Source organism: Candidatus Nitrohelix vancouverensis (assembly GCA_015698305.1).
GTDB lineage: Bacteria > Nitrospinota > Nitrospinia > Nitrospinales > VA-1 > Nitrohelix > Nitrohelix vancouverensis.
The window spans coordinates 57,672-115,342 of record CP048620.1; the positions used below are offsets into that span (position 1 = coordinate 57,672).

The 57,671-nt window shown below is 52.3% G+C and carries 56 protein-coding genes (1 of these 56 only partly in view); 18 read left to right on the forward strand and 38 right to left on the reverse strand.

Annotation, left to right across the window (positions count from 1 at the left end; all coding sequences use genetic code 11):
- From G3M78_00285 to G3M78_00300, 4 genes are all read left to right on the forward strand, one after another.
- Nucleotides 1-337, forward strand: partial view of an aspartate kinase gene (locus G3M78_00285; protein ID QPJ63927.1) — the end only. The gene continues 944 nt to the left of window position 1, outside the view; only the last 337 of its 1,281 coding nucleotides appear in the window; its start codon lies beyond the left edge, outside the window; its stop codon occupies nucleotides 335-337.
- Complete coding sequence (locus G3M78_00290; GenBank protein QPJ63928.1) at nucleotides 334-1,914, forward strand: citramalate synthase; 1,581 nt, start codon at nucleotides 334-336, stop codon at nucleotides 1,912-1,914. The genes G3M78_00285 and G3M78_00290 overlap by 4 nt, the downstream gene beginning before the upstream one ends.
- A gap of 304 nt (nucleotides 1,915-2,218) precedes the next feature.
- Complete coding sequence (locus G3M78_00295; protein ID QPJ63929.1) at nucleotides 2,219-4,558, forward strand: histidine kinase; 2,340 nt, start codon at nucleotides 2,219-2,221, stop codon at nucleotides 4,556-4,558.
- Between the two features lie 2 nt (nucleotides 4,559-4,560).
- A complete protein-coding gene (locus G3M78_00300; protein ID QPJ63930.1) occupies nucleotides 4,561-4,992 on the forward strand; it encodes a chemotaxis protein CheW in 432 nt (143 codons plus the stop codon).
- 26 nt (nucleotides 4,993-5,018) lie between these two features.
- Here the strand turns inward: G3M78_00300 and glnE are convergent, their stop codons facing one another.
- The 13 genes from glnE to G3M78_00365 all read right to left on the reverse strand — a co-directional run bounded on the left by glnE (nucleotide 5,019) and on the right by G3M78_00365 (nucleotide 22,567).
- Nucleotides 5,019-8,198 (reverse strand): bifunctional [glutamate--ammonia ligase]-adenylyl-L-tyrosine phosphorylase/[glutamate--ammonia-ligase] adenylyltransferase, encoded by a 3,180-nt coding sequence (gene glnE, locus G3M78_00305; GenBank protein QPJ63931.1) that lies wholly within the window; start codon nucleotides 8,196-8,198, stop codon nucleotides 5,019-5,021.
- A gap of 89 nt (nucleotides 8,199-8,287) precedes the next feature.
- Complete coding sequence (gene glnA / locus G3M78_00310; GenBank protein ID QPJ63932.1) at nucleotides 8,288-9,700, reverse strand: type I glutamate--ammonia ligase; 1,413 nt, start codon at nucleotides 9,698-9,700, stop codon at nucleotides 8,288-8,290.
- An 89-nt stretch (nucleotides 9,701-9,789) separates the two neighbouring features.
- On the reverse strand, nucleotides 9,790-10,128 hold the full coding sequence (locus G3M78_00315) for a P-II family nitrogen regulator (GenBank protein ID QPJ63933.1): 339 nt from the start codon (nucleotides 10,126-10,128) through the stop codon (nucleotides 9,790-9,792).
- 341 nt (nucleotides 10,129-10,469) lie between these two features.
- Complete coding sequence (locus G3M78_00320) at nucleotides 10,470-11,111, reverse strand: lysophospholipid acyltransferase family protein (protein ID QPJ63934.1); 642 nt, start codon at nucleotides 11,109-11,111, stop codon at nucleotides 10,470-10,472.
- A gap of 85 nt (nucleotides 11,112-11,196) precedes the next feature.
- Nucleotides 11,197-12,363: a lipid-A-disaccharide synthase gene (gene lpxB, locus G3M78_00325; protein ID QPJ63935.1), complete on the reverse strand. Its 1,167-nt coding sequence runs from the start codon at nucleotides 12,361-12,363 to the stop codon at nucleotides 11,197-11,199.
- Nucleotides 12,364-12,403: 40 nt separating this feature from the next.
- Nucleotides 12,404-13,219 carry an LpxI family protein gene (locus G3M78_00330; GenBank protein QPJ63936.1) on the reverse strand — a complete coding sequence of 272 codons (816 nt, stop codon included), beginning with the start codon at nucleotides 13,217-13,219 and terminating at the stop codon, nucleotides 12,404-12,406.
- A 32-nt stretch (nucleotides 13,220-13,251) separates the two neighbouring features.
- The gene (locus G3M78_00335) at nucleotides 13,252-14,226 is read right to left on the reverse strand and encodes a Gfo/Idh/MocA family oxidoreductase (protein QPJ66714.1); all 975 of its coding nucleotides are present in this window, start codon (nucleotides 14,224-14,226) and stop codon (nucleotides 13,252-13,254) included.
- Nucleotides 14,223-14,996: an acyl-ACP--UDP-N-acetylglucosamine O-acyltransferase gene (lpxA, locus tag G3M78_00340; protein QPJ63937.1), complete on the reverse strand. Its 774-nt coding sequence runs from the start codon at nucleotides 14,994-14,996 to the stop codon at nucleotides 14,223-14,225. Before lpxA ends, G3M78_00335 begins: the two co-directional genes overlap by 4 nt.
- Nucleotides 14,997-15,110: 114 nt before the next feature.
- The gene (gene fabZ / locus G3M78_00345) at nucleotides 15,111-15,545 is read right to left on the reverse strand and encodes a 3-hydroxyacyl-ACP dehydratase FabZ (protein ID QPJ63938.1); all 435 of its coding nucleotides are present in this window, start codon (nucleotides 15,543-15,545) and stop codon (nucleotides 15,111-15,113) included.
- A 161-nt stretch (nucleotides 15,546-15,706) separates the two neighbouring features.
- Complete coding sequence (locus G3M78_00350) at nucleotides 15,707-16,255, reverse strand: OmpH family outer membrane protein (protein QPJ63939.1); 549 nt, start codon at nucleotides 16,253-16,255, stop codon at nucleotides 15,707-15,709.
- A gap of 23 nt (nucleotides 16,256-16,278) precedes the next feature.
- The gene (gene bamA / locus G3M78_00355; GenBank protein ID QPJ63940.1) at nucleotides 16,279-18,501 is read right to left on the reverse strand and encodes an outer membrane protein assembly factor BamA; all 2,223 of its coding nucleotides are present in this window, start codon (nucleotides 18,499-18,501) and stop codon (nucleotides 16,279-16,281) included.
- A 225-nt stretch (nucleotides 18,502-18,726) separates the two neighbouring features.
- On the reverse strand, nucleotides 18,727-21,153 hold the full coding sequence (locus tag G3M78_00360; protein QPJ63941.1) for an ATP-dependent Clp protease ATP-binding subunit: 2,427 nt from the start codon (nucleotides 21,151-21,153) through the stop codon (nucleotides 18,727-18,729).
- A gap of 439 nt (nucleotides 21,154-21,592) precedes the next feature.
- Nucleotides 21,593-22,567 carry a D-glycerate dehydrogenase gene (locus G3M78_00365; protein QPJ63942.1) on the reverse strand — a complete coding sequence of 325 codons (975 nt, stop codon included), beginning with the start codon at nucleotides 22,565-22,567 and terminating at the stop codon, nucleotides 21,593-21,595.
- 74 nt (nucleotides 22,568-22,641) lie between these two features.
- On the opposite strand from G3M78_00365, the gene G3M78_00370 reads away from it, so the two are divergent.
- The 4 genes from G3M78_00370 to G3M78_00385 all read left to right on the forward strand — a co-directional run bounded on the left by G3M78_00370 (nucleotide 22,642) and on the right by G3M78_00385 (nucleotide 27,089).
- Nucleotides 22,642-24,078, forward strand: a complete 1,437-nt coding sequence (locus tag G3M78_00370) for a B12-binding domain-containing radical SAM protein (protein ID QPJ63943.1) — start codon at nucleotides 22,642-22,644, stop codon at nucleotides 24,076-24,078.
- 75 nt (nucleotides 24,079-24,153) lie between these two features.
- Nucleotides 24,154-24,789: a radical SAM protein gene (locus G3M78_00375; protein QPJ66715.1), complete on the forward strand. Its 636-nt coding sequence runs from the start codon at nucleotides 24,154-24,156 to the stop codon at nucleotides 24,787-24,789.
- Between the two features lie 10 nt (nucleotides 24,790-24,799).
- Nucleotides 24,800-25,873, forward strand: coding sequence for an A/G-specific adenine glycosylase (mutY, locus tag G3M78_00380; GenBank protein ID QPJ63944.1), 1,074 nt, complete (start codon nucleotides 24,800-24,802; stop codon nucleotides 25,871-25,873).
- A 58-nt stretch (nucleotides 25,874-25,931) separates the two neighbouring features.
- Nucleotides 25,932-27,089, forward strand: a complete 1,158-nt coding sequence (locus G3M78_00385) for a cation transporter (GenBank protein QPJ63945.1) — start codon at nucleotides 25,932-25,934, stop codon at nucleotides 27,087-27,089.
- Here G3M78_00385 and G3M78_00390 read toward each other — a convergent pair.
- The 12 genes from G3M78_00390 to efp form a co-directional block, all read right to left on the reverse strand.
- Nucleotides 27,050-27,445 (reverse strand): cupin domain-containing protein, encoded by a 396-nt coding sequence (locus G3M78_00390; GenBank protein QPJ63946.1) that lies wholly within the window; start codon nucleotides 27,443-27,445, stop codon nucleotides 27,050-27,052. The genes G3M78_00385 and G3M78_00390 overlap by 40 nt on opposite strands.
- 17 nt (nucleotides 27,446-27,462) lie before the next feature.
- Nucleotides 27,463-28,563 carry a deoxyhypusine synthase gene (locus G3M78_00395; GenBank protein ID QPJ63947.1) on the reverse strand — a complete coding sequence of 367 codons (1,101 nt, stop codon included), beginning with the start codon at nucleotides 28,561-28,563 and terminating at the stop codon, nucleotides 27,463-27,465.
- A 120-nt stretch (nucleotides 28,564-28,683) separates the two neighbouring features.
- Nucleotides 28,684-29,121, reverse strand: coding sequence for a peroxiredoxin (locus G3M78_00400; GenBank protein ID QPJ63948.1), 438 nt, complete (start codon nucleotides 29,119-29,121; stop codon nucleotides 28,684-28,686).
- A gap of 99 nt (nucleotides 29,122-29,220) precedes the next feature.
- Nucleotides 29,221-29,907 (reverse strand): 2-C-methyl-D-erythritol 4-phosphate cytidylyltransferase, encoded by a 687-nt coding sequence (gene ispD, locus G3M78_00405; GenBank protein QPJ63949.1) that lies wholly within the window; start codon nucleotides 29,905-29,907, stop codon nucleotides 29,221-29,223.
- Between the two features lie 198 nt (nucleotides 29,908-30,105).
- The gene (radA, locus tag G3M78_00410; GenBank protein ID QPJ63950.1) at nucleotides 30,106-31,479 is read right to left on the reverse strand and encodes a DNA repair protein RadA; all 1,374 of its coding nucleotides are present in this window, start codon (nucleotides 31,477-31,479) and stop codon (nucleotides 30,106-30,108) included.
- A 115-nt stretch (nucleotides 31,480-31,594) separates the two neighbouring features.
- Nucleotides 31,595-33,127 carry a hypothetical protein gene (locus G3M78_00415; GenBank protein QPJ63951.1) on the reverse strand — a complete coding sequence of 511 codons (1,533 nt, stop codon included), beginning with the start codon at nucleotides 33,125-33,127 and terminating at the stop codon, nucleotides 31,595-31,597.
- Nucleotides 33,128-33,266: 139 nt separating this feature from the next.
- A complete protein-coding gene (gene pal / locus G3M78_00420; GenBank protein QPJ63952.1) occupies nucleotides 33,267-34,004 on the reverse strand; it encodes a peptidoglycan-associated lipoprotein Pal in 738 nt (245 codons plus the stop codon).
- 498 nt (nucleotides 34,005-34,502) lie between these two features.
- Nucleotides 34,503-35,882 (reverse strand): hypothetical protein, encoded by a 1,380-nt coding sequence (locus G3M78_00425; GenBank protein ID QPJ63953.1) that lies wholly within the window; start codon nucleotides 35,880-35,882, stop codon nucleotides 34,503-34,505.
- 7 nt (nucleotides 35,883-35,889) lie between these two features.
- Nucleotides 35,890-37,275 carry a TonB family protein gene (locus G3M78_00430; protein QPJ63954.1) on the reverse strand — a complete coding sequence of 462 codons (1,386 nt, stop codon included), beginning with the start codon at nucleotides 37,273-37,275 and terminating at the stop codon, nucleotides 35,890-35,892.
- Between the two features lie 11 nt (nucleotides 37,276-37,286).
- Nucleotides 37,287-37,688: an ExbD/TolR family protein gene (locus tag G3M78_00435; protein ID QPJ63955.1), complete on the reverse strand. Its 402-nt coding sequence runs from the start codon at nucleotides 37,686-37,688 to the stop codon at nucleotides 37,287-37,289.
- A gap of 93 nt (nucleotides 37,689-37,781) precedes the next feature.
- On the reverse strand, nucleotides 37,782-38,546 hold the full coding sequence (gene tolQ, locus G3M78_00440; GenBank protein QPJ63956.1) for a protein TolQ: 765 nt from the start codon (nucleotides 38,544-38,546) through the stop codon (nucleotides 37,782-37,784).
- 218 nt (nucleotides 38,547-38,764) lie between these two features.
- Nucleotides 38,765-39,337 carry an elongation factor P gene (efp, locus tag G3M78_00445; GenBank protein QPJ63957.1) on the reverse strand — a complete coding sequence of 191 codons (573 nt, stop codon included), beginning with the start codon at nucleotides 39,335-39,337 and terminating at the stop codon, nucleotides 38,765-38,767.
- A gap of 113 nt (nucleotides 39,338-39,450) precedes the next feature.
- Here efp and G3M78_00450 point away from each other — a divergent pair, with 113 nt between their 5' ends.
- Both G3M78_00450 and ettA read left to right on the forward strand, forming a co-directional pair.
- Nucleotides 39,451-40,104 (forward strand): class I SAM-dependent methyltransferase, encoded by a 654-nt coding sequence (locus G3M78_00450; GenBank protein ID QPJ63958.1) that lies wholly within the window; start codon nucleotides 39,451-39,453, stop codon nucleotides 40,102-40,104.
- Between the two features lie 67 nt (nucleotides 40,105-40,171).
- Complete coding sequence (gene ettA / locus G3M78_00455) at nucleotides 40,172-41,845, forward strand: energy-dependent translational throttle protein EttA (GenBank protein QPJ63959.1); 1,674 nt, start codon at nucleotides 40,172-40,174, stop codon at nucleotides 41,843-41,845.
- Nucleotides 41,846-41,854: 9 nt separating this feature from the next.
- On the opposite strand, the gene G3M78_00460 is transcribed toward ettA, so the two are convergent.
- The 8 genes from G3M78_00460 to G3M78_00495 all read right to left on the reverse strand — a co-directional run bounded on the left by G3M78_00460 (nucleotide 41,855) and on the right by G3M78_00495 (nucleotide 47,037).
- A complete protein-coding gene (locus tag G3M78_00460; GenBank protein ID QPJ63960.1) occupies nucleotides 41,855-42,298 on the reverse strand; it encodes a cytochrome c in 444 nt (147 codons plus the stop codon).
- The gene (locus G3M78_00465) at nucleotides 42,295-42,837 is read right to left on the reverse strand and encodes a c-type cytochrome (protein QPJ63961.1); all 543 of its coding nucleotides are present in this window, start codon (nucleotides 42,835-42,837) and stop codon (nucleotides 42,295-42,297) included. Before G3M78_00465 ends, G3M78_00460 begins: the two co-directional genes overlap by 4 nt.
- Before the next feature lie 14 nt (nucleotides 42,838-42,851).
- Nucleotides 42,852-43,373 (reverse strand): c-type cytochrome, encoded by a 522-nt coding sequence (locus tag G3M78_00470; GenBank protein ID QPJ66716.1) that lies wholly within the window; start codon nucleotides 43,371-43,373, stop codon nucleotides 42,852-42,854.
- Nucleotides 43,374-43,438: 65 nt separating this feature from the next.
- On the reverse strand, nucleotides 43,439-43,954 hold the full coding sequence (locus tag G3M78_00475) for a cytochrome c (GenBank protein ID QPJ63962.1): 516 nt from the start codon (nucleotides 43,952-43,954) through the stop codon (nucleotides 43,439-43,441).
- A 21-nt stretch (nucleotides 43,955-43,975) separates the two neighbouring features.
- Nucleotides 43,976-45,196: a hypothetical protein gene (locus tag G3M78_00480; protein QPJ63963.1), complete on the reverse strand. Its 1,221-nt coding sequence runs from the start codon at nucleotides 45,194-45,196 to the stop codon at nucleotides 43,976-43,978.
- Nucleotides 45,197-45,226: 30 nt separating this feature from the next.
- Nucleotides 45,227-45,655 (reverse strand): cytochrome c, encoded by a 429-nt coding sequence (locus G3M78_00485; GenBank protein QPJ63964.1) that lies wholly within the window; start codon nucleotides 45,653-45,655, stop codon nucleotides 45,227-45,229.
- A gap of 68 nt (nucleotides 45,656-45,723) precedes the next feature.
- A complete protein-coding gene (locus tag G3M78_00490) occupies nucleotides 45,724-46,353 on the reverse strand; it encodes an OBAP family protein (protein QPJ63965.1) in 630 nt (209 codons plus the stop codon).
- 141 nt (nucleotides 46,354-46,494) lie between these two features.
- Entirely contained in the window at nucleotides 46,495-47,037 is a 543-nt protein-coding gene (locus G3M78_00495; GenBank protein ID QPJ63966.1) for a DUF1566 domain-containing protein, read from the reverse strand.
- Nucleotides 47,038-47,187: 150 nt separating this feature from the next.
- Here G3M78_00495 and G3M78_00500 point away from each other — a divergent pair, with 150 nt between their 5' ends.
- Nucleotides 47,188-47,826: a class I SAM-dependent methyltransferase gene (locus G3M78_00500; GenBank protein QPJ63967.1), complete on the forward strand. Its 639-nt coding sequence runs from the start codon at nucleotides 47,188-47,190 to the stop codon at nucleotides 47,824-47,826.
- Nucleotides 47,827-47,838: 12 nt separating this feature from the next.
- Complete coding sequence (locus tag G3M78_00505; GenBank protein ID QPJ63968.1) at nucleotides 47,839-48,843, forward strand: bile acid:sodium symporter family protein; 1,005 nt, start codon at nucleotides 47,839-47,841, stop codon at nucleotides 48,841-48,843.
- Between the two features lie 4 nt (nucleotides 48,844-48,847).
- Here the strand turns inward: G3M78_00505 and G3M78_00510 are convergent, their stop codons facing one another.
- The 3 genes from G3M78_00510 to G3M78_00520 all read right to left on the reverse strand — a co-directional run bounded on the left by G3M78_00510 (nucleotide 48,848) and on the right by G3M78_00520 (nucleotide 52,141).
- On the reverse strand, nucleotides 48,848-49,456 hold the full coding sequence (locus G3M78_00510; GenBank protein ID QPJ63969.1) for a class I SAM-dependent methyltransferase: 609 nt from the start codon (nucleotides 49,454-49,456) through the stop codon (nucleotides 48,848-48,850).
- Between the two features lie 18 nt (nucleotides 49,457-49,474).
- The gene (locus G3M78_00515) at nucleotides 49,475-50,554 is read right to left on the reverse strand and encodes a hypothetical protein (GenBank protein ID QPJ63970.1); all 1,080 of its coding nucleotides are present in this window, start codon (nucleotides 50,552-50,554) and stop codon (nucleotides 49,475-49,477) included.
- An 81-nt stretch (nucleotides 50,555-50,635) separates the two neighbouring features.
- Entirely contained in the window at nucleotides 50,636-52,141 is a 1,506-nt protein-coding gene (locus tag G3M78_00520) for a polysaccharide biosynthesis protein (protein ID QPJ63971.1), read from the reverse strand.
- Between the two features lie 123 nt (nucleotides 52,142-52,264).
- Between G3M78_00520 and G3M78_00525 the strand changes: the two genes are divergently transcribed.
- Complete coding sequence (locus G3M78_00525; GenBank protein ID QPJ63972.1) at nucleotides 52,265-52,546, forward strand: hypothetical protein; 282 nt, start codon at nucleotides 52,265-52,267, stop codon at nucleotides 52,544-52,546.
- Between the two features lie 13 nt (nucleotides 52,547-52,559).
- On the opposite strand, the gene G3M78_00530 is transcribed toward G3M78_00525, so the two are convergent.
- Nucleotides 52,560-52,955: a hypothetical protein gene (locus tag G3M78_00530; protein ID QPJ63973.1), complete on the reverse strand. Its 396-nt coding sequence runs from the start codon at nucleotides 52,953-52,955 to the stop codon at nucleotides 52,560-52,562.
- A 209-nt stretch (nucleotides 52,956-53,164) separates the two neighbouring features.
- Here G3M78_00530 and maf point away from each other — a divergent pair, with 209 nt between their 5' ends.
- The 5 genes from maf (at nucleotide 53,165) to G3M78_00555 (ending at nucleotide 57,289) form a co-directional block, all read left to right on the forward strand.
- Nucleotides 53,165-53,749 (forward strand): septum formation protein Maf, encoded by a 585-nt coding sequence (maf, locus tag G3M78_00535; protein ID QPJ63974.1) that lies wholly within the window; start codon nucleotides 53,165-53,167, stop codon nucleotides 53,747-53,749.
- Nucleotides 53,750-53,933: 184 nt separating this feature from the next.
- Nucleotides 53,934-54,140: a hypothetical protein gene (locus G3M78_00540; GenBank protein QPJ63975.1), complete on the forward strand. Its 207-nt coding sequence runs from the start codon at nucleotides 53,934-53,936 to the stop codon at nucleotides 54,138-54,140.
- Nucleotides 54,137-54,919 (forward strand): formylglycine-generating enzyme family protein, encoded by a 783-nt coding sequence (locus G3M78_00545; protein QPJ63976.1) that lies wholly within the window; start codon nucleotides 54,137-54,139, stop codon nucleotides 54,917-54,919. The genes G3M78_00540 and G3M78_00545 overlap by 4 nt, the downstream gene beginning before the upstream one ends.
- Before the next feature lie 80 nt (nucleotides 54,920-54,999).
- Nucleotides 55,000-56,166, forward strand: a complete 1,167-nt coding sequence (locus tag G3M78_00550; GenBank protein ID QPJ66717.1) for an MFS transporter — start codon at nucleotides 55,000-55,002, stop codon at nucleotides 56,164-56,166.
- A 112-nt stretch (nucleotides 56,167-56,278) separates the two neighbouring features.
- Nucleotides 56,279-57,289, forward strand: a complete 1,011-nt coding sequence (locus G3M78_00555; protein QPJ63977.1) for a hypothetical protein — start codon at nucleotides 56,279-56,281, stop codon at nucleotides 57,287-57,289.
- A gap of 125 nt (nucleotides 57,290-57,414) precedes the next feature.
- Here G3M78_00555 and G3M78_00560 read toward each other — a convergent pair whose 3' ends face one another.
- Nucleotides 57,415-57,597 carry a hypothetical protein gene (locus G3M78_00560; GenBank protein ID QPJ63978.1) on the reverse strand — a complete coding sequence of 61 codons (183 nt, stop codon included), beginning with the start codon at nucleotides 57,595-57,597 and terminating at the stop codon, nucleotides 57,415-57,417.
- Between the last annotated feature and the right edge of the window lie 74 nt (nucleotides 57,598-57,671).

The window sequence follows — 57,671 nt, forward strand, 5'->3', positions numbered from 1 at the left end:
TTGCGAAGAAGCCATAGAAATCGTCGACAAGATCAAAGATTCCGTTGGCTTTGAAAACATCGACGCGAATCGAAGGATTTCCAAAGTATCCATCGTCGGCGCCGGCATGAGAAGTCATTCCGGCGTTGCCGCCAAGATGTTCGACACTCTGTCCAGAGAGAAAATAAATATTTTGATGATCAGCACTTCGGAGATCAAGGTCTCTTGTATCATCGAACAAAAACACAGCAAGCTGGCGGTCCAGAAATTACACGAAGCGTTTGAAATGGACGTCAACCCTCAAAGCGCGGCGACCGCTAAAAAAGCGCAAAAGAAATCGAGCAAAAAAGCAAAATGACTTCAATCGAAATCTACGACACCACATTACGAGACGGTTCTCAATCCGAAGACATTTCCTTCACGGTTGAAGACAAGATTCGTATCGCTCATCGACTCGACGAGTTGGGAGTCCACTTTATCGAGGGGGGCTGGCCCGGCTCCAACCCGCGCGACATCGATTTTTTTAAAAAGATCAAGCGCGCCCGATTTTCCAACTCGAAAATCACGGCCTTCGGCGCCACCCGTCATCCCGACAAGACCGTCGAGACCGACGCCAATCTCAAGCAACTGCTCGAGTCTGAAACCGAAGTGATCACCATTTTTGGAAAGACCTGGGACCTCCATGTCGAAGCGGCCCTGTCCACGACGCTGGATCAAAACCTCAAAATGATTTTTGAGAGTCTTCAGTTTCTCAAGAAAAATTGCCCCTGCGTGCTGTTCGACGCCGAGCATTTCTTCGACGGCTACAAACGCAACCGCGACTACGCCTTGAAAGCGATCAAGGAAGCGGAAGCGGCTGGCGCGGACCGCATCGTCCTCTGCGACACCAACGGCGGTTCTCTGCCAACGGAAGTCGCGGCGATTGTCACAGAGGTTAAAAAACAGATTCAAACGCCTCTGGGCGTGCACACCCACAACGACTCGGAACTGGCGGTGGCCAACGCTCTTGCGGGAGTCAGAGCGGGGGCGACGCATGTACAGGGAACCATCAACGGCTTTGGCGAACGATGCGGCAACGCCAATCTGATTTCCATCATCGCCAACCTGAAACTGAAAATGGGTTACGACTGCGTCGACGACGAACAAGTCAAACAATTGAAAAACGTTTCCGCCTTCGTCGATGAGCTGGCGAATAAATCCCACTGGAATCGACAGCCCTTCGTCGGCAAAAGCGCCTTCGCGCATAAAGGCGGCATCCATGTCAGCGCGGTGCAGAAAAACCGCGAAACCTATGAGCATATCGTGCCGGAGGCCGTTGGCAATACGCAACGCATCCTCATCTCCGATCTGTCCGGCAAGAGCAATGTGATCTTCAAGGCAAAAGAATTCGGCATCGATATCAACGACAACGATCCAAAGATCAAAGAAACCCTGGAAATCCTCAAGGCTTCGGAGCAGTTGGGCTATCAATATGAAGGCGCCGAAGCGTCTTTTGAACTGCTCATGCGCAACGCCATCGGCGAAAAGAAAATCTTTTTCGACTTCATCGGCTTCCGGGTGATCGTCGAAAAACGCCAGGAAGACGAGGCGCCCATCACCGAAGCGACGGTTAAAATCCGCGTCAACGGGGTGATGGAAGTCACCGCCGCCGAAGGCATCGGCCCGGTGAATGCCCTGGACAAAGCCATCAAAAAAGCGCTCGGGCGTTTTTACCCGGAACTCGAGGAAGTCAATCTCTTCGATTACAAGGTCCGCATTCTCGATGAAAACAAGGGCACCCAGGCTCGCATCCGCGTTCTCGTGGAATCGGGAGACCACCAGCGCAAATGGGGGACGGTGGGCGTGTCTGAAAACATCATCGAAGCCAGCTGGCAGGCCCTGATCGACAGCGTTGAATACAAATTGAACGGATTCCGGCAAGGTTCCGAAGAGTGAGCTCTTCCAGCCTCTTTTTCAGGCGACCTTCTCGAATTTCCATTCAACAAAATCAATGATTTTTTATAATATGCACAAACAAGCGGCAAACTTTCAGCTTGCCGTTTGTTCGTCATAGCCCCCCTTCCAGTTTCCGCTCACCCCACTGAAATACTCAAACACCTTGTTTTTAAAGATATACAGGATTCCGAATAAAATGATTTTTTAATTATTGCTTTTAAATTCATTTTTACTTAAGCTGTGTATATATAAACTTATTATACGGATTGTTTCGCCATTTCGAACACTCAAGGGAGCGCAACCCATGGATGAGATGGACGCCATCATCAGCGAATTTCTGGTCGAAAGTTATGAAAACCTGGACCAGCTCGATCTGGACCTCGTGGAATTGGAAAAAAACCCCACCGAGACCAGCATTCTTGCCAGTATTTTCAGGACCATACACACCATCAAAGGCACCTGCGGATTTCTGGGCTTTTCAAAACTGGAATCGATCGCACATGTCGGCGAAAATTTATTGAGCAAGCTCCGCGACGGCGCGATCGCCCTCAATCCGGCGATCACCAGCGCCTTGCTGTCCATGGTCGACGCAATCCGCCAGATTCTGGGTTGTCTGGAAAATGATCGTAATGAAGGCTCCGTCGATTATTCAAAGCTGGTTGAAACCCTGACGCGCCTGCTCAATGAAGAAGACGTGCAGGACGCTCCTGCAGAAGCCGCTTCAGAAGAAACGGCTGTCGCTGAAGCCCCCAGCGAAGAAACTCCTGCAGTGGCGGAAGAAGCTGTCGCTTCGGTAGAAGCGGTTGAAAGCGCCCCGGAAGCGACGCCTGAAGAGGAAAAGCGCGATACAGACCGTCGCACAGGGGACAAGGGCAAAGAGGAAGAATTCCTCACCGCCCACGGCGAACGTCGGGAAGAAACCGATCGCAGACAGCAGGAAGCTCCGCAACGCTCCGGCGGCGGCGTCAGCGACAGTAGCATTAGAGTTGACGTGAGCCTGCTCGACACCCTGATGAATCTTGTCGGCGAACTGGTGCTTGCGCGCAACCAGATTTTGCAATACGCTCCGGCGGCCCGCGATTCCAATTTTCTGACCACCACGCAACATTTGAATCTTGTCACCACCGAATTGCAGGAAGGGGTTATGAAGACCCGCATGCAACCGATCGGCAATATCTGGAGCAAATACCCTCGCGTGGTGCGCGATCTTTCCATCGCCTGCGGCAAACAAGTGCGGCTTGAAATGGAAGGCAAGGAAACTGAACTGGATAAAACTCTCATCGAAGCGATCAAGGACCCGCTCACTCATATCGTGCGCAACTCCGTCGACCATGGCATCGAAACGCCGGAAGTACGCGCCGAGCGCGGCAAGCCCGAAGAAGGCGTCCTTTTGTTGAAAGCCTTCCATGAAGGCGGTCAGGTCAACATCGAGATCATTGACGACGGCGGCGGAATCAACCCGGACAAGATCAAGGAAAAAGCCATCAGCAAAGGCTTGATCACCACCGAGCAAGCGTCGCGAATGAGCGATCGCGAAGTGACCAACTTGATTTTCTCGGCAGGATTTTCAACCGCCGAAAAAGTCACCAACGTCTCCGGGCGCGGCGTGGGCATGGACGTCGTCAAAACCAATATCGAGAAAATTGGCGGCACGGTGGATATCCAAAGCCGATACACCAAGGGAACCACATTAAAAGTTAAAATTCCCTTAACGCTGGCGATCATTCCCGCTTTGATCGTAACCACAGGCGGCGGTCGTTATGCGATCCCACAGGTCAATCTATTGGAGTTGCTCCGGCTGGATGGCAAACAAGCTCAGGGCATCGAAATGATTCAGGGCACACCCGTCTATCGTTTGAGAGGACGTCTCCTGCCGCTGGTTTACCTGAACAAGGAGTTGAAGGTGGAATCAGCCCTGGATACGGATGCGATCAATATCGTCGTTCTGCAAGCCGACGAACGTCATTTCGGCCTGGTGGTTGACGGCATCAACGACACCGAAGAAATTGTCGTTAAACCGCTCGGCATGCAACTCAAGAACATACCCGCTTACTCCGGAACCACCATCATGGGAGACGGCAACGTGGCTCTGATCCTGGACGTGATGGGCCTGGCCCAAGCGGCCAAAGTCATCACCCAGAGTCAGGCTAAAATGCGCTCCACTCAGGATTCCGCATCCACATCCGACGGCAACCGACAGACCCTGCTCATTATCGGCGTCGGTGAACAGGGACGCATGGCGATTCCGCTTTCCGTCGTCGCCCGGCTCGAAGAATTCCGACGCGACAAGATTGAAAGCTCCGGCGATCAAGAGGTCATCCAATATCGCGGAGAAATCATGCCTTTGATTTTTGTTTCCACCATGTTGGGACGAACGCCTTCCGTTTCTTCCGGGCGCGATGAACTGCACGCAGTGGTCTACACCCTCAATGGCAAGAGCGTCGGCCTGGTCGTCGATCAGATTCGCGACATTGTGGATGAAAGTATTAAAATCAAAAAAAATACGGCGCGACACGGTATTTTGGGTACGGTCGTCGTTCAAAATCAGGTAACGGATTTACTCGATGTCGAAGGCATCATCAAAGAATCCGATCCCACCTTTTTTAATGACGAACCGGTCGCCGGTCTTCTTGAGGGGAGTTGATCATGTCGGATGAAAAACAGTTTTGCACTTTTTTTCTGGACAATCATTTCTTTGGCGTCGAGGTGGAGAAAGTCCAGGAAGTGTTCCGCTATCAGGAAATGACGCCGGTTCCGCTGGCTTCGCCAACCATCAGAGGCCTGATCAATTTACGAGGTCAGATCATCACCGCCGTCGACCTGCGACGACGCCTGAATATGCCGGACCGACCGGAAGGACAACTGCCAATGAACGTCGTGATACGCACCAGCGAGGGCGCTGTGAGCCTGCTGGTGGATGAAATCGGGGACGTGCTGGAAATGAACCTTGAATCCTATGAACCCCCGCCGGATACGATTTCCGGCATCACCCGGGATCTGGTTCGAGGCGTCTACAAACTCGACACAAGCCTGCTTCTCATCCTGGACACGATCAAAACCATTCAGGTCGATTCCTGATTTTCGCGATCCTGGAGACCTGCGTCTTAAATCGAACTTCTCAAAAGATTGTCCAGCATCTTGTTATAAAAAGCTCGCACCGACTGAGTGCGGTCTTCATAGTCCTCCAGTAAACGCGCGCTCAACTGCGCGTCGTCCTCCCCGGAATAACGTAACAGCCGGGCAAGTATCGCCAGCGAAAACTCATCCTTCGGCAGATAATTTTTCGAGTTGGGATTCCAGAGTCTCAACGCGCATTCAAGGTTTCTGAGAAACAGAAAACATTTGCGCACCTGTTCCGAAACTTCATATTCCAGAAGCCCGCACTGGGCAAACTTGCTCACCGCTTCAAAGGTATTCGTGTGGCACAACTGCGGGTACTTTCCGCCGTGCTTCAATTGTAGAATTTGCACGATGAATTCGATATCCGCCAGGCCTCCCAAACCCAGCTTGACGTTTTTACCCTTCTTCGCTTCCTGAGCCAGTTCCACCACCATGCGTTCGCGCAAACGGGAAATTTCGATCAGGTCTCCGTACTCCAGCCTCTGTCCATAAGTGAATTGTTGCGCCACCGCTAGAAACTTGTTGCCTAAATCCGGGTTGCCCGCGACAAACCGCGCCCGCGTCATCGCCTGCCGCTCCCAGATTCGCGCGCGCGAATTGAAATATTCCTTGTACCCATCGAGCGATAAAACCAGCGACCCGCCGCCGCCTTCGGGACGAAGGTCCGCATCCATTTTGTAAGCGATCCCTGCCGGCGTCATTTCCGACGACAATTTGAAAATCAATTGCGAAACGGAAGAATAATATTCGGACAACTCGGCGATCACTTGCGTCGAGGCGTTGGAAAGATGATCGTAAACGAAAATCACATCCAGATCGGAACCGAAATTCAGTTCGCGTCCGCCATGCTTGCCCAGTGTGACAATCGCAAAATTATCCGGCCCCGATTCCCCTGTTTTGCGTTTGGCTTCTTCAAAGGCCAACCCGCAAATTGATTGCAAAAAAATATCCGCTAGATTAGACAGGTCTTCCATCGTGCTCATGATATCCACTTCGCCAATCAAATACCTCAGGCCCACGCGCAACTCCTCCGCCTGCTTGAAACGGCGCAAGGCAATCTTCTTGGCGTCGAGATCCTGCAAAAAATGGAGTTGTTTTTCGAGATCTTCGCAAATACGTTCGGGAGATTTGAAACGGTAAATCGCCTCCATATCCATGACCACATCGACCAGCCCCGGTTGCTTGATGAGGATTTCTGCAAGCAGGTTACTGCCTCCAAGCAAAATAAGAATCAATTCGAGCAATTTTTCGTTCGACTCGAACAGACTCATATAGGATTCTCTCGCCCCGCTGGATTCCATGAACTTGACCAGATTTTCCAGAGCCGAATTCGGGTTCGGAGATTTGAGACAGGATTCCATCAAACGCGGATACACCGCATCAAACACTTGAAGGCTTTTCTCAGAGGGATGTGAAAACTCTTTGCCTTCGCGCAAGGATTTTAAAAAGATGAGGGTCCGTGGCGGTTCGGCAAAACCCAATCGCTTCAGATGCTCTTCGGACAGAGCGCTGTTGCGCTCCACATCCTGAGTCCATTCCCTGGATGCATTTTCCGCGGCGCTCTGGTCCTCCTCGTCGGCAAACAGTTCGGCAAACATTTTCCCGACGAACTCTGTGTGAAAATTGAATTGTTCCATGAGACGCGCCGACAGTTGTTCCGGCTCCCCTTCAATGCGCATCTTTTTTGCAAGACTGCGCAAGCGGCTTTCGCCTTTGGGCAAATCATGCGTTTGCAAACCAAAAGAAATCTGCACCCGGTTTTCCAGATTGCGCAGGAATATGTAAGCATCCTTCAATTTGGAATAATCATCCGCATTAATAAATTCTCGGGAGCGCAATCGTTTGAGAACTCTCAAGGTATTGGGTTCGCGCAGGCTGATATTACGCCCGCCAAAAATCAGTTGATAGGCTTGAACAATGAACTCGATTTCGCGAATTCCCCCAAACCCAAGTTTGATATTGGCCTGACCTTTGTGCCTGGCTTTGAGGCTGTCGTTGATTTTCAGCTTCATCGACTTGATTTCCTTGATGGCGGAAAAATCAAGACTGCGCCGGTAGACAAATGGTTCAACCAGCTTGTAAAATTCATTGCCCAGAGCTTCGCTCCCGGCAGACACGCGCGCCTTGATCAGCGCTTGCCGTTCCCAGGTCCGTCCCCAGGACTGATAATAGATTTCGCAACTGGCGAGCGAGTTGGCGATCTCGCCGCTCTTGCCTTCGGGGCGAAGGTCAAGATCAACGCGAAACACCGCGCCCTCCGGGGTGATCTCATGCAGGGTTTTCGTCAATAACTGCGCCAGTTTGGTGAAGTATTCATGATTCGAAATGCGAACCTGCTGCCCTTCCTTGCCCGGCTCTGGAACGGTTTCGCCTTTGCTCGATGAGTAGATGCAAATGATGTCGATGTCCGAGGAATAATTCAATTCCCGTCCGCCCAATTTGCCCATCCCCAGAACGGTGAACTCCGCTTCGTGCCGTTTGCCGTCGGCGTCTTCATAATAGGGAACGCCATATTTTTTTTGCAGGGTCTCTTCAGCGAATTCATAAGCCGCCTGCAAGGCGACGTCTGCGATATTGGATATGTCTCCCACCGTTTCTTCAAACGATACGGTTCCCAGCAGATCGCGCAAGCCGACGCGGATGTACTCTCTTTTCTTGAATCTGCGCAGAAGAGACGGCGTCTTCTCCGTATTGTAATCTTTTCCCGCCAGGTCGTAATAATCCCGCATCAAACCGTCGCGCGATTTGGATTCCTCCAGGGTTTCGGGCAGTCCCAGCCAGTCGACCAGTGAAGGGTTTTGGAGCAGGGTATCGGTCAACACCTGACTGCCTGAGAATAGAGTGATCAGTTTTTGATGGAAATCGGGAGAGAAGGCCAGTTGGGAATAAAAATGATTCTTGTCGTCAATGCAATCGGCGAACCTCGAAAAATTTCGCAACGCGATGTTGGGATCGAAGGAACCGCTCAAAAATTTCAAAAAATCTTCAAAAAAATGCGGGAAAAATTCTGAAAAGGAGCATTGCCTGGAAAGGTCCTGCAATAGTTTCCAATCCGATTTGACTTCGATGAAGCCGCAATCCTCAAGCGGCGCTGTCAGGGAATCTTCCCATGGAGCGGAGGCAAGGAGACGTTCGTTCAGCAATTGACAGGTGGATTCATTCATATCAAATTCCAAAAAAATAGCGCCCCTGAAGACTCGCTTCAGAGGCGCCATTATAGCGCGTTTTCCAAGAAAACGTTTATTGCATGTGATTATGCATCGTAATACATCTGGAACTCTAGTGGATTCGGACGCAAGCGCACCTGCTCCACCTCGTTGGTCATTTTGTAATCGATCCATTTATCGACCACATCCTGAGTGAACACGTCTCCCTTCAAGAGGAAATCGTGGTCAGCTTCCAGGGCTTTCAATGAGTCTTCCAAAGAGTGCGGCAGAGTCGGAATGTTCGCCAGCTCTTCCGGCCCAAGAGCGTAAATGTCCTTGTCCAACGGCTCGCCCGGATCGATTTTATTTTCAATTCCGTCCAGGCCCGCCATCAACATCGCGGCAAAAGTCAGGTAACCGTTTGCGGTAGGATCGGGGAACCGCGCTTCCATACGTTTGGCTTTCGGGCTTGGCGAATACATCGGAATTCGCACCGACGCGCTTCGGTTTCGGCTCGAATAGGCCAGGTTCACAGGAGCTTCGTAGCCGGGCACCAATCGTTTGTAGGAGTTGGTGGTCGGCGCTGCGAATGCGCAGATCGCAGGCGCATGTTTCAGAATACCGCCAATGTAGTGCATTCCCATTTCGCTGAAACCGGCGTAGCCGTTTCCTGCAAACAAAGGCTTGCCGGCTTTCCAGATACTTTGATGGATGTGCATTCCCGAACCGTTGTCGCCAAACAAGGGTTTGGGCATGAAGGTTGCAGTTTTGCCATGTCGCTTGGCGACGTTTCTGACTACGTATTTGAACCACATCAGATTATCGGCGCATTTAACGAGCGGAGAAAAGCGCATGTCAATTTCGCACTGTCCGCCGGTGGCCACTTCGTGGTGGTGACACTCCATCGCAATGCCAACCTTCTGCATCAATAACATCATTTCCGTACGAATGTCCTGCAGACCGTCTGCGGGAGATACCGGGAAGTAGCCTTCTTTGTGACGCGGTTTGTAAGCCAGGTTCGGTCCTTCATCTCGACCCGTGTTCCAGTTGCCTTCAACAGAGTCGACGAAATAAAACGACTGGTTGATGTCGATGCGGTAACGCACGTCGTCGAAGATGAAAAATTCCGCTTCCGGGCCAAAATACGCGGTGTCGCCGATTCCCGTGGATTGCAGATAGGCTTCCGCCTTTTGCGCGATGTTACGCGGGTCGCGGGAATATTTTTCCTTGGTGATCGGGTCAAAAATATTACACAACATGCTCAGAGTCGGAATCTGCATGAAGGGGTCCATGACTGCGGTCGTCGCGTCGGGAATGACGAGCATGTCGCTGGCGTTGATCGCCTGCCAACCGCGGATGCTGGAGCCGTCGAAACCGAGACCGTCTTCAAACAAATGCTCTTCCAGTTCGCTCACAGGCACTGAAAAATGCTGCCAGGTGCCTAAAAGATCCATGAACTTCAGATCGATGATTTCTACATTATTTTTCTTCGAAAAATCCAATACTTCTTTTGGCGTCATTTACCATTTCTCCTCGATAAACTGTTAATTGGTTAAACTGTTACGCAGTGTTAATTTCTTTCCGGAAGCTCCGGGGCGCACATGCCCTTTTATACGGCGTCGTCCCCGCGCTCTCCCGTCCTGATACGAATCGTGTCCATTAAATCTGTAACAAATATCTTTCCGTCGCCTATTCTTCCCGTCTGGGCCGCTTTCATGATCGTCTCAATGACATCGTCGACCTGATTATCAGAGATGATGATTTCCATTTTGATTTTTGGAAGGAAATCGACCACATACTCAGCCCCGCGATACAATTCCGTGTGGCCTTTCTGACGACCGAATCCCTTGACCTCGCTGACGGTGATGCCCTTAACTCCAATTTCGTTCAGCTTGTCCTTGACCTCATCCAATTTGAATGGCTTGATAATGGCCTCAACTTTTTTCATGCTTAGTCCTCAAATTAAATTTCAATAAACGGAATTGGCAGAGGTCAAAATGAACTCGCAATTATTGAACATCAACCCGTTGCCTTTGTCCGGTGACCGACAATCAGAGCTTGCTTAACTCAGGCTCAATCCTTGAACCGGCAATACCATTTCAAATTCAATAATCATGCCAAGGGCATACAAAATCGCTTTCGACCTTGAACCCCTTAATCCTTTTATTTAAGGCGCTTACAGGAACTGCGCGATAATAGCACAATGCCTCTGGAGTTTCAAATTCATTAAAATGCCCAACATTTAGGCAAAGCCCTTTTTTTTGACTGATTTTTTGGCATTTAAGCCGATCAAGCGTCGCTTTGTCGGGTCAGATTATCGAGAGAATTTTGCAGTTCTTCCTGTTTTTCCTTCAAAATATGTTCGTCAGGTCTTTTGGGAACGCTGATGGGGGAACCGAATTTAACTTTACAAGTCGCAAAGGGGAGGGGCAATACAAAACGATCCCAACTAGAAAACACTTTCTTGCGCGTTGTTCCATAGCTCATGGGTATGACGGGCGACTGGGTGATGCCCGCCAGTTGAATCGATCCAGGCTGGGCGACGGCGCAGGGGCCGCGCGACCCATCCGCAATGATGATAATGCGTCCGCCATTCTTCAGTATTTTGATTAACGACCGGGTTCCTGAAATGGTTTTTTTATAGCTGGAGCCGCGAACCACCGAATAACCCATGAGCAGGGCGAGGCGAGCCAGAAAATCGCCGTCTTTGCTGGGGCTGATCAATAGATGGTATTCGGGGCGACGGCGCAAATGGTAGAAAAGGTAAAAAATGCGACCGTGCCAGAGGGTGAGAATACAAGGCCCCTTACGCCGATCCACTTCGGCCTCGGCCTCAGGGTCCAGATTCTCCAGGCGCAAAAGCCAGCACCAGAGATAGGTGGAATAATGGACAAGCCTCGGCAGACATTTTTCAATGAGCAACTTTTTCATAACCGCCATTGACCTCCACTGTCGCCAGCGTCAATTAAAAAACCGGTGTCACGCACAGAAATTCATCGCAAAGCCCAACTGCATTTCAGCGCGTCGGGGCGGCGCTTTGCTGTTCCAGAGATTGGCATACGCTCGTTGCGATGCGCTCCATGACGCCGGGTTGCCCAAGAGTGGCTTTAATATGGGACAGTTTTTCCTTCACGGACTGGACATACTCTGGCTCTGCGAGAAATCGCTCGACTTCCTTCTTGATCGCATCGCGCGTGAGTTGATATTGAATCAATTCGGGGACGACTTTCTCCCCCGCCGCAATATTCGCCAGGCCGTAAAGGTCAATTTTAACCAGCGGCTTGGCCAGCCAATAGGTCAGCGGGTTGAGTTTGTACACGATCACCATCGGGGTTCCTATCAAGGCCGCTTCCAGCGTTGCAGAACCTGAAGCGATCACCAGACAGTCGCTACAATTCATCACGTCGTAAGACTGACCGGGAACCACGCGAATGTCCAGCCCGCTTTCTTGCGCGCGTTTTCTCAACGGTTCCGGGTCTAGGGTGTCGGCAACGGGTAACAGGAACTGGCAATCGGGCCTCTCTTTGGCAATATCGGCAGAGCCTTTGAGCATGACATCGAACAAGGAATCTATCTCATTTTTACGGCTCCCCGGCAACAGTCCGACAACCGGCGAATCTTCTCTGAGACCGAAATGCCGGAGCGCTTCTTCCCGGCTCATCGTGGGACGTACTTTCTCGGCAAAGGGATGTCCGACAAATTCCACATCGACCCCGGCGTCCCGATAGAGGGCTTCCTCGAAAGGAAAAATCACAAACATCTTCGACACGTCCCGCTTGATCGCCTTGATCCGCCCCGCCCTCCAGGCCCAGATCTGCGGCCCGATCACATAATAAACGGGAATATCATTCTCCCGACACAAGCGGGCCAGACGCATGTTGAGGGTGGGATAGTCTATGAGGATCGCGGCGTCGTATCGCCCCGATTCAATTTCTGCGCGCAATCGTTTATATACATTCCAGTAGTGGAAACTTTCGCCAAGAACTTCGATGATGCCGACGGTTCCCATGCGTTCAATATCAAAAAAAGTGTCTGCTCCTCTGGCGCGCATGCGTTTACCGCCCAAGCCGTAAAACTCATAGTTCGGGCTACGCTCTTTCATTGCACGTATCAATTCACTGCCGTGCAAATCGCCCGACGCTTCGCCGGCGATGATCAAAATTCGGCGGGTTTCTTCTGTCATTCAATCGTCTCGTCGATTGGATCGTTGCTCAAAGAACAACTCAAACGCAAATTATAGAAATTTTATTTTTTTCCGCCAGAGCCACCACTTGCTCTTGCTCAAGAATCATCACGCGACCCGCTTCCAGAGCCAGCGCCGAGGCCTTTCCGTCAATCAGACATTGCATGGTCTTGAGCCCGATTCCCGGACTGTCGTAACGATAATCCTGATTGGTCCGACTGACCTTGACGACGACGGCGCTGCCGCGCGCCAGTTCGCAGCCCCTTGCAATAGCGCGGTCGGTGCCTTCAACGCCTTCGACGGCCACCACCACCTGATTTCTCACGACCAGGGTCTGGCCAATTTCCATGTCCGCAATTTTACGCGCGGCGGGGAGGCCGTATTCGATGTCCTTCATCTCCTCAGAATCGGGACTGCGCCGGGTCAACACGCCGCTGGACGGGAAAATCTCCGGCATGAACTCCCGCTGATCGAGCAGTCGGAATCCTTCCTTTTCCAATTCATCAATGACCCCTTCCATCAGGGTCTTGTCGTCTTTACTGCGCAGATTTTTAAGGAATTTGAGAGTTCGCAGATCGAACATCTGTGGGCGAAAGATAATGCCCTTGTCGACCTTCCCCAAAATCATCAAGTCGCTGATTTGTTCCTGCTTGAGCGTCTTGAAAATTTTATCAACCTTGCCAATGCCGATGCATAAACTTTTTTCGACAAATGGATCAAGAGTGGATTGAATCTCCGGCGTGAAGGCGATCGAGACTATCGGGATCCCCGCGTCTTTTGCCTTCCTTGCGAAATAACGGGGAACCTCCCCCGCGCCGGCGATGAGTCCAATATTTTCCCGCACGGGTTGATCCATAAGGGGAGCGTAAGGTGGAAGGGGAATGGTGGTTATTTGGAAATGTTTTTGTTTTCCCGGTATTGACGAAGAATCTCAAGAGCGATTTCAAGCGAATACAGTTCATTGTCAACAGCGACGTTTCGCGGACTGCCGTTGCGGATACAATCGATGAAGTGCCGGTGTTCCAGTTTCAAGGGATTTTCCTTGTGCACAAAGATTCTTTCCACCAGCGATTCTTGTTTATAACGCAGGCTTCCCTTGCTCAGTTGATGCTCGGAAGACGATTTGCGATGAACGTAAATTTCCTGATCCGTGTAGTCCAGTTGAACATGGGAGTCGCGTAGCGTTGCGGACAAGGTCCTCTCCTTGTTCTGCGATGCGCGACTGGCCAGAATATTGGCGATGCAGTCATTCTCAAACTCCAGTTGAGCGATCACCAGATCATCTCTATCGGAAAACACGGATGCCCCCAGCACGTTCACCCGGCGCACATCGGAATTCACCAGGTTCAAGACGATATCAATATCGTGAATCATCAGATCCAAAACGACTCCGTCGTCTTTGATGCGGTCGGTATAAGGGCTCATCCTGCGCACGTCAATAAAGATGGGGTCTGTCACTATTTTGTGCAACTCCTGCACGGCGCCGTTGAAGCGCTCGACATGACCGATATGCAATACGAGATTTTTTTTCTCAGCAATATCGAAGATTTCGCGCGCATGATCCAGGTTATTGGCGCAGGGTTTTTCCAGCAAAACGTGAATGCCTTCGCTGAGAAAATCTTTAGCGATCGGGTAGTGTAAATTCGTTGGCACTGCAAGCACCACCGCGTCCACAAGCTTGAACAACTCTTTATAGTCAGAGAAATACGGAACCCGGTAGGCTGCGGCAATTTCTCCTGCGCGTTTTTCGTTAACGTCGGAAATAGCAGAAAGCTGAGCGCCCGCGGATTCGGACAACACGCCGACATGGTATTCCCCCATTCTGCCTACTCCAACCACCCCTACTTTTATATCGCTCATTATTTGGTGATTCCCCTCGACGAACTATTAATAAAATCGACAAGATAACGGATTTCTTCCACAGAATCAATTTCTGACGCTATTCTATCCACCGCCTGCGCTGTGTTGAGGTCGGATTGTTTCAACAGCTTGACCGCTTGTTTCAAACAGGATCGGGCCGCTGGCGTTATGTTACGCCGACGCAATCCCACCGAATTGATCCCCACCAATCGCGGCGGGCGCCCTTCCACAAGCGAGTAGGGCAAAATATCCTGGGTGATCGCTGTCACGCCGCCTATCATAGCGCATTTGCCAATCCGAACGAACTGGTGGATGCCGCTCAAACCCGATATGAACGCATTATCCCCCACTTCCACATGGCCGGACAATCCGGTTCCATTCACAACGATAACGCCGTTTCCTAGTATACAATCATGCGCAACATGCGCATAGGCCATCAGCATGCAATCCTTGCCAATCACTGTCGCCTGATTTTCTTTCCCCGATCGATTGATGGTGACGTATTCCCGCATCGTCGTCCCGGAACCGACCTCTACAAACGAGGGAATATTTATGTCGAAGCCAAATATTTGAGGGTCGCCGCCAATCGCCGCAGAGTGATAGATGCGGCATTTCTCTCCGATGCGGGCGCCTTTGTGTATGATCGCGTTGGAACCGATCTCAGTTCCCTTGCCAATGCGAGCATCTGCTTCGACAATGGAAAAAGGCCCTATGGATACGTCTTCTCCCAGCTCCGCCGAGGGATGAATTTGTGCAGTCGAATGGATGTTCACGAGTTTGGATGGAGAAAAATCAGGGTTGTTCAGAACTTGGTATGTTCAAATCCGCAAGTGTCTCTTTGATTTAATACTGAAACGCAAGCCGATATCATTCGGGGAAGGACCCGATCAATCGTTTTTTCCCGCCATGGCCTGAAGGGTGCATTCAGCGGCTAATTCCTCCCCGACAAATCCTTTAGCCTGGAAACGAAACAAAGTGCCGCGTTGTTTGATCTTTTCCAGCTCCATACGGAGTTGATCGCCAGGAACCACGGGTCGACGAAACTTGGCGCCGTCGATGCCCGTGAAAAAAACCGATCCCTGCCCTTCCCTCTTAAGAGTTTTGAGCGCAAGAATACAACCCACCTGCGCCATCGCTTCGATGATGAGGACGCCCGGCATCACCGGAAACTCAGGGAAATGGCCCTGAAAAAAAGGCTCGTTTGCCGTCACATTCTTCACGCCAACGATGCGGTTTTCCCAATCGCTTTCAATAATGCGATCCACCAGCAACATGGGGTAACGATGCGGGATCACTTGTTTAATTTCGTTGAGTTCCATCATATTCAAAAATCTCCTGCGATTCCGCCACACACTCAATGAAGCAGTCTCTATAAAAAAAGGGCTATGAAACAATTACGATAGCGTGCTTCGACGCTACAATCTGAACCAATATATAGAAGATTCGCTGAGCTGGAGTGATGGAGCGGCAATATAAAGCTGAATTATTTATAAATCTTGTCGTACGCTCGGGTTGCATGCGGGGTCAATTCCTTACCGGGATCGGTGTACAGCATGCCCTTTTTTTCAACGATCATCGTGAATTTCTTTTCCTTGCCAAGTCGCTGAATAACGTCGACCATTTTCTTCACCAATTCTGCGGTCATTTCTTTTTCTTTATTGCTGAATTCGTCGCTCTTATCCTTAACATAGCGTTGGAAATCGCGGCTTTGAGCGCGGAATTCTTCTTCCTTCTTTTTCTTCAATTCCGGGTCCATCACCATGCTTTGCTTGTTAATGTCCTCCAGCATTTTCGCGATACTGGCTTCGCGAGCCGAGATCATTTTCTGCTCCCTCTCAAACTCAACCTTAAATTTTGCAGACTTTTCCTTCCATTCTTTAGTATCGGATAACGCTTTCTGAAGGTCGATGAATCCGATTCGGTCGTCGGCGATGGCGGGCGCGGCGAAGAGGCTCAATGCAAAAACAATAAGCGCTAAGGTGATTGATCGTTTAAAGTTCAGTAATGAGGTGGGGCCTTTTTTTTGAAACATAGTTCCTCTCGCTGGTTAACAATTTAAAATGCGCTTCCTGCGGAAAAATGAAATTCCGCATCCTTCTCGCCTTCTCTCTTATCCAGTTTGATGCCGTAGGCAAAACCGACGGGACCGAAGGGGCTGATGAAACGAATACCGCCGCCGATACTGGATCGCATTTCGCTCAAATCAATATTGGTGGTTGTGCCAATCGTGCTGGTGCCGCTTCCATAAACGTTACCGCGATCATAGAACACAAACCCTCTCAAGCCCTTGGTGAAAGGATACTGCAATTCAAAATTAAACAGAAGGGATTGTTCGCCGCCGATGGGGTCATTATTCTTGTCTTTGGGACCAATATCGCGAATGGTATAGCCTCTCAAGCTGGCGGGGCCGCCCATGAAATAGCGTTCAAAGACCGGCAGGCTTTCTCCATTGTAACCGTCCGCCCAACCGACTTCCGCATGAACCGCCGCAACCAGTTTACCGATCACGCTTTGGTAATAGGTCACTTCATAATTGGTTTTCACAAAATCACTGCCGCCCAGAACGGAACCGGCAAAGTCAAATCTTACCACATGCCGCCAACCGGTGGTAGGGTTTAAAAAATCGTCGCGGTTATCATAGGTGTAGGATGGCGCGATGCGACTGCTCGTTCTGTTTTCGTTTCTTAGAAAAGTCGTTTCCTCTCCCGGATCGACGCCGGAGATCTTCACCGCTTCGTATTTGTACAACAACGAGACATTTTCATACTCGGAAATATTCTTACCGATGCGAAGTCCGCCGCCGGTGCTTTTTGATTCAAAGCTGAAAAAATCGGTTTCCGTGTTGAACAAATCAATTCCACCCATGATATCAGAATCTAAAATATGCGGTTCTGTCAACGACAGGTTGAAATCGCTTCGCACGGACGACAGGTTTGTAGAAAAAATAACTTTTTGACCGCCGCCCAGAAAATTGTCCTGGGAAATCGATGCATTGAAAATAAGATTTTCAACCGAACTGAAACCCGCGCCAACACTGATGGAGCCCGTCGGCTGTTCTGTGACCGTGGTCACAACATCGATCAAGTCTGGCTCTTTACCGCGACGCGTGTCCACTTTAACGTCGGCGAAGAAACGGGTGTTGTTGATGCGCTGTTTGCTTCGCTTGAGCTTGTCGCTATCGAACAAATCGCCTTCCTTCAAACGAAATTGCCTGCGGATGACGTTGTCCTTGGTGCGCGTGTTTCCTGAAATCAGTATTTCTCCGACGTAGACTTTTCGACCCTTGTCTATTTCCATGGTCAAATCGACGGTTTTTTGTTCGTCGTTTTCCACTACTTTCGGATTGACGTCGGCATAGGCGTAACCGGCTTTGGAATACAACTCAGAAATGCTCAGCACATCTTCACGCACTTGGGACAGGTTATAAACGTCGCCCGGCTTGCTTTTGATCGCGGCATAAATATCGTCTTCGTTCAGAATATCATTTCCCTGAACTTCAACTTTACCAATGCGAAACTGCTTCCCCTCTTCCAGAGGAATGACGATGTAAATTTCTTTATCTTTTCGATTGATGTCGATTTTGGGTTCCAAAACCCGAACCTTGATAAACCCATGATCCTGATAAAAGGATTCGATACGGAAGGTGTCCAGCTTGAGCAAGTCCTTTTTGTAAATCCCCGATTCATCCAGCCAGGAATACCAGGTCTTCGCCTTCGTTTCCATCTGCCCGATCAACTCGTCGTCAGTGAATTGTTTGTTGCCAATGAAACGAATTTTTTCGATGCCGACTTTGGCTTCTCGCTGAATATTGATCGTGATGTTGACCAGATTGTCTTCAGTCGGTTCGGTGTCAATACTGACTTCTGCGAAGAAATAACCTTTTTCGTGAAAAAAATTGGTTACGGTTTCCTTCGTTTCGATCAACAAATGTGGGTGAAAGGTCGCGCCCTGTTTTAGAAAATCTTTGATTTTCTTCCAGATTTCAACGCTATCGACCTGGTCGTTGCCTTCGATGTGAATCTCTCCGATGGAAAGAATCTCTTCAATTCGAAATATGACATTCACGCCGCCGGCGACCGGCACGGTTTCTACGCGGATATCTTTAAACTGACCCAGCGCATAAATTTCCTCGATGTCCTTGCGAACCTGGCTTTGCGACAAGGGTTTCCCTACCTGAGTCTTGATGTAATACTCAATCGTGGATTTCTCAACACGGCGATTGCCTTCGATCAAAATCGAACGGACGATCTGCCCTTCGTCAGCCCAGGCAACCGCCAAAGGCAGAAAAATTGTAAAGAGAATCAGAACTAGGTGGGAAATTAATCGGGAGTTAGACGCCATCAGGCAAAACTTATTGTTATTAATCGCGTTATGGTACATTCACCCTCGACCAAAATTCAAGTAAAAAAAATATTAGACCTCTGATCCCTAACGGGCACAGAGGTCTAATACTTGATCGATTTGATACTACGACGGTGATTTAAAATGAGGGCAATCCTCAGATCAAGCGTTTACCGTATCGCTTTTCTCTGAAAAGGTGAGCTCATCTCCCTGCAAGCTGGCTTCAATATGTCCGCCGTTCTTGAAACGCCCTTTGAGCATTTCGTCGGAGAGCACATCTTCAAGGTACTTTTGCATGGCGCGTTTCAACGGGCGGGCGCCAAAATGCTTGTCGTAACCCTTTTCAGCCAACCATTTTTTAGCCTCAGGAGACATTTCCAGCGTCAATCCCTGCTGGATCAATTCCTCATTCAGCTGTTGGAGATGAATATCCAGAATTTGAACAATGTGATTGAGCGTCAACGGTCGGAATACAACCGTCTCGCTGATTCGATTGAGAAATTCCGGGTTGAAAGTTTTTCTCAGATCCTGTTTCAAATCCTTCTGCATCTTGTCGTAGTTGAGCTCGGTGTTGTCCTTATGAAAACCAAGGGACGTGCCTTTGTCCAACATACGGGAACTGATGTTTGAAGTCATGATGATGACGGTGTTTTTGAAATCGATCACCCGACCATAGCTGTCCGTGAGCCGACCCTCGTCCATGATCTGGAGAAGCAAATGGAACACGTCCGGGTTGGCTTTTTCAATCTCGTCAAACAGGATGACAGAGTAAGGCTTGCGGCGCACTTTTTCCGTCAACTGCCCGCCTTCTTCATAACCCACATAACCTGGAGGCGCTCCGGTCAAACGAGAAACGTTGAATTTCTCCATATACTCGGACATATCGAGTCGGATCAAGGCGTCGGAATTGCCGAACATGAACTCGGCCAGCATACGCGCCAACTCCGTTTTACCAATACCCGTCGGCCCAAGAAACAAGAAGGTGCCGATGGGGCGGCGCGCGTCTTTCAAACCGGAACGGGAACGTCGAATCGCGCGGGTGATGACCTTGATGGCCTCTTCCTGCCCGACCACCTTGTCGCCCAACTCCTGCTCCATATTCAACAGACGGATGCTTTCTTTCTCTTCGATTCGAGACAGCGGAATACCCGTCATGCTCGAAACGACAGAGGCGATATCCTCTTCAGTGATCGAAGGTTCGGCCTGCTCATTTTCAGATTCCCATTTTCCTTTAGCCGCTTCCAGCTTGTCGCGCAGGGTTTCTTCTTTGTCGCGAAGCTCCACCGCTTTTTCGAACTCCTGATTTTCGATCCTGATTTTCTTGTCGCGAACCACTTCGTCAATATCTTTCTGAATGGTCTTCATCTCTGGAGATTGCGTCACTTTTCGCAAACGCACCCGAGAACCCGCTTCATCGATCACGTCGATCGCCTTGTCCGGCAAGAACCGGTCGCTGATGTAGCGATCAGCAAATCGAACCGCAGTGACGATCGCCTCATCGGTGATTTTAACGCGGTGATGCAACTCGTAGGGAACCTTGAGTCCCTTGATGATCTCAATGGTCTCGTCAGATGTCGGCGGATTGACAACGATCGGTTGAAAACGTCGCTCCAGCGCTCCATTTTTCTCAATGTATTTGCGATACTCTTCCAGAGTCGTCGCGCCGATGCATTGGATTTCACCGCGAGACAAGGCGGGCTTCAGCATATTGGAAGCGTCGACCGAACCTTCGGCCGCGCCCGCGCCAACGAGGGTGTGCAATTCATCAATGAACAAAATGACCGACTCATTCTGGGTGATCTCTTTCATGATGCCTTTGAGCCGCGCTTCAAACTGACCGCGGTACTTGGTTCCGGCGATCAACGAACCCAGATCGAGAGAGACAACGCGCTTGTCAAAAAGAGTGTCGGGGACTTCCTTTTCAACCACCATCTGCGCCAGGCCTTCGACAATGGCGGTTTTACCGACGCCCGGTTCGCCAATCAAAACGGGGTTGTTTTTCGTCCGTCGACTCAGAATTTGAATCACGCGTTCAATTTCTTTAGAACGACCAATGATAGGATCGAGCTTCCCATCAATAGCCATCTTGGTCAGATCCCTGCTGAACTCATCCAATGTAGGCGTTTTTCCCACTTCTTTTGAACTCTCCGAAGGTTCTTTAAACATTTCAATGATTTTTTCCTTCACATCATCAAAAAACAGACCAAAGTTATTCAACACACGACACGCAACGCCTTCCTTCTCTTTCAGCAATCCAAGAAGCAGATGCTCCGTGCCAATATAATTATGATTTAATGAGCGGGCTTCTTCCACAGCAAATTCCAAAACCTTCTTGGCTCGGGAAGTAAAAGGAATATCGCCAATTATCAAGGAGTTGGAACTCCGAGGCAGATTCTTTTCCAGCTCTTTTTTCAACTGGGCGACATCCACGCCCGTCTTTTGTATGATCGCAACGGCAATCCCTCCGCCGTCCTTGATGACTCCTTGCAGGATATGCTCTGTTCCCAGATATTCATGGCGATAAAGTTCAGCTTCTTCTCGCGCAAGAATAATAACTTTTCGGGCTCGTTCAGTGAATCGCTTAAACATGATGGGTAATTCCTTGATTGAAGAAGTTTGGACCAGAGAGGCAAATCGGCGAGCCTGCAAACTGAAGTGAATGGCTGACAGGCTTTATTCCCATGTAAAATCGGCGCCTTTGGTCTTCTATTACTTTATTTTATGAAAATAAACTCAATTATACAACCCTTAATTGGGACGACTGAACTCCCCCGAACTGCAAATCGCGTTCACCAATTCCAGGGCAGAACAAAAAAGACGCCTTGCAAAAGAAGCTCTCGCGCTGACAGGTCGCAGGCATCAGGGGGAAAACAATGGTTCGCCTGAATCTGTAAAACGCAAAGAAATCTTCACTGCGTCACCTTAATAAGATTTAAAAACCCAAAGGGCCAGCTTTTACGCTAAATTCTTTTTCATCTGCAATACAAATCGCCGACCAACAGCCAGAAAAGCTAATCTACGCAAGGACTTAGACTTTTTTCCAGCCCGGCACCAGAGAGCGCGGACGCTTCTCTGCCAGCGCGTCGAGCACGTTATCGGCAACCAAAACAGCCATGCGGTCGCGCGTCTCCACGCTGGCGCTGCCGATATGCGGCAATAGCATGAGATTATCGAGTTCCGCCATGCCCTCGGTGATCTCTGGCTCCTTTTCATAAACGTCGAGGGCGGCTCCGGCGATCCTGCCTTCTTTCAAGGCAGAAAGCAGGGCTTTGTCATCGACCACCTGGCCTCGCGCGGCCTGAATCAGGTAGGCGCCCGGCTTCATCATGGCGAATTCCTTCTCGCCGATCATGTTTCTTGTCTCATCGGTTAAAGGCACATGAAGCGTGATGAAATCGGATTCCTGAATCAAACGCTCCAGCGGCACATATTCCGCGTTCAAGCGCACCTCTTCTTCGAGCGACAGACGATTCCTCTGGCAATACAGCACGCGCATCTCAAAACCGACAGCCCGCCGGGCGACGGCTCGGCCGATCTCGCCGCAACCCACCACGCCCAGGGTTTTACCGAAAACGTCGGAACCCAGGAACAAATCAGCGTACCAGCCCTTGAAACGCCCCTCGCGGGCAAAACGATCGGCGGGAATAATGCGCCGCGCCGCGCCCAAAATCATCGCCCAGGTCAAATCTGCGGTGGTCTCGTGCAAAACGCTGGGGGTATTGGTCACCCATATCTGTTTGGCCGAGGCCGCCGCGACGTCGATATTGTTGAATCCCGCGCCGTAATTGGCGATTATTTTCAAATTGCGCGCCCCTTTAATCATGTCCGCGCTGATTCGGTCCGATAAGTAGGTGATGAGGGCTTCGCTTTCAGCGACGGCCCGCTCGAGTTCCGCCGCGCTCGGCGGCGTTTCCGTCTGGTTGACGCGCAGTTCGCATTTCGTCTCCAAACGCTTCAACCCGGCTTCCGGGAATTTGTTCGTAACGGTTACGATAGGTTTCACTTTAGCCTCGCTACCCTTTTGTAATTATGAGATATTTGAATTCGGCATTGTAAAAGGAACCCCCTGGTATTCCTATGAAAATTTTATTTCTCGTCCCGCCTGAGATTTTATCTCTCGAATCTTCCGTTCCGCGCGCCCTTGAAGGGGGCAAAGGCTATTATCCGAAGCTCGGCCTGCTCTACGTCGCCGGATATTACATGCGCGCAACGGGCAACGAGGCGCGTTTCATCGACTGCCCGCCGGAAGGCGTGGACGAAGAGGAACTGCTCTGGCGCGTCAAGGAATACCAGCCGGACATGGTGGCCATGAGCATCATGACCTTCAACCTGCTGGACGCCCTGCGCGCCTCGCGCCGCATCAAACAAACGCTGGCATCGGTAAAAGTCTGCCTGGGCGGCCCGCACGTCAATCTCTACCCGAAAGAAACCCTGAGCCAGCCGGAAATTGATTACGTCGTCTTCGGCGAGGGCGAGACCATTTTCACGCGGCTTGCCACGACGCTGGAACACAAGGGGGCAAAAGCAGAAGAACTCGAACAGATAAACGGGCTGGGTTGGATGCGCGGCGATGAAGCGGTGGTCAACCCTGCCGAAACCGAACGCATCGACCTGAACGAGCTGGCCTTCCCGGCGCGCAGTCTGGTGGACATGGGACAATACAACCACCTCATCAGCGAGGGTCGCCAGTTTTTCACGATTCAGGCGACGCGTGGATGCCCGGCGGCTTGCTCCTTCTGCGATATCCGCAAAACCCAGTTCCGCATGCGCTCGCCGGAAAACATCGTGCGAGAAATTGAAGAACTCGCCGATCAGGGCGTCGACGATCTGTTTTTCGTGGACGACACCATCACCATCGACAAAAAGAATCTGATGAACACGCTGGCGCTCATGATCCAGCGCGGCGTGAAAATCAATTACAAGATTTCAGCGCGGGTCGACACCATCAACCCGGAATTGCTGGCGGCGCTCAAACGCTCGGGCTGCTACCGCATTCATTACGGCATCGAATCCGCCACGCAACGGCATCTGAGCTATCTGCAAAAGGGACAAACGCCGGAGAAAATCGAACGCGCCTGCAAATGGACGCGCGACGCGGGCATCGGCTTTTTCGCCTATATGATGATCGGCATCCCTTACGAAACCAAAGCGGAGATGATGCACACCGTCGAGTTCGCCAAACGCCTCAAACCCGATTACGCGCAATTCTCCATCTGCACGCCTTACCCCAAGACGGAGCTTTATTTTCAAATGCTGAGCGAAGGCATCGTCGAAGAGGACTACTGGCAGAGATTCGCCGAGAACCCCTCGCCCGATTTCAAAATCCGTTTCTGGAACCGGGATTTCTCCGAACTGGAACTGCGCGACATACAGGACGAATGCCACGCGCGATTTTACCGAAGCCCGACCTATATCATGAAGCAGATCGCCAAGGTCAAATCCTGGTCCGACTTCACCGCCAAGGCGCGTATGGGAACCAAAATCCTGACCAGCCGACTGACCGCCGGCAACTGACCCCGCCCCTTTCCAGAATTTTCCTCCGCGCACATTGTGCATGACCGCCCAGCGCGCTTCATGTACAATCGACGCATGTTGAGAATCCACGAAATCTACAAAAGCATTCAGGGCGAATCCACCTATGCGGGACTGCCCTGTATCTTTGTGCGCCTGACCGGTTGCAACCTGCGTTGCCAATGGTGCGACACGACTCAGGCCTTCTACGGCGGCGTCGACAAAACCGTCGAAGCGGTTCTTGAAGAAACAGAACGACTCGACGCGCCCCTGGTCGAGATCACCGGCGGCGAACCCTTACTGCAAGCCGAGGTTTATCCCTTGATGCAATCCTTACTGGATCGCGGCCAACGCGTCCTGCTCGAAACCAGCGGCTCGCTTTCCATTGAAAAAGTCCCGCAGGCCGTCGTCAAAATCGTCGACATGAAATGCCCTGCCAGCGGCGAAGCGGAAAAAAATCATTACGACAATCTCAAATTGCTGGCACCGCACGACGAAGTCAAATTCGTCATCGCCGACCGCAAGGACTACGAATGGAGCCGGGATTTGGTGAAACAATACGCGCTCCACTCCAATCCTGTCCTGTTCTCTCCCGTGTTCGACCAGCTCGCCCCGCGAACTCTCGCCGAATGGATTCTTGAAGACAAACTGCAAGTGCGTCTGCAATCGCAACTGCACAAAATCATCTGGGACAAAAACGCCGTCGGAGTTTGAAGCCGAGGACATGCCGCCCTACACAAAACTGCACAAGAAACTGCTCGCATGGTACCAGAGCGAAAAACGCGATCTGCCCTGGCGCCAGTCCAACGACCCCTACGCCATCTGGGTTTCGGAGATCATGTTGCAACAGACGCAGGTCAAAACGGTTCTGCCTTATTACCAGCGCTGGATGCAACGCTTCCCGAATGTGAGGAGTCTGGCCGACGCGCCGGAGCCTCAGGTCTTGAAGCTGTGGGAAGGACTCGGCTATTATTCGCGCGCGCGCAATATGAAGAAAGCGGCTCGGGAGATTCTTGACCGCTTCGCGGGACAGGTTCCCAACACCTCGAAGGACTTGTTGTCGCTTCCGGGAATCGGGCGTTACACGGCGGGAGCGATTCTCAGCATCGCCTTTGAAGAACGCGCCCCCATTCTCGACGGCAACGTCAAGCGCGTATTGTCCCGCCTGTTCCGCATCAACGAAAACGGCAAGACCTCAGCCGGAGAAAAAATTCTCTGGGCCAGAGCCGAAGAGATTTTGCCGCAAAAAAATATTGGCGATTTCAACCAGAGCCTGATGGAACTGGGCGCATCCATCTGTCTGCCGCAACAACCCCTGTGCCTGCTCTGCCCCTTGCGCGATCTCTGCGAAGTCAGCGCGACGGGAGAACAGGCCTTGTATCCGCCGCCCAAACCGTCCGCCCCTGCGAAAAAAATCGAAGTGAGCGCCGTGGTTCTCATACGACGCGGCAAGGTCTATATTCAGCAGAGGCCCCAGAAGGGATTGATGGGCGGACTCTGGGAATTCCCCGGCGGCAAGATCGAAGCGGGCGAAACGCCGGAAGAATGCGCTGTCAGGGAAACGCGTGAAGAATTGGGACTAGAGATTCAACTGAAAGAAAAATGGATGACGATTCGACACAGCTACACGCAATTCCGGGTCACCCTCCACGTCTTCGAAGCGAAAGCGCAGGGCGGTCGAATCCGCGCCACGCAATGCGAGCAATGGAAATGGGTTCGACCTGAAGAGTTAGAATCGTACCCCTTTCCCGCCGCTAATGTTAAAATTGTAAACAGGCTGACTCAGAATACATCCTGAGTCGCCATCGCGCCGCTCATCGCCCGAACCGCCATTCACTTTCAAGCCGAGCGCCATCATGATCAAATCACTCAAACAGGACCTGGGAATCCGAGCCATCGCCGCAGGCGTGATCGGCAACGTCATCCTTTCCATTATCAAGTTCATTGCGGGAATTCTCGGCAACAGCGCCGCCATGATCGCAGACGCGGTTCATTCCCTGTCCGACTTGCTGACCGACGGAGTCGCGGGCTTCACCTACAAGATCAGCCAGATTCCGAAAGATGAGAATCATCCTTACGGGCACGGTCGCGCGGAGACGCTGGGAAGCGTTTTGATCGGGATCATCATCGCAGGAGTCGGCGTCGGCCTGGTCTTTGAGGCCTGGGAAAAAATCGCGTCCGATACCCTGACGCCGCCCACCTGGCTTGCCCTGGGCGCCGCTGTCGTTTCCATCGCCATCAAGGAAGGTCTGTTCCACTACACCCTGCGCATCGGCGACGCCATGAACAGCCCTTCGCTGAAGGCCAACGCCTGGCACCATCGCTCCGACGCGGTGTCTTCCTTCGCCGCTTTGCTGGGCATCGGCGGCGCCATGGCGGGTTTCCCCATCCTCGACCCCATCGCGGCCGGCGCCGTGTCCCTGATGATTTTTTACGCGGGCTACAAAATTTGCGCGCAAGGCGTGAACGAACTCATGGACGAATCCATAGGCGATGAAACGCTGGCGCGCATCGAAGACATCGTCAGGAACACGCAAGGCATTGTTGATTTTCATGAACTGAGAACACGGACCGTCGGCGGAGAAATTTTTCTCGACGTCAACATTCTGGTGAGTCCGCGCATCACCGTTTCAGAAGGACATCACATCGCGGAAACCCTGCGCAGGAGTCTGATCAACGAGTTCGAGAATTTGGGAGAGGCCTTGATACATGTCGACGCGGAAGACGACAGCTCAATAGAATCCATCAACAATCTGTCGCGCGAAGAGATTGAGAGTTACGTCGATCCGATCCTGAAAGAAGAAAAAGCCATTCTGCAAAAAACCGGAATGCACGTCCATTACCTGAAGGGGAAGCATACGCTGGAAATCAAGGTGAGAGTGACGCCGGATAAAACCGTCGCCGAAATCAAAACGATATTCAATGATCTGAGAACGCGATTGCGTCGAATCGATCGAGTCGGAGACGCCCGTCTCTATGTAGATACCGCCTCAGAAGAGTCGTCGGGGAAATAGGTATCGTGGTCTGAGAACACCGGCGGGCTGTGAAAATTCAGCAGGTCCAGGGCCTCGCCTTCGGCTTTGAAGGCGTGCAGAACGCCGGGCGGCACTCGAAAAAAACATCCCGGTCGAAGCGCGTAGTCTTTCTCACCCAGAGTCGCCGAACCCAAACCCGCGACCACGTAATACAATTCTTCGCCGTTTTTATGAAAGCTGGCTTTCTTGACCTCGCCCGGTTGAATATGCACCCGGTAGGCGGAAAATTGCCGACAGGCTTCACGAGGGAGCAATTGCTCGATACGGATCCCCTTCAATACAAATGAAGGGGAGTTTTCCGGATCGACAAAATAGACTTCATCCTTCGGCGACATTCGCTTTCTCCGTAAGATCAGTCAGCGACAGACATGCTTTTCAGGACATCGCCTTCCCACTCGTATTTCAGGCCCTTGCGTCCCTTGTGATAACCGCGCTGGAAGGCGTAGCCATAGAGCAGGGGAAGCGAAACGCTCGGTTCGACAAAAGCCATCGCAAAATTGGCCTCTTTATTGACCTTGCCCCAGGACTGCGCTTCCGCCAGCGTACTGCCGCTCAGCCCGCCCCAGTGCGGCGAATCCGTCGTCAACTGCAAGGCGTATTTGTGCCCGCCCGTGTCCTTGCCGAAGATATAGGACATCACCACAGAGTCATTGATGTAGTTTTTGGGCACGCCGCCCGCCACATAAAAGGCGGAGGTGCGTGGCGATGCAACGACGAGTTGCGTCAATTCATAGTTGTCTCGAATCGAATCGATCAGGATCGGCGTTCTGCCATTTTTACGCGCATGATAATAATGCTCGGTAAGACCAATGCCAATGCTGGAATCGTTGAGAGCTGGACAGAAAATGGGAATGCCTTTTTTGCGCGCCGCAACCAGAATGGAACCCTCGTCGTCGATTGTCTCGGAAAGGCCGTGGATGAACTCGCGACTCGAATAGCTTCCCGGTTTCAGAGTGTCCGCATACCTGGCAATGACGGAATCGTATTCGACGAACAATTCATCGTCGACATAGGTGTCGTAAATACGATTGATCAGCAAATCGCGTAATTTGGTGTCGTCGGCGTTGGGACTGCCATAATAATGTCCGCCGCCCAATGCGCCATAGAAATCCTGATATAAAATGGCGCCTGTGGATACGATCGCATCGACCATATTGTTCGCCACAAGGTCGCGAATGACTGTGCGCAAACCCGCGGCGATCAAAGGACCGGCCATTCCCAGAATGATGGTCGGACGTTCTTCGTCCGTCAGCATTTTCTGAAACACGCCAGCCGTCAACCCAATATTACGCGCCTGAATGGATGTCGATTGAAAGCTCTCCACCAGATCGGCAACGCTCTTGACCTTACTGTAATCAACGGGCGCGATTCTTTCACTCAACAACTCGTCCTTGCGCGCCTGCTCTTCAGGTGAAAAGCCGCCCTCGGGTAGCAAGATTTTTTTATCTACCATTGATCCGCTCCAAAAATTCAATTTAAAAGCGGCTATAGTAACATGGAATAATGGGGAGGAAAAAGAAGCGGACAAAAAAAACACCCCCGGCGCGCCGGGGGCGGATTCAAAACACAGCGATTACAGGCGGGAGCAGAGGTCGGAGGAATGACTGCCGGTGTCGACGCTTTCGATCGCTTCCTTTATTTTACCTTGTTCGTCAATCACATAGGTGATGCGCGACGCATAGCCGTCGTCTTTCGATTTGACGGCATGATAGGCGAGAGAAATTTCCTTGCTCTCATCACACAACAGCGGATAAGGGAAAGAAAATTTCTGCGCAAAGGCGTTATTGGCTTCGACGCCATCGACGCTGACGCCGAGAACGGCGGTATTACCCTGAACAAATTTTTCGTAATCGTCTCTAAAACCCTTGCCCTCTATGGTGCAACCGGGCGTATCGGCTTTCGGGTAAAACCACATCACGACTTTCTTGCCTTGAAAGTCCTTCAGGTTCACCGTATTGCCATTATGGTCTTTCACTGAAAAATCTGGAGCCTGCGTTCCCACTGCGAGCATATCTATCTCCTTTCGGTCGGGTGTGAGTCATAAGATTTTACAAAAGGTCTTGTGAATTAGATGCCGGGAAAGCGCGAGGGAATCAAATAAAGCGCTTATTTATTCCGCTCTGGAAGCAAGGATGCCCTCGCCAATGATCAAATCCTCCGGTCGCGTGACCTTGATATTCATTTCCGATCCCGTAACGATGGCGACCGGCAATCCCAGCCGCTCCACCAGCGAGGCTTCATCGGTGCCGTAAAAGGAATCCTCCTGCGCCTTTTGAAACGCTCGTTCCAAGACGTCGCGACGAAAGGCCTGCGGCGTCTGCACCCGCCATAAATTTTCCCGCGGAATGGTTTCCTTGACGCGCCCTTCCGCATCGGCCCGTTTCAGTGTGTCCGAAAGCGGCACCGCGACAATGGCCGCGCCATGTTGTTCTGCGGAGCGGATCACGGACTCGATCATTTCTCGGGTCGCAAAAGGACGCACGCCGTCATGCACTACGATCAGTTCCGCCGACGCATCCACCGCCTGAAAGCCGTTGAATACCGAATCCTGACGTTGCGCTCCGCCTGCGACGACTGCGCTGAGAACCATAAAATCGGGAAGGTATTCGCGCCGCACCGATACAACATCGGCTTCGGGGATCGAGAGGATCACGGAATCGATCAGGCCGCAGGACTGAAACACTTCCAGCGTGTGGCGCAGGATCGGCTTGTCGCCCAGGGTCAGGTACTGCTTGGCTTGCGTCCCTCCCATGCGAACGCCCTGCCCTCCGGCTGGAATGATGGCCGCGACTTTCACGATTTCACACTCGCTAGACTATGCATTGAAATCCATCACATCAAGTTTCAAAAAGAATTTCGAAAGCTTCTTCAAAAATTATTCGCAGAGCAACTCTACACTGAATCCTTGAAGACGACTCAGGTTTCAAAAAGAATGTCGAAAGCTTCTTCAAAAATTATTCGCAGAGCAACTCTACACTGAATCTTTGAAGATGACTCAGGTTTCAAAAAGAATGTCGAAAGCTTCTTCCAGCGTCTTCACCGGGTAAATTTTCAAGGCGGTTTTCCGTTCCGACTTCTCGTTACGCGAAGAAAAAGGCACCACGCAGTTTTCAAAACCCAGCTTCTCCGCTTCCGCCAGGCGCGTTTCCAACTGGTTGACGGGACGCACCTCGCCGGTCAAACCGACTTCCCCCATCACCGCCGTTTTGGGCAGGCCCAGGTGATTGCGAAAACTGCCCGCAATCGCCGCCGCTACGCCGAGGTCTCCCGCCGGTTCTGACAAGCGAAAGCCGCCGACGATGTTGATGAAAATGTCTTCCCCCTGCAAGGCCAGTCCCAGTTTCTTTTCCATGATGGCGATGAGCAGAGCCAGGCGGTTCTGATCGAAGCCCGTTCCCATGCGACGCGGCATGCCAATGGAATTGGAGGCCGCGGCAAGGGCCTGAACTTCCACCAGTAAAGGACGACTGCCCTCCAGACTGGAAACGATGACCGATCCGGGCGAGTCGGCGCGTCGCTCGGATAAAAAGATTTCCGACGGATTGTCCACCTCTCGCAGTCCGCCGTCGCGCATTTCAAACACGCCCAGTTCCGGGGTCGGACCGAAACGATTTTTCACCGCGCGCAGGACGCGATAGCCCGCGCCGCGTTCGCCTTCAAAATAGATCACCGTATCGACGATATGCTCTAGGGATTTTGGGCCGGAGATCGCACCGTCTTTCGTGATATGTCCAACAAGGAAGCCTGGGATGGAATGCGCTTTAATGTATTGCAAGATGCGGAACGCCGTTTCCCGCACCTGGCCGATACTGCCGGGGGCGGAGGAAAGTTCGTTCGTATAAAAGGTCTGGATCGAGTCGAACACCATCACATCTGGCTTGACCTTGTCGAGAAGGTTCAGAACGTCTTCGATGCAGATTTCAGAGCAGACCAGAAAATTGTCCGACACGGCGCCCAGACGCTCGGCGCGTTGCTTGATCTGTGTAGGCGACTCTTCGCCGGAAATATAGAGCGCTTTTTTCCCCTGCGAAGCGAACCCGGCAAGACATTGCAATAGCAGAGTGGATTTGCCGATTCCCGGATCGCCGCCGATCAAAGTAAGGGAACCTGGCGTCAAACCGCCGCCCAGCACCCGGTCCAACTCTCCGATACCGGTCGGCGCGCGCACAACGTCCACCGCCTGAATTTCCGACAGCGCCATGACCCCTTTGGCCGGGCCTCCGTGCATGGGTCGCGCCTTGGTAGTTTTGCTGGGAGCCGATTCTTCGGCCAGCGAATTCCAGCCTTCGCAACCGGGGCATTTGCCCATCCATTTAGAAGACTGGTGCCCGCAGTTTTGACAGACAAAGATAGAAGTCGCTTTTGCCATGAGCAGATTGGGAAGGGGTCGCAGGTTTCAGTAAAAAACTACAGGAAGGATAGAAGGCGGGCTTGAAAATTTCAAGCTCGCTTTTCAGAAAAATGTAAAATCAGCGGAATGTGGATCAGCGCTTGCCCGAACCCGACAGGGATTCAACGGTACTTTTGATATCGTCGTTTCGGGAGATATTCACGTTCGCCTTGCGTCTCAAATCCGCCAGCGCTTCCAGAATCTTTTTGACGTCATCCTGGCTCACCCCGCTTCCGCCGGATGACTGGATCAAGGATTTAAGGGCGCTCTGCTCTTGCGCCATGGCTTTCAGGATATCGATGAGCTTGGACAATTTCTGATTGGAGTTATCGATTTCGGAACGGCTGGCGACCACGCGTTCTTCCAGAGACGCCGCGTGAGAAACCACCGCCTTCGAAGAATCGATCAACTGATCCATTTTCTTATTGGCGACAATGCCAGCATTTTCCAGATTGTTCACGCCCACTCGCATTGCGTCCAGCGAAGTCTGACTGGCCTGTCCCTGACCATGCAAGGCGTTGATGGCCTTGGCGATGCTCGCCAGTTTCTCATCGGCAACGCGCAAATTGGAATCCACCAGCGCAATGTCTTTGGCGCTCTTGTCGACTTGAGCGACCACTCCATCCTGCTTCTGCGCCTGCGCATCCAGACGCGCAACGACGACGTCCTTCAACTTGGCAATCATTTCTTTGCTCAATGCAAGGTTCTGTTCGGTTCGTTCCAGACCGCCCGCCATAGCGCGCGTCTGCTTTTGCGTTTCCGCGTTGACCAGCAAGTCTTGCTTCAAAATTTCGATCATTTCCTTGTTCAGCTGGCCGTTCGAAAGATTCAGCGTCGTGATCGTTTCGGTCAACGTTTTCACATTCGCTTTCATCTGCTCGCGGTTCGCGTTGAGTCCGGACTGGTGCGAATCCAGAGCCACCTGCAAAGAGGTTCTTAATTTCTCCAGATCGGAAACGAGGGCGTCCCGGCTCTTGCGGCTCTCCGCGCTGACGGCGGGAATCAGATCCACCTTGATCAGTTTTTCAAGGTTCGACTGCGAGGATTCCAGTTTCGAGTTCTGCGAATTCAAGGAAGCGACAACCTGCTTCAACGAGTCCTGATTGCTTTGATTGAAATTATCAAAATTTTGTTTCGAGTTCTGTTGCAACACGTCGATCTGGTTGGCCAACTCCTGCTTCAGGCGATCAAAGGTCGCCGCCAGCTCAACGCGAAATTTTTGATTGTGACCGTCCTGCCGTTCCATTTCGCCGCGAAGAATCGATTGCAAATTCGCAGAGCTGTTTTTAACCCCCAACTCCAGATCGCCAAGACGCGACAGCGCCTGCCCCAGCTCGACCTGATTTTTCTGAGTCGCGCTGCGGTTCCCCTCGAGTTCTGCGTTGATATTCTGTATGGCGTTTATCAAGGCCTCCATTTTTCCCTGCGTGTCCCGTTGCATCGACTCGACGGAGTTCATCCGATCCTGATCGAGGGATTGCAGACGCGCGTTTATTTTTTTAATTTCGAGAAAAATATTTTTCCAGTTCTCCTCGTCATTATCAAATAAACCGGCGTGAGCCGTCGCGGAAGAAAAGAAAATTAGAATGGCCAAAGAGGCGCTTTGCAGAATTCGAATGGGCGTCACGTCAGATCACCGTATTTAATTAAGGGGGGAATCCCGGGGAGCTTATAAACAAGCTCCCGCAACAGACCATACGCCTGTTGCGGGAGCCGACTTTTATCGCCGTTCGGCTTTTGGGGAAAGAAAGCCGGGTAACGGAAAACTACTCAGACACCATGAAGTGTCCGCGTCGGTTTTCACGCCAGCAATTTTCACCGCTCTCAAAACAAAACGGTTTCTCTTCGCCATAACTGATGGTGTGAAGTCGATCGCCGGAAACGCCTTTCGACATCAAATATTTCTTTACAGCATTGGCTCGTCTTTCGCCAAGCGCAATATTGTAATTATTGGTGCCGCGCTCATCACAATGCCCTTGAATTTCAACCTGAACATTAGGATGTTTTTTCATGTAGTCTGCATTTTGATCCAGAACGCTTTTCGTTTTTCCATCCAGGTCGAACTTGTCATAAGAGAAGAACACGTCGCCCAGATTGGAGGTCGATTTGAAAGGCAACAAACGCGCTTCCTGAATCGCTTCGCCCATTTGGCTGGATGTCATTCCGTTTTTACCACCGTTGCCGTCAAAACTTCCGGAATAGCCGTCGCCAGGCTCTTTGAACTGTCGGTTCCCCGAACCGTTCCCGCCAGGTGCATTTTCTGCAAAACCATTACTGCTTCCGCCATTCGCGGAAAAACGTCCCGCATAACCGTCGCCGGGCATCGTCATATCTCCGCCGTCGCCGCCGAAGTCAGCGCCGCCGCCAGACGAAAAGGAACCGCCCGCAGAATCCATTCCATTGCCCGAAGACATGGCGTTGCCAGATGAATCGGTGCTACGCTCGCTGAACACGCCTCTTTCCATCTGAGGATCATCCGCAAATGAACCATTTGCTCCATCCATTGCCGACGACCCATCTCCATTAGAAGAGGAACCACTGGATGAGAAACCTGATTCTGACATGGAATCAGAACCGCTCGCCATTTCTATTTCCGGCGGCATCAACTTTTTGGAACAAGCCGACATCAACCAACACAATACGAACACTATTAAAATCTTAAACCAATGTTTATTCTTCATAAAATCCTCGACTAAAATTTCCCCAATAAATTTCACTTTGAAACCATAAAGAAAAAATTTAATGCTTTCAGGTTAATCATTTTTTATCAGTAATTTACACGCATTTTGATAATATAATTTAATATAATTATATGGATAATTCAACATTTTTTATAGTTTTTTTGTAACCCTCGCATAATCAAAGTTTTTGATTTTAAAGGTTTAAGGGTTTTTCAGCTTCCCTCCAGTTAAATTTTTAACTAAAAAATGGCCTATTTAAAATAGAATTGTCAAAATTAGTAACACAATGGACGAGCATTGTATTCTGCAGAACAAACATGCTCACCTCGGAAATGGCGACCAGGCCGGCGCGGAATAACGCCCGGTTCCTCCTGCGACCTCAGGGGTGACACGGCGTTCATCTTCGCCCAGCAAGCGTCTGGCATAAATCTGCGAGGAACCGCCGCGCACCTTGGTATAGGCCAGATAACGCCCATCGGGCGACCATGATGGATCTTGATTATCTGCATTGCCCGAGGTGAGCTGGCGCGTCGTGCGCGTCGCCATATCATAGACCTTGATTTGCATATGCTCGCCTACCATCGAGCTGTATGCGATATGGTCGCCATCGGGAGACCATGCAGGGTCATCATTATAATTGGAGCCTGTTGAAATTTTTTCAAGCCCCCCTTTTTCCCCCTTATCGGCGCTCATCACATAAACTTGTGGGCGCGCCGCACCCGAACGGTCGGAGGTGAACACAATGCTCTTGCCATCCGGCGACCAATCAGGCGATGTATCGATATTAAAATTCGCCGTTAGACGTTTTTCCTTAAACTCATCGGTCAAAATATAAATTTCTGAATTTTCATCTTTGCTCAAGGTCATCGCAATCCGCTTGCCATCTGGCGACCAGGTTGCGGTGGAGTTCAACCCAGGAGACTCCCTTAAAATTTTGCGAACCCGTTTGCCTGCCGTATTGATCATCACCAGATTGGGATTGTTCTTGTAATAGGTGGTATAGGAAATCCATTTTCCATCTGGAGCCCACGAGGGACTGAGATTGATGGTCTCATCATGAGTGAGCTGTTGTTCGTTGTGGCTGTCAAAATCAATCGCAAACACTTCTTTGATGGGGATGATCCCCTCCTCGCCGCCTCGTGTGACTTTTTTCTTTCGCGTCTCTTTAAGATACACGATCCTTGAATCGGCGACGCCGCGCTTACCCGTCAATTGAAGAACCATTTCGTCGGCGAAGCGATGCGCCATCCGGCGCAGGAAAAAGTCCGAAGCGCGGTACATTTTGCCCAATACGAACATGCCGCTTTCCACGTCGAACACTCGGAACGACAGGGTCACAATACCTTCCGCATCGTCGGATTCGATCTTGGTCTTCACCAACCACTGCGCCCCGCTTTGGCGCCAGGCCTGATAATCGACCACATCCAGCCCCCGTTCCGCCTTATCCAGAGCGGCAAAGCGATTGGAGTCGATCGGGCGAAAGAATCCTGAAATCTTCAGATCATTTTCCAGGACACGGTGCGCTAAAACGGCGTGTTCCGCAACGGAGGTAGAAGACCCGTTTAGTTCAAATGCAACGACAGCCACCTGCAATTCTGGACGTGTCTCGCGTTCCAGATTCAGACGAAACTCAGCCTGCCCCCATGAATTCACAGGGAAGAAGGCGCAAACGATCCACAATGTCGCAATCATTATTCTCATAGAGGCCTCAGCTTTTTTCTGGCTTGTAGGTAAAGTTCAACGTTAAATGCATGTTTGCCATATCAAGTCCTTCGGGAAAGGGGGGAAGAGGCTCGGCATCCAGAATAGCCTGGACCGCCAGCGAATCTAAATGCCTGTTCCCGGAACTTTTTATCAGACGCGGCTTATCGATATTACCCTTCACATAAATATAAAACGAAACCTGAACGGATCGGTTTTCGGACCCCAAAGGCGTTTTCCATTTCTCATCCACCTTTCGCTGTATCAACGCAACATACATCGCCTGTAGATTCTGCCCGCCGCCGCTGGAACCATTGTCAACGCCGACCGGAGGGTTGGCCGTGATTGAATTTTTCGATCCTGAAGCCGGGGCCGACGATTCTACGGCAACTGCCAGCCCGCGAAGCCCCTGAGTCGAAGGGGCCCGGGTCTGCACTTCCACGGGAGCGGTTTTAATATCCACAGAGTCGGCAGTCGAACCTGACAAGGATTCAAGACTTTTGACAATAGCGTCAAGGGCTTTCAAGTCGCCTTTCTCCCGCTTTGACAAGGGGGCCAACTGAGGCGCTTTTGCAGAATCTTCAACCCTCGGTTTGTCCATCGAATCGGCCTTGTTCCGTTTCGCCTGCAACGCGTTCAAAGCGGTCAAGCGCTCCAGTTCTTCAAGTCTCTCCAAAGCCGAGAGCGTGGGCGAAGGCGCCGGCGCTTTTTTATTTTTCAGGGCCTCAAATTCTGCGTCGCGCAACGCCTGTGCATCATCCGCCGACTTTCGAGCGGCCTCCACGCGGCTCTTTTCCTTCATCTTAAATTTTTCAAAATCCTGAATCGGCGCTTCGGGAATCGGTTTGGGCGGAGCCGGTTGCTTCTTTGTCTGCGTCTGCTTGACTTCATCCAAAGCGTTTAATTTTTCCTGGAGCTTGAGCGCATCAGCCGTTTGCTTCGCGCCGTTGACCCGGGGTTGCAGGCGAGCCACCTGATCCAATTCCTCCACCAGACTTTTCTTCGCCGCCTCGCCGCCGCTCAATTCATTCAGCAAGGCCAGCGCCTTGTTCTCTGGCGCCTTTGCAGGGGCGGTCTTCTTCTCCGTAACGGGCTTGGGAGGGGCGATTTTCTTTGTCGGCGCCGACGCTTCCGGCTTGGTCGCTATCGGCTTTGGACTTATCGCCGCAGAAGGCGGCGTTTCAAGCGCCACCGTTTCGCCGGAGCTTGCAGGCGCCTGAATGTTTTCGCCTGACGCCGCGCCGGGCAACTCCACCACGGCGACATGAAAGACCGGCAACTCAATCGGATTTCGCAAAACCTGTTGCGGCAGGTAAAACGCCAGGGCCATCAGCAAAAGATGAAAAAATACCGAGGCGACCAGCATCTGATTGAAATCGGCTGTCCGCTGCATACCCTGCATCCTCATCCCTCGGAAGGTTCGGTCACCATGCCAATGTTTAAAACGCCTGCTCGCTTGATGGTCGCCAGCACGTGCATGACAAAACCGTAATCCAGCATTTTGTCGGCTCTCAGGTAAATCTCGCCTTTCTCATTTTCTGCATGATAGGTTTTCGCCCGCTCCGTCAAGCCTTGCAGACTGTCTATTTCCTCTTCGTCCCAGAACATGCGTTTATTGCTTTTCACGGTGACGGTGGGAACCGGTTTGGACTTGATCGGCGCGATCGACTCCTCGGGAAGTTGAACCTCCATGCCGTGCTTCATCAAGGGCGCGGTGATCATGAAAATGACCAGTAGAACCAGCATCACGTCGACAAAGGGCGTCACGTTGATCTCTGCCATCAACGGCCTGCGTTTACGCATCATGAAAATTTTCCAGGAGGGATTAGGGTCATTTCTATCGTCGAGGGCATTTGTTTATGCTTCATGAATTTTCGGGTGATTCGCGTGAAATGCAATTCAGCGGGTCGAGTCTGGATTCGCCATTTCCTGAGGGGAGACGGACCAGTTTTTCTCAGTCAGATAAAGGAAATCATGGGAAAAGTCATCCATCGAGCTGGTGAACAGGCGTATCTTGTCGTTCAGGTAATTGAAGAAAATAACCGCCGGTATCGCCGCGACCAGTCCAGCCGCCGTCGCAATCAAGGCTTCGGCGATTCCAGGAGCCACGCCGCCAATGCTTGCGGTGCCTTTCACGCCAATCGTTCGAAACGAATGCATGATGCCCCACACGGTTCCAAACAGGCCGATGAACGGAGACGCGCTTCCGGTCGTTGCGAGAAATTCAAGCCGGTTAGACAAGGATTCGATTTCGCGATTGATCGCCTTGTTCATTGCCAGACCAATGCCTTTGATATCCAACGGAGTGACCGTCGGGACGCCAGGAACCACTGCCTGGCCTTTATCCACCTTGGCTTTCTTGGTCATTTCCTGAAAATAATACAATTCCCGGTAACCGGTCAGAAAAACCCGGGCAACAGGGCTGTAACTCAATTCCTGCGCATAACGGTAAACCTGGGTCAGGTTTTGAGAAGCCGCAAATTTTTCCAGAAATTTACGATCCTCGTTTCTTGAATTTTTATAAACCATCATTTTTTGCAGGATGATGGCCCAAGACAAAATAGAAAATAAAAACAGGATGACCAACACCGCCTTGCCGACAGGCCCGGACTGCAGGACTAGCTCGGAAATTCCAAACGACGTTCCAGCGATAACATTCTCCACATTAACCCCATGTTCGCCTGTGCCTTCCAGGCCAAGCCATGATTCTTAAGTTATTTATTTTCAACAAACTAAAACATTGTCGACAATAAAAGGATAGAAAAACAAAAAAGTGATGTCAATTCAAATGAGGGGGAAACGAAAGGGAAACTTCTGCGGCGGATTTGCGTGAAACGACGCCAGCCGACCAGCAATCGAAAAATCAAACGTCCGCCGCGTCTTCAGTTTTTTACACGTTCCTGATAATCGCCCGAAGTCGTGGAAATCCGGATCACCTCTCCGGTTTCGATGAACTGAGGCACGTTGACAACCAGACCCGTCTCCATCGTTGCAGGCTTGCCCGAACCGGACACCGTCGCCCCTTTCATCGGGGGATCCGTTTCGGTGATCCTCAACTCAACCGTTTCCGGCAGAGAGACTCCGATCGCCTTTTCTTCATAAAACTCCATCTGAACTTTGGTATTGGGCAACATGAACTTGATCACGTCCTTGAGCAAATCCTCTTCGACGAAGACCTGATCGTAGGTTTCCAGATTCATGAAGCAATACCCGGCGGGATCTACGTATAAATATTCCATCTCCGCTTGTTCCAAAGCGGCGCGCTCGACCTCTTCATCGGCGCGAAACTTGACTTCTGTCTGGTTCCCGTCGCGCAGACTTCTGAGCTTTGCCTGACAAAAAGCGCGCTTGTTGCCCGGGGTTCTGTGTTCCGCCGACATGACGCGGTAAAGTTGGTTATTGTACTTAATCACATAACCCGGTCGTATTCCGTTGCCGCTAACGTATGCTACCATTCAAGTATTCTCCAAATTCCTATAAATGATTCTTTGTTGGCGATTATAACGGGCGCCGGGTTAGAATCAAGAAAAATCCGGTCGATCCGGGTTCGCAAACCCAATGGCTCTCAATGAATTGTCCGCTCTGCCTGTCCAGCCAAACCGCTTTATTTCTCGAAGGAGACCAGCGCGAATATCAGGCCTGCTCTGTCTGCGCGCTGATTTTTGTTCCGTCGAGCCATCACCTGCCTTTGGATGAAGAGCGGGCGCGTTATCTGGAACATGAAAACAGTCTGGACAACCCCGGCTACGTCAACATGTTTCAGAAAAAAATTGATCTGCTACAATTGCACTGCCCGAATATCACCCGCATTCTTGACTATGGATGCGGCTACGAGCCGGTATTGAAAGCTCTGCTCAAGCGGGCCGGTTTTCAGGCCGAAGGCTTCGACCCTTATTTCTTTCAGGAATGGGACAAAAACGCGCGTTACGATCTGGTCATTTCCACCGAAACCGTCGAGCATTTCAGCCAACCCGGCAAGGAACTGCAAACCATGCTATCGGCTCTGGCCCCACGGGGATATCTGGCGCTGATGACGCGCTTTTACCCATCCCGCGACCGCGAGCACGACCGGGATGCATTCAGCGACTGGTACTACAAGCGAGACCCGACCCATGTCGCGTTTTACGGCCCGGCGACTTTCGACTGGATCGCCGACGCCCTGGCCTTGAAAATCATCCACACGAACGACTTCGATTTCATTATCATGCAAAAAACCTTGTAGGCTGAACGCCGGGTGCGTTAAATTGAATCTTTTTTGAAACCAACTTTTAATAAAGGAACTGAGAAACATGGCGGGAGAATATATTTTCACAATGCAGGAGATGAGCAAAACATACGGCGCAAAAACCATTCTCTCCAACATCAACCTCAGTTTTTATCACGGCGCGAAAATCGGCATCGTCGGCGACAACGGCGCGGGAAAATCGACGCTCCTGCGCATCATGGCGGGGGAAGATAAAGAGATCGACGGCAAGGCCCAACTGCTCAAAGGATGCCGCGTCGGATACCTGCCTCAGGAACCGCGTCTGGCTCCAGACAAAACCGTGCGCGAGAACGTCGAGGAAGCCTTCGCCCATATCAAACAGTTGATCGAAGAATTCAACGCCGTCAGCGCCAAAATGGCGGAGCCGATGGACGACGACGAAATGCAGAAAGCCATGGATAAAATGGGGCGCCTTCAGGACGAGATCGACGCCGCCGACGGTTGGGAACTGGATCGCCAGGTCGACGTCGCCATGGACGCGCTGGTCCTGCCGCCGGACGACCAAAAAGCCGACACCCTGTCGGGCGGCGAAATCCGTCGCGTGGCCCTGTGCAGTCTGCTCCTGCAGAAACCCGACATGATCCTGCTCGACGAGCCGACCAACCATCTCGACGCCGAAACCGTGCAATGGCTCGAAGACGCTTTGAAAGAATACCCCGGCAACGTCATCGTCTCCACGCATGACCGTTATTTTCTCGACAACATCACCAAATGGATTCTGGAACTGGACGGCGGTCGCGGCATTCCCTTCGAAGGCAATTACTCCTCCTGGCTGGAACAGAAAGCGGAACGCCTGAAGCACAAGGAGAAATCTGCAAGCGATCTGCAACGCCGCCTGCTCAACGAGCTGGAATGGGTGCGTTCTACGCCCGGCGCGCGACGCAAAAAGAACAAAGGACGCGTCAAGGAATACGAAAAACTTTCCGCTCAAAATGTCGACCTGAATGAAAATTCCCTCGATATCCAAATCGCTCCTGGCCCGCAACTCGGCGAACTGGTCATCGAAACCAAGGGTTTGACGAAGGGATATGGCGACAATCTTCTGATCGATAACCTCGACCTAAACATTCCGCGCGGCGCGGTGGTCGGTTTGATCGGCCCCAACGGCGCGGGCAAGTCCACGCTGTTCCGCATGATCGTCGGCGAAGAAACGCCGGACGCGGGCGAAGTCAAAATCGGCCCGTCTGTCGAGCTTTCTTACGTCGACCAGCATCGGCACGAACTCGACGGCGACCGCAGCGTTTTCGAGGAAATCACCGGCGGGACCGAGCATATCGAAGTGGCGGGCAAAACCATCAACGCGCGTTCTTATGTAGGCAAATTCAATTTCAAGGGCACGGATCAGCAGAAAAAGGTCTCTCAACTCTCCGGCGGCGAGCGCAACCGGGTTCATCTGGCCAAGCTCCTGCGACGCGGCGGCAACGTTTTATTGCTGGACGAACCGACCAACGATCTCGACGTGTCCACCCTGCGTAATCTGGAAAACGCGATCCTGCATTTCAGCGGATGCGTTCTGGTCATCAGCCATGACCGTTATTTTCTGGATCGCATCTGCACCCACCTGCTGGTTTTCGAAGGAAACAGCGGCGTGCGCTGGTTTGAAGGGAACTGCGAGGAGTATCTGGAAAAACGCAAACAGGAGTTGGGCGGGCGCAACGAAAACCGTCGTTCCAAATACAAAAAACTGACCTTGCGATAATTCGCCGCGTCAGCGGGAAAAACTGCGGATATAAGCCACCAGGCTCCAGGCTTCGTCCGTCGTCAAATCCTTGAAGGCGGGCATGGACGTTCTGGGAGAGCCATTTTTGATGATCCAGAACAACTGCCCGTCGGAAATACCTTTCATCGTCTCGGCGCAGGCAAAATTTCTTGCCGGCGGGAAACTTTCAAAATCCGGATCGCCCAACCCGTTTCCCTGATCGCCATGACAGACCTTGCAGGCGATGGGTTTTGATTGTGTCTCGTAGAGGGCGCGACCTTTTTCCAACGACGCGCCGTCGCCCCCCTGCATCGCCTGAAATTTCGCCGGGGCCGAGAGGGTTTTTCGCGCCTGCGGACAATTTTCGTCCGCGCTTGAAACCGCTATCGGAGCGCAACTCACACCAAACGCGACCAGCGCCGCTACCATCAACCTGCCGCTATTTTCCGTCATTGCATTGACCTTTCGCGATTGATCCCGAAGCTTTTAATAAACTCGATCAGATCCCATATCTCGCCGTCTGAAAGCGTCGCCTTGTGCGGCGGCATCGCCGTGCCGCGCGAACCGTTCTGAATGATCCAGAACATCTGACCGTCGGACAAACCGCGCATCGTCTCGACGCAGGTGAAATTGCGCGGCGGTGGGTTCATCCCCGGCGCCAGACTGCCATTGCCGTTGCCGCGATTGCCGTGACACAGGCGGCAAGCCGTCGGCTTCGCGTCTTTATAGTACAAACGCTTTCCGCGCTCAACGGCTTCGGCGTCGCCCAGAGCCGGATTTGCAAGAGCGCTCACATCCCTGGGCGCCGGGCGAGTCTCCCGGTTCTGAGGACAAATGCCGGACGCCAGCAGAATTCCTTTCGGCGACTGGATTGCAGGCGCCGCGCCGGAGTACATAGCGGCGACGGCGGTTGAATCCATCGTCAAGACCAGAATCCCGCACAGAATGAAGCTCTGCAAGAAATGTCGCCCGAGACTGGCAGAGACGGACATCCGACCCGTCAGGCTCAAGGAGCCTGTTGGCCCAACTCGCGGATGTACATGATCAACTGCCATATCTGATGATCGTTCAAGTTCAATTTGTAGGGCGGCATCTCCGTACCCTGAGAACCGTTCTTGATGATCCAGAACATCTGCCCGTCGGTAACGTCCTTCATCGTCTCCGCGCAACTGAAATTACGCGGCGGCGGATTCAAGCCCGGAGCCATCATCCCCATCCCGTTGCCGCCAGGCCCATGACACACCTTGCAGGCGGTGGGTTGCGCGTCCGTGTGATACAAAGCCCGCCCGGCCTCCATGTGATTGGGCGTCGGCTTCAGCGGATTGGTCAACTTCTGGGCTTCATCGGGCGCCGCTTGCGTGAATCGTTCCTGCGGGCAGATTCCGTTACCTTCGAATCCTGTACCGTGGTGCAATTGATGTTGCATCCGGTGGCGCATTCGGTGTCCCATGCCCGCGGCTTCCGCCAGGACGCTCCACTCCACCCACAGACATAATGTCGCCAGACTCAATACAAACGAATAAATCATCCTGCGTTTTGTCATTGTTCAATCCCGTCAAAAATTCACAATTTTATATAATTTTTTCTGGCATCTTATTTCGTAAAATGGCGAATGTACAGAATCAATTGCCAGATTTCTTCATCGGACAATTCTTTATACGCAGGCATCGCCGTGCCGAACGAACCCGATTGGATGATCCAGAACATCTGACCGTCCGAAATTTCATTCATCGTGGTCTTGCAATGAAAATTTCGCGGCTCCGGCGCCAGGCGTTTGTATTCCGGTCCCTTCCCGTTGCCGTTCACGCCGTGGCAATCCTTGCAGGGCTTCGGTTTGGCGTCGAGATGGTACAGGGCCTCGCCCGCCCTGAAATTAACGGGAAGATCGTCCACAGGACTGCCCATTCTCATGTATTCCGGGGGCGCCCTTCGCGTGTTCCGTTTCTGGGGGCAGGTCCCCTGCATTTTGGCGCTCGGGTTCAATGAAAAAACCGGCCCCTGAGGACGCGACACATCCAGATCGCCATCCTTTTCCGACGCAGACGCGCCAAGAAGGAAGAAACAGACGATGCAGGTTCCCAGAACCTTCAGGTTGTTATTGTTTGTCATCAAGCGCTCTTCTTCGCAGAATCAAAATGCCAGAACCAGCCCCAGCACGCCGGTATGTTCCTTTTCCGTATGAGTCGACCGCACGGTCTCCAGATCGCCGGTGAACTCGAGCATGAGCTTGAAATTTCTCGCCATGAAATAGCTCAGGTTCGCCGTCACCGTATGCGCGTCGAGAGCCCTGTTTTCGTTGACCTGCGCGCGGTTGTACAACAAAGACCCGATCACATCTTCGTTGATCGTGTAAGTGGCTCCGACCAGCGCGCCCCAGGACTCGATCCGGCGTCCGTTTGAGAGACTGAAAGTCGGGTTGGAATCTTCTCCATACAAGACGCTCCCCCAGAGACCGAGATCGCCGGACAGGTTGAACTCAAATTTAGGCCCCACCCGAAAAAACTCGTTATTGACCGACTGGTTGTTGCGCTCGCGCCCGCTGTAACCGTATAACCCGACGCTCTGATCGCCGACGTCCAAACTAACCAAGCCGTAGAAATTCTTAAAATTATCCGAATCAAAATTTCGCTCGCTGTCCGCCAGACCGATTCCGTTGCCGTTGGCGATCGCCGTCACAATGCCCATGCTCACTCCGTCGGAAACGTCAAAACTGTAGGACACTTCCGCCGCGCGGTCATAGGTCAACTGAAAGCCGCTGTTACTCACCGCCGTGACAAAATACTGAAAGTCCTGAAAGGTCAGTCTCTGCTCGCGCGCAAACAGAATGTCGGACACCTGAAACTGCCCGACCCGCAAATCGAGGTCGACGTTCTTGAAGCCATCGTTGAAATAAATGAAAGCGTCTTCAACGCCTGCTACATCGCCGCGCTCGTTAAAAAGAAAATAAAAATAATAGCTGACGTTTTTGGTGATCGGCGCGCTGGACAAGAGTTTGATTGTGAACGGAGCCTGCAAATCGCTCGAGGTCGTGGTGTCGTTGCGCGTTCTAAAAAAAGAATCGGCGCGAATCGCAAGCGGCAGATGATCCAACAGTTGAAGTTTTTCGTCGCCGGTGTCCACTTCCTGCTTCGACAAATCTTCGCCCTGCATTCGGTAACCGTTGCCGGCGAAGGATTCGCCAAAGGCGTTCAATTTTGGAAACCCCACATGGCAGGCCATGCAACTGATTTTATAACGGCGGGCAAAAACGGGGATCGCATCAGCAGGGACTGCGATACTCTCAATAAAAAATACTCCCAGTAAAATAAAAACGCTTTTCAAATACCATGACATTCCGCCGTGTGTTCGCATGTTTTTTCTCCTCCAAGAAAAAAACCATTTTCACCTCTTTTTAAACGTGCGAATGAAATGGATCACGCTCCAGCCCTCCTCCTCATTGATATCTTTACCAACGCGGACGGGCATTCCCGTTCCCGGACTTCCATTCTTCAGCACCCACATCATCTCTCCGTCCGTTCGCAAATCCTGCCACTTGGCATCGGTGAAATCCCGCGGGGAATGTCCGGGCAACTTCACTCCCCGACCGTCCTTGCTGTGACAGGTCACGCACAAGCCCTTGCCGAAATACACCTCGCGCCCCTTTTCAATGCGCTCGGGAGTCGGGCGGTAAGGATTGTCCTGATCTTGAATTTTTTCAATGAGTTCCGCAGGCACGCGCGGAACATAGATATCGGGGTGAAAGGCATGAACCGAGGCCGGAGCGATGACCATCAAACAACAGAGAATCCGCCACGCCATTTTTTTCGACATAAAGACCGTCTCCTGAAAATGCCCTCCTCCCTCAAACAGGAGGAGGGCAAATAAACCAAGCAACCATTCTAATGACCGCCAGACATCTCAATTATTCCATTTCGCTTCAAAATTTCGTCGATCACGCTGGACGAATCTGCAGGCTCGGAACTGGCAACCTTCGGCGCGGACGACGGTGAGGAACCCGTTCCATGCATCGCTTCCCAGTGTCCCACCGATTGAGCGATCGACACCGAACCGTCCGGGATGGGCGCTCCATGCGGCCACAAATGAAAGATGATGCCGTCGGTCTTGCCCACATAGGCCGCAAGTTCCGCCTGTTCTTTCGGATCGGAGGGGTTGTGAATGGCGACGCGGCCCGTGGCGATTTCCTGTTCATGATCGTGCCAGTTCTGCTTGTGCGACCATTCGGGGATCACCTGGCGCGCCAATCGTTTGGAAACCATGTACTCGACTTCCGTCATGCGCGCGTTGGGATCGGTCGATTCAAATAAAATACATTGAATGATATCTGCATTGATGGGCTTGCAATAATGATGAAAGGGGCCGACCACCTCGCCATCCATCATATGCGGCGCAGAAACGTGAATGGTGTAGCCTTCCAATGGATTGGCCATGGCCTGCGAAACGGTCAGCGCCAACAGACCCGCTGTCGATAGACACACGCCCTTTACAATGCCTCTAAATTTCGTATACATGCCGCGCTCCTTGCTCAAGATGGTTTAAAAGTTTGGAATACCTTTATCCAAAAAGGAAAAACGTTCTTCTAACTTTCCCCAACCTATCCAACCAAAGCCCCCGGCAAGCCGGGCGCTGGAATCGCCGCGTGAATCCAAAACTCAGGAAACCGGCCCGCGCACCAGACGCAGAAAAGCGTCCTCGCCGGAAATCTTGTCCTGATAACTGCGTCCGCCTTCGTCCTTGTAAGACACCACAACCGCCTTGTTGTGTTTATCCTCGCTGGTCCAGGTGGACCAACCCGGTCCTTTCGGGAAAATGGTGTCGATGTAGATTTTATCGCCGTCTTTATCGACGTTGCGTTTGCGTCGATCGTACAGGGTCTGCGCTTCCTCCGGGGTGGGAAGCCGCCAGTCTGAATAACCTGCAAAGTTTTTATTGTTCATGCGCTGGGCATACTCATTGGCGGTGTACCAATTCACCCATTTGCCGTTCATTTGCCAGTAGTCTTCCTTGATCCACATCAACTTCGTTTCGATATTCAGTATCGAACCGTCGCCGTAATCCAGAAATTTCTGATCGCTGGAAACCTCCACGGGCTGACGTTTCTCATCCGCCCCCACAGGACCGGAAACGGCTAACAACGCGCAGGACGCGATGACGAAAAAACTCAAAATCCAAGGTCTGGAAAAACCATACCTCATAGTAGCCTCCCTACTCAAAATTGCAGGTGTATGGTATATTGAACTATCTATTTTCAGGGTTCAGTCATTCGTATTCTAACAATTACCTGGCATCCTGGCAATTAAAGGAATCTTTCCAAACCTTATTTTCTACTTCGGAAGGGCCGCCCTATGAAATCATTCAGACTGTCGTCTCTTTTCATCCTACTACTTACCGTTTTTGGGCTGTCTGTCCTTCACGAGCCGGTTTTCGCCAAGCCTTCGGACCAGGATCGCTGGAATAAAAAATACGGCACGGAAAAATTCATCTTTGGCAAACGACCGACGCGCTTCATCGAAAATAACTTCCAACTCCTGCCCAAAGGAAAAACGCTGGACATTGCTATGGGCGAAGGACGCAACGGCGTTTTTCTGGCGACCCAGGGTTTCGACGTCACCGGAGTGGATATCTCCGATGTGGGACTGGAAAAGGCGCGCCAACTCGCAGAAGCGAACGGCGTTACGATCCAGACAAAAGTCATGGACCTCGAAAACGACCCGCTCGAAAAAAACGCTTACGATCTCGTCGTCTGCACTTACTACCTGCAACGCGATTTGTTTGCGCAAATGAAGGAGGCGGTTCGACCCGGCGGCATGGTTCTGGTCGAAACCTACAACATGGACTACCTGAACTACGCGCGCTTCAACAAAAATTATCTGCTCGAAACCAACGAACTGCTGGAAGTGTTCAAGGATTTTAAAATCATTCGTTATGAAGCCTACGACGACGGCAAGGAAGCGTATTCGGCGATCATTGCGCAACGCCCTTGAACCTTTCGGATTGTGACTTCTGTTGAACGACTGTTCTTAACGCTGGCCAACGCCTTCCCCGTCTGGGTGATCGTCGGCGCGGCGCTGGCCCTTCTGGAACCGCAAACCGCGCTCTGGTTTCAACCGACCTGGATTCCTTTTTTTCTGAGCGTCATCATGCTCAGCATGGGCCTGACCCTCAACTGGAACGATTTCAAACAGGCACTGAAAGCGCCGCGCCTGCTGGCTCTCGGCGTCGGCCTGCAATACATCGTCATGCCCGCGCTGGGTCTGAGCGTTTCACTGCTCTTCCATCTCCCCGTCGATTACATGATCGGCATTGTGCTGGTCGCCTGTTGCCCCGGCGGAACCGCGTCCAACGTGGTGTGTTTCATCGCCCGCGCCAACGTCGCGCTGTCGGTCAGCCTCACCACCGTGTCCACCGTGCTGGCGGTGATCCTGACGCCTCTGCTAACGACCCTGCTCATAGAACCGCTTTCGAAAGAGTTGTCCGGCGTCTCTGTTCAGGTCGACACCTGGAGCCTGCTCGTCGACACCTTTCAAGTGGTCATCGTTCCTGTTGCCGCAGGCATCCTGCTGAACCGCTACTTCCATCGCGCCGTCAGGAAAATCAATCCCTACACGCCGCTTCTCGCCGTCCTGTCCATCGTATTCATCGTCGACTTCATCCTCGCCGCCAAGAAAGACGCCATCATCGAGACCGGGGCAACCTTGCTCTTCGCCGTTTTGACCTTGCACATTCTGGGATTCATTCTGGGTTTTGTTTTGACCCGCGCGATGGGCTACCAGCGTTGCGACGCGCAAACCGTGTCGATTGAGGTAGGGATGCAAAACTCAGGATTGGCGACGGAACTGGCGCGCTCCAATTTTCCCGCCTTTGGAATGGCGACCGTGCCCGGCGCGATTTCCGCCTTGTCGCATTGCATTCTGGGAAGCATCGTCGCCGGCCTGTGTCGCTGGGTGGAGGCGAAAGAAAAGAGAAGGAATGAAAAGTTTGAAGGATTGGAAGAACTCTGAAACGCTAGCCTGATTTTTTGACGGGAACGGCTTGAAATGCGAATCCAATCGCGAAGTTTTCAGGGGAAATCCGCATCGCCTGCTGATAAATCGCAGTCTTCAAAGCTCCAGCGAGGATCGGGGCTTCCGGGATTTCGCATTCGATCTGGAAACCCGAGGACTCCAGCAATTCGCGCGAGCTGGCGCGGGTGAAGAAACGCAGATGCGTGCGATCCATTATGCCCTCATCCTCATAACGCCAGCGCCCGCACAACAGGTTCAAACGATTGGTCCAGTAAGCGACATTCGGCAAGGAAACGATCAGACGCCCGCCTTCCTTCAAGGCGTCGGACGCAAGACGCAAAACGCGCTCCGGTTCGCGCAGATGCTCCAGCACGTCGGCAAAGACCACCGCGTCATAATCTCCATAGGCGACGACGTCGTTTTCCACGCAGGCCCGCCATAGATTTGCATAAGACTCCCGATACAGCATTCGATCCAGCGAGGCGTCGAGACCATCCACGCTCTCAGCCCTGCCGGACAAGGCGAGCGCCAGATGCCCCTGACCGCAACCCACATCGAGAACCCGGCTCCCCGGCGCGATCAGCGACGCCAGCAAATCGTATTTCAGCATGTGCGGAATCGCATTCTGTTACTTGCTCCCATTGCTTTCAGGGGGACGAATCAAATCCCAGGTCAGGGTCTGGTCGGAAAAAATCTGCGTTCGGGACACGCAACCGATCGCGCGTTCAAGCTGTCCCGGCTGGATACCCGTTCCCGGTCGCTTGACGCCGATCATCTCCCGCGTCAAGACGGTTCCCGGTTCGATGTCCACGAGCGCCGTCAGACTGCGCCGCGCCGATTGCTTGACCGGCTCCTCCTCCGGTTGGGATTCCTTGACCGCCTTCCCCAGGGTCTGGAAAATATTTTGGCTGAGCGTTTTGAGTTCGCGCAATTCTCCCGGCTCAATCGACAAGGGTTGATCCGGGCCGGGGAGTTTTCGATCCAGCGTGAAATGCTTTTCAATCATCGCCGCTCCCAGAGCCGTCGCCGCGAGGGCAGATGCAGAATCCATCGTATGATCGGAAAGCCCGACGGGAACGCCCAGCGTTTCGCGCAATAAAGGCAGGCAGTTCAGATTCATCTCTTCCCGCACAGCCGGGTAATGCGAAACGCAATGCAGAACCACCAGTCGCTCATTGCCCGCATCTCGAATGACCTGGGCCGCCGCTTTCGTTTCTGCAAGCGAGCTGGTTCCTGAGGAAAGAACCACCGGTCTCCCCAGTCGCGCCACGCGTTTCAAAAATTCATGATAGGTCAAATCCGGCGAGGCGATTTTAAAAGCGGGGCAACCCAGATCCGCCAGCATCTCCAGCGACTGATCGTCGAAAGGCGCGGAGAACAGCGGCAGATCCAGTTCTTTGGCCAGTTCGAACAGAGCCGCATACTCTTCTCTTTTTAACTCGTAGCGCTGAAAAAATTCATATTGATGGATGTTCGTCTCCGGGTGATCCGGGTCGCGCATCAAAGCCCGCCTCGACACCAGTTCCGTCGACACAAAGGTCTGCAACTTCACCGCGTCGGCCCCGTTTTCCTTGGCGGAACGCAACATGCGCTTGGCCAGTTCGACGTCTCCATTATGATTGAGACCCACTTCGGCGACAATCCAGGGCGCGACGCCGTCGCCCAGCGGCTGACCGCAAAAATCAAATGACAGATTGGAAGAGTTCATTATAGAAAAGGGAAAATTGTTAGATCCAGCAATCGTTGATTGAACAGACGCCGCAAGCTCGGCGCCCCACAGACACACTGTTTAATTTTTAACAAAGCGTTGAATATAACGACCGCAACCGGGGAACAGGGTTTCGAGTCGTTTTGCCCCATCCAGAGAAATCGGACGGAGCCACAGAAGAATCCCAAAAAATGATAGCAGATAAACGACGCCGCTCAAAATCACCGCGTCAATGCCCGCGCGGTATAAGACGGCGCCAGGCAGGGCCGCCAGCAGACACCAGCCGCCGCGCGTCAGCACGTCGGCGATCGTTGCGCGAATATCCAGTAATTTGCTCAAAGCGTATAAATGACGGGCAACGACGTAAACCATGGAAATCCCGGTGCCTGCAATCGCCCCGGTCGCACCATAGGCCGGGATCAGAAGAAAATTCAGGGCAAGATTCAGAACGCTCGCTTCGATGGTCGAACTCAAGGCGACCCCTCTTTGTTGCAAAGTAAACAACATGGAGTAAGTGAAATTGAGTCCAAGAAGCGTCTGCAAGCCCGCCAGCGATGCGAACAAAACCAGCATTCCCCCCGCTTCGGCGAACGCCTCGCCGTAAATGAAACGCAATATTGCTTCCGCATTGAAAATCACAAAGGCGTAAAACGGCGCCGTCAGAAAACAGGCGATGCCCATGATTTCGCGAAACAGATTCGACAATCCCTCGCGCGAATCCCTGGCGTGGCTTTCCGAAAAAAGAGCAAAGGCCATCGGCGAAACGCCCGCAAGCAAAAAAGCCAGCATACCGGTGAATCCCGTGACCAGATGATACAAGCCCACGCTTGCCGGGTCGATGCGAAAAACGTTCATCAAAACCACATCCGCCTGCGTCATCAATCCAAAACCCAACAGGCCCACCCAATAGGAACTCCAGGACAATCGCGCCGTCTCATCCAGCGGCGGACGCTTGCGCGGAGCCGCCCAGGAATCTCGGCTCCAGAACAGGTAAAGCAAAACGTTGACGCTGACAGAAATGACATAGGCCCATATCACCCCCGCCACGCCATAATCGAGAGCGATGAAAACAGCCGCCAGGCATAAATTCAAAAACGCGCATCCCGATTCTACCGATGCGATGAGTTTGTAACGCAATTGCGTCATGAACAGGGAACTCAACAGGGAGTCAATCGTGATCGCGGAAAAATAAAACAGCAGAGCGACGCGATGTTCGACCAGTTGAGGTTGACCGATGCTTTCAAAATAAGCAGGGATCAGGAAATAAAGCAGGATGCAAGCCAGCCCCGTCGACAGAAAGCGAACCCCCAGCAGGCAAGCGACCAGCCATCGCCCGAGAGAACCTTCGGGATCCTGCACATTCAATTCGGGTAATTTCTTATGCAGGGCGGATTCCAGACCCAGCGTGTTCAGCAATCGCGCAAAGACCGGGACCGCCAGCAAGGTCGCGTAGATTCCCAACAGTTCTTTGCCCAGGTATCTCGTGAGAAGGATGGAAAGCGCAAACAACTGCAGGTGAACAACGACTTTCCCCAGCGTGGTCCAGGGCAGGTTGGATAAGAAGCGGTTGAAGGGAGGCGCGGTCAAGGGGTCTCGGCTCGTTGGATTAATAACAGCGCTGGCACAAGGTTTGGGTTTTTTACGGGTCGGCGCTATAGTATTCGTCGGTATTCAACCCGACAATCTTAACATCGAAAGGAGACATCGCCCATGCCGACATTTAACGTCCTGATAGCCACCCAGTTCAACGATATCGCCGACGCGGCCCGAAGCGAAATCACAGATCGGCTGGGAGAACACGGTTTTGAGGCGATCCCCACCATCGACGGCATGTGGGAAATGGCCTGCGACGCTGAAGATGAAACCGACGCGAAAGACACCGCCATCGAAAAATTCGTCAACGTGTGCCGAACCTATCCCTTCGAATTGCGTTTGGTGGTCCAGTGCGGAAGCTCACAAATCGTCCGGCGTCGCAAACAATTCGAGCCGTGATCCCGGCGACCGATCATAAGCGGTGGGTGATATTTTCCTGGGCGATCATGAAGATATGCCGACCCTGCGGCGTCTCTACGGGGCCGTAAACAACGCCTTTATTGAGCGCCTGCCGCTTGCCCTCGGCGCGCAAATGCGCTTCAAACTCATGGTTATCGAAGGTGAAGTATTCCTGCGACGGCGATGAAAAACTGCCGGGCGAAAAATCTTCCCAGTTGAGGTCCAGCCAGCCCAGATTGCCGCCCTCGTCCTTCGACTTGCACAGGCTGTATTTTTCAGCGAGACGCATCAGCATTTTAACTCGCGGCACTTCGCCGCTGACCGCCTCGATGGTTTCCTTTAAAAGATTGGCCACATCTTCTTTTGCTACGACGATATGTCGTATTTGAACTTTGCGAGAACTCGCCATAATTTAATCACTCCAACGTTGCGTCGACAACCGGCGGAAATCCAGAGCGCTCCGCCGTTCAACCGGTCACTATTAAAAACGTATCATAGATGATTTCCCCAGCGGATTTCCAGAGAAAGAAAATGGCTCCGTTGATTCCTTCCGGGAACACAGTATGCTAGATTATCCCGACTTGATACCTTTTATTTAATCATACACCCGCGATTTCCATGCCGATCGACACGACCGCTCCCCTGATTCTCGCTTCCCAATCGCCGCGCAGAAAAGAATTGCTACGCGCAATCACGCCCGATTTCGATATCGTGCCGAGTCATGCGGAAGAGATCATCGACCCGACGCGCAACGCCGAAGAAAACGCATCGCATCTGGCGGAACTCAAGGCGCAATTTGTCGCCGCGCACTACCCGGACCGCTGGGTGCTGGGCGCCGACACGCTGGTCGTTCTCGGCGAGGAGATCATCGGAAAACCCAACGACGCCGCCCACGCAATGGAAATTCTGCGCTCACTGAGCGGTCAGGCGCATCGCGTCATCACCGGCGTTGCCATCGTTCACAATGAACAGGTCTTCAGCTCCGCGACGGTTTCTCATGTTCACATCAAACCCTTGAGCGCCGACGCAATTGAAAAATACGTCGCAACGGGAGAGCCTCTCGACAAGGCGGGCGCCTACGCCATTCAAGGCGAGGGAGCCGCGCTGGTCCAGCGTCATGAAGGCTCGTACGACAACATCGTCGGCCTGCCGCTCGACAGCGTTCGCCGCTTGTTAGAGCTTGCAAAGTTCCCCGCTCCCTAACGGTCTCCCTTAAAAAACCTTGACAAACAGGCCGAAATGGGATTTTCATAGCTCTTGATTTTTTAAAAATTGCTTGCGGAATCCCTGAAAACGCTTCTACAATGAACCATCGACAACGTCCCTCAATGCGACGGAGTATCAAAGGGTTTCGCTATGATTCCCCAATTACAGGAAAGATCGATCCATGATAAAGATTCACGGTTTTTGCCAGAAATGCGAAGCGCCCATTTTCCTGGAGTCCACCATGGACTCTTACGGCAATACGGTTGCGACCCTGCATTGCTGGAACGGACATTATAAATGGATCAACATAGAAAATATTGCGGAAGACCTTCCTGTAGAAACTCGCAACGACATCGTGACGCATATTTCATTTTTCAGCCTCGAATGATTCGCGTTTTCCAACTCCTGCTCTTCGGATTACTCAGCTCCTTCATTTTCACCGGCAACGGTTCAGCAGAAACCGCGCCCCCGGCGCCGCAGGGCATGGTTTACATCCCTGCAGGCTACGCGCAAATCGGCGATTCTTCCGGCCCGAAAGACGCGCGCCCCATGCATTTCGTATCGACCTCGGCTTTTTTCATCGACCGCTACGAAGTCAGCAACGCCAAGTATCGCCAGTTCATACAGGCAACCGGACGCCAGACCCCGAAGTATTGGGACGATGAACGATTCAACGCCCCCGACCAACCGGTCGTTGGCGTGAGCTGGCACGACGCCATGGCCTATGCCCAATGGCGAGGCGGTCGACTGCCCACCGAAGCGGAATGGGAAAAAGCCGCGCGCGGAAGCGACGACCGGGAATATCCCTGGGGCAAAAAATGGGACAAGGGCTTCGCGTTTTACTTCGTCAATATTTTTGGTGAAACAGACCAGTTCCGTTTCACCGCGCCCGTCGATTATTACCAGACGGGAGTCAGCCCTTACGGCGTCTACAATATGGCGGGCAATGTCTGGGAATGGTGCCTCGACTGGTACGATCCGCAATACTACCGCAACAGTCCTGAATTCGATCCCGAAGGCCCGATCCAGCCCACGCTGATGAAATCCCTGCGCGGCGGTTCCTGGGCCAACTCCATCGACGGCGTCCAGATCATCCGGCGCGCGCGCAATCATCCCGACACTCAAAATGAAATCTACGGTTTCAGAACCGTGATCCCCATCAGGTGACAGCCCCCGGCGAATCCCCTCCCGGCAAAGGCAGGGTGTTTGCGTGGTCGCTTTACGACTTCGCGAACACCATCTTTTCCATGAACGTGATCTCGCTGTATTTTGCCCTGTGGGTGACCGTGGATCGAAACGGCGCCGATATTTTATACGGCGCGGCCTTGTCCCTTTCCATGCTGGCAGTCGCGGTCAGCGCTCCGCTGTTCGGCGCGATGTCCGACCGGAGCGGCAAACGCCGCGCCCCGCTGATCGCCTTCACCCTGCTATCGGTCGCAGGCACCGCGCTGATCGGGATGACGGACAATCTATGGCTCGGCCTGCTCGCCTTCATCTGCGCCAATTACTGCTACCACGCCGCGCTGGTGTTTTACGACGGCATGCTTCCCTGGGTGGCGCGCGGCGCCAACGTCGGCAAGATCTCCGGCTACGGCGTTTCCCTCGGCTATCTCGGCGCCATCGTCGGCCTGCTCGCGGTGCGTCCCTTTGTCGAAGTCGGCGGACGTCCCGCCGCCTTTCTGGTGACCGCCGTGCTGTTTCTTGCGTTTGCCATTCCCTGTTTCCTATTCGTCAGCGACCCGCCGCGTCCCGCAAACGCCGCGCCGCAAGGGACGTCCTTCAAAGAAGCGTTCATCACTCTGAAAAAAACCTGGCTCGAGATTCGCAATTACCGGCTCGTCTTCAAATTTCTCATGGTGCATTTTTTGATCCTCGACGTGGTCAACACCATCATCGCCTTCATGTCGGTTTACGCGAACAAGGTCATGGGATTTTCCGACGCGCAAATCAATACCTTTCTCATCACGTCGACCGTCGCCGCGATGCTGGGGTCGCTCCTGATCGGCTGGCTCTGTCAGCGAAAAGGCCCGGAAACCGTCTACGCGCTGGTGCTCTGGATCTGGGTGGCGGCGCTCGCGCTCGCTGTCGCCAGCCCAACGCAAGCGGTGTTCTGGTGCGTCGGACCGTTGGCGGGAATCGGCATGGGCGGCATCTGGACCGTGAGCCGGGCCTTGTTGATCCAATGGGCGCCGCCGGAAAAATTATGCGAGCTGTTTGGTTTTTATGGAATGGCCGGAAAAATGGCGTCGATACTCGGGCCCTTGTTGTGGGGCGGCATTGTCTGGCTTCTCAGCGCTTACCCGGAAATGAAATACCGCGCCGCGGTGTTCTCTCTGATGATTCTTGCGCTCGGAAGCATTGTTTTGTACCGGAGTTTGATCCGCGAATTCAAACCCACTTCGACGCCATCCTGACGCCCCTCTCAGAAATAACAAATCGGTTGACAGGGCGAGGGGTTCCCCTATAGTTTAGAATGAATTCAAAGCGTTCAATTATAAGCCATATAGCTATTTTGAGAGAGGTCCCATGAACTTGATCCCTAATGTAAAACCTCTGACTATTTCAATTCTTGCCCTGAGCGTCGCCTTCACCAGCGGTTCCGTTTTTGCGCATTCCGGTCACAAGCATGAAGAGGGACCGACCATATCCATTCCTGAAGTTGTCGCCAAGGTCAACGAGACCAACATCACCCGGGAAACCATCGCCCAGCAACTGAAAAAGGCGATCGCTAAATATAAACAACGCGGCATGCCGCTGACGCCCGATCAGGAAAAAACGGCGACCAAAAAATTGATCAACGACGAAATCGACCGCACTCTGCTCCTGCAAAAAGGAACGGAGCTTGGCATTGAAGTCAGCCACGATCAGGTTTCGGCGCGTATCGACGAGATCAAATCTCAATTTGAATCGGACACCGTCTTTGGTCACACCCTGGCGAGCGAAGGCATCACCCTGAAACAATACGCCGCTCAGTTGCGAGACGATCTGATTCTGGAGAAGGTGATTGGCAAGGAAGTGGAACCGCGCATCAAGGTGAGCGATGAAGAAATCAAAAACTATTACGAGACGAATAAAAGCCGCTTCACCACGCAACCGCAACGGCGCGCCAGCGTTCTGTTGATTCGTATCCCTAAAAATTCCGGCTCTGCAGGCGAAGCCAGCGCGCTTAAAAAGATGCAGTCCATACAGGAACAAATCAAAAATGGCTCCGACTTCGCAGACCTAACAAAACGCTTTTCGAATGACAGTCTGGCGAGCAAAGGCGGCGACCTGGGCTATTTCAACCGCAAGCAAATGTTTGCGCCTTTTTCCAGCCGCGCATTCGATATGAAAGTGGGAGAGGTCAGCGATATCTTCAAGACCGCCCACGGCTTCCATCTGCTGAAGGTGACGGATGCTAAAGAAGGCGCGGATCAATCGCTTGAGGAAGTCCGGGAATCCATCATGGCCTCGATCAAGCAAAGCAAAACGAATCAGGCCATGCAGGGCTACCTGGAATCATTGAAGAAAAAGGCGGATATACAAGTTTACTTCTAGGAAGGGGAGGGAAAACGCTCGCGGCGTTTCAATCGGGAATCGCCGCCGGGAAACCCGGGTGAATGCCCCGAAGTCTGGACGGCTCAAAATGAAGGGGAATGGGGCCGGATCATCCGACCCACAGATCACTTCTTTTTCTTGTCTTTTTTCCCTTTGCCGCCCAGTTCCGCCAGTTTGCGTTTAACGATTTTTCCCTTATCACGGTCAAAATCCACTTTCAGATAGATCGTATTTTCAAATGCCTTGTATACGACGCCTTCCTTCTTTTTGCCAGCAAAGTCAAATTTTACCTTGTCTCCAACTTTCATCGTTTCCTCTCAAATGAACGCAGGGAAAGCGTCGCCTTCCCGGTTGCCACTGTATTTCGGGCTAATAGAAAAGG

Bases quoted from the DNA above. Each gene is read 5' to 3' on its own strand.
- G3M78_00395 (QPJ63947.1), bottom strand. From the start codon at position 28,563: ATGGTAGATAAAAAAATCTTGCTACCCGAGGGCGGCTTTTCACCTGAA.
- lpxB (QPJ63935.1), bottom strand. From the start codon at position 12,363: ATGACAGAAGAAACCCGCCGAATTTTGATCATCGCCGGCGAAGCGTCG.
- efp (QPJ63957.1), bottom strand. From the start codon at position 39,337: ATGGTAGCATACGTTAGCGGCAACGGAATACGACCGGGTTATGTGATT.
- G3M78_00545 (QPJ63976.1), top strand. From the start codon at position 54,137: ATGATTCGCGTTTTCCAACTCCTGCTCTTCGGATTACTCAGCTCCTTC.
- G3M78_00525 (QPJ63972.1), top strand. From the start codon at position 52,265: ATGCCGACATTTAACGTCCTGATAGCCACCCAGTTCAACGATATCGCC.
- G3M78_00500 (QPJ63967.1), top strand. From the start codon at position 47,188: ATGAAATCATTCAGACTGTCGTCTCTTTTCATCCTACTACTTACCGTT.
- G3M78_00550 (QPJ66717.1), top strand. From the start codon at position 55,000: ATGAACGTGATCTCGCTGTATTTTGCCCTGTGGGTGACCGTGGATCGA.
- pal (QPJ63952.1), bottom strand. From the start codon at position 34,004: ATGGATGGAGCAAATGGTTCATTTGCGGATGATCCTCAGATGGAAAGA.
- G3M78_00370 (QPJ63943.1), top strand. From the start codon at position 22,642: ATGAAAATTTTATTTCTCGTCCCGCCTGAGATTTTATCTCTCGAATCT.
- G3M78_00475 (QPJ63962.1), bottom strand. From the start codon at position 43,954: ATGACAAACAATAACAACCTGAAGGTTCTGGGAACCTGCATCGTCTGT.
- G3M78_00360 (QPJ63941.1), bottom strand. From the start codon at position 21,153: ATGTTTAAGCGATTCACTGAACGAGCCCGAAAAGTTATTATTCTTGCG.
- glnA (QPJ63932.1), bottom strand. From the start codon at position 9,700: ATGACGCCAAAAGAAGTATTGGATTTTTCGAAGAAAAATAATGTAGAA.
- G3M78_00495 (QPJ63966.1), bottom strand. From the start codon at position 47,037: ATGAGGTATGGTTTTTCCAGACCTTGGATTTTGAGTTTTTTCGTCATC.
- G3M78_00515 (QPJ63970.1), bottom strand. From the start codon at position 50,554: ATGAACTCTTCCAATCTGTCATTTGATTTTTGCGGTCAGCCGCTGGGC.
- radA (QPJ63950.1), bottom strand. From the start codon at position 31,479: ATGGCAAAAGCGACTTCTATCTTTGTCTGTCAAAACTGCGGGCACCAG.
- maf (QPJ63974.1), top strand. From the start codon at position 53,165: ATGCCGATCGACACGACCGCTCCCCTGATTCTCGCTTCCCAATCGCCG.
- G3M78_00295 (QPJ63929.1), top strand. From the start codon at position 2,219: ATGGATGAGATGGACGCCATCATCAGCGAATTTCTGGTCGAAAGTTAT.
- G3M78_00400 (QPJ63948.1), bottom strand. From the start codon at position 29,121: ATGCTCGCAGTGGGAACGCAGGCTCCAGATTTTTCAGTGAAAGACCAT.
- G3M78_00530 (QPJ63973.1), bottom strand. From the start codon at position 52,955: ATGGCGAGTTCTCGCAAAGTTCAAATACGACATATCGTCGTAGCAAAA.
- G3M78_00290 (QPJ63928.1), top strand. From the start codon at position 334: ATGACTTCAATCGAAATCTACGACACCACATTACGAGACGGTTCTCAA.
- G3M78_00350 (QPJ63939.1), bottom strand. From the start codon at position 16,255: ATGTTTCAAAAAAAAGGCCCCACCTCATTACTGAACTTTAAACGATCA.
- G3M78_00480 (QPJ63963.1), bottom strand. From the start codon at position 45,196: ATGCGAACACACGGCGGAATGTCATGGTATTTGAAAAGCGTTTTTATT.
- G3M78_00385 (QPJ63945.1), top strand. From the start codon at position 25,932: ATGATCAAATCACTCAAACAGGACCTGGGAATCCGAGCCATCGCCGCA.
- G3M78_00300 (QPJ63930.1), top strand. From the start codon at position 4,561: ATGTCGGATGAAAAACAGTTTTGCACTTTTTTTCTGGACAATCATTTC.
- fabZ (QPJ63938.1), bottom strand. From the start codon at position 15,545: ATGATGGAACTCAACGAAATTAAACAAGTGATCCCGCATCGTTACCCC.
- G3M78_00320 (QPJ63934.1), bottom strand. From the start codon at position 11,111: ATGAAAAAGTTGCTCATTGAAAAATGTCTGCCGAGGCTTGTCCATTAT.
- G3M78_00450 (QPJ63958.1), top strand. From the start codon at position 39,451: ATGAATTGTCCGCTCTGCCTGTCCAGCCAAACCGCTTTATTTCTCGAA.
- G3M78_00435 (QPJ63955.1), bottom strand. From the start codon at position 37,688: ATGATGCGTAAACGCAGGCCGTTGATGGCAGAGATCAACGTGACGCCC.
- G3M78_00470 (QPJ66716.1), bottom strand. From the start codon at position 43,373: ATGATTTATTCGTTTGTATTGAGTCTGGCGACATTATGTCTGTGGGTG.
- G3M78_00510 (QPJ63969.1), bottom strand. From the start codon at position 49,456: ATGCTGAAATACGATTTGCTGGCGTCGCTGATCGCGCCGGGGAGCCGG.
- G3M78_00460 (QPJ63960.1), bottom strand. From the start codon at position 42,298: ATGACGGAAAATAGCGGCAGGTTGATGGTAGCGGCGCTGGTCGCGTTT.
- G3M78_00425 (QPJ63953.1), bottom strand. From the start codon at position 35,882: ATGAGAATAATGATTGCGACATTGTGGATCGTTTGCGCCTTCTTCCCT.
- G3M78_00390 (QPJ63946.1), bottom strand. From the start codon at position 27,445: ATGTCGCCGAAGGATGAAGTCTATTTTGTCGATCCGGAAAACTCCCCT.
- G3M78_00485 (QPJ63964.1), bottom strand. From the start codon at position 45,655: ATGTCGAAAAAAATGGCGTGGCGGATTCTCTGTTGTTTGATGGTCATC.
- mutY (QPJ63944.1), top strand. From the start codon at position 24,800: ATGCCGCCCTACACAAAACTGCACAAGAAACTGCTCGCATGGTACCAG.
- G3M78_00330 (QPJ63936.1), bottom strand. From the start codon at position 13,219: ATGGATCAACCCGTGCGGGAAAATATTGGACTCATCGCCGGCGCGGGG.
- glnE (QPJ63931.1), bottom strand. From the start codon at position 8,198: ATGAATGAATCCACCTGTCAATTGCTGAACGAACGTCTCCTTGCCTCC.
- G3M78_00555 (QPJ63977.1), top strand. From the start codon at position 56,279: ATGAACTTGATCCCTAATGTAAAACCTCTGACTATTTCAATTCTTGCC.
- G3M78_00560 (QPJ63978.1), bottom strand. From the start codon at position 57,597: ATGAAAGTTGGAGACAAGGTAAAATTTGACTTTGCTGGCAAAAAGAAG.
- G3M78_00465 (QPJ63961.1), bottom strand. From the start codon at position 42,837: ATGTCCGTCTCTGCCAGTCTCGGGCGACATTTCTTGCAGAGCTTCATT.
- G3M78_00540 (QPJ63975.1), top strand. From the start codon at position 53,934: ATGATAAAGATTCACGGTTTTTGCCAGAAATGCGAAGCGCCCATTTTC.
- G3M78_00430 (QPJ63954.1), bottom strand. From the start codon at position 37,275: ATGCAGCGGACAGCCGATTTCAATCAGATGCTGGTCGCCTCGGTATTT.
- G3M78_00315 (QPJ63933.1), bottom strand. From the start codon at position 10,128: ATGAAAAAAGTTGAGGCCATTATCAAGCCATTCAAATTGGATGAGGTC.
- ettA (QPJ63959.1), top strand. From the start codon at position 40,172: ATGGCGGGAGAATATATTTTCACAATGCAGGAGATGAGCAAAACATAC.
- G3M78_00490 (QPJ63965.1), bottom strand. From the start codon at position 46,353: ATGTATACGAAATTTAGAGGCATTGTAAAGGGCGTGTGTCTATCGACA.
- G3M78_00375 (QPJ66715.1), top strand. From the start codon at position 24,154: ATGTTGAGAATCCACGAAATCTACAAAAGCATTCAGGGCGAATCCACC.